General features: G+C 73.2%; 51 protein-coding genes, 3 pseudogenes and 1 riboswitch. Of the genes and pseudogenes, 28 read left to right on the top strand and 26 right to left on the bottom strand.

The features are described 5' to 3' along the window. Positions 1-2,016 (top strand): hypothetical protein (locus KJS59_RS32280; protein ID WP_213454056.1); only part of this gene is annotated, 2,016 nt, incomplete at its 5' end. 26 nt (positions 2,017-2,042) lie between these two features. Here KJS59_RS32280 and KJS59_RS17905 read toward each other — a convergent pair. The 3 genes from KJS59_RS17905 to KJS59_RS17895 all read right to left on the bottom strand — a co-directional run bounded on the left by KJS59_RS17905 (position 2,043) and on the right by KJS59_RS17895 (position 4,996). Further along, entirely contained in the window at positions 2,043-2,576 is a 534-nt protein-coding gene (locus KJS59_RS17905; RefSeq protein WP_213454055.1) for a GNAT family N-acetyltransferase, read from the bottom strand. Positions 2,577-2,804: 228 nt separating this feature from the next. Continuing rightward, a complete protein-coding gene (rpsT, locus tag KJS59_RS17900) occupies positions 2,805-3,071 on the bottom strand; it encodes a 30S ribosomal protein S20 (RefSeq protein WP_213454054.1) in 267 nt (88 codons plus the stop codon). 95 nt (positions 3,072-3,166) lie between these two features. Next, positions 3,167-4,996 (bottom strand): S9 family peptidase, encoded by a 1,830-nt coding sequence (locus KJS59_RS17895; protein WP_213454053.1) that lies wholly within the window; start codon positions 4,994-4,996, stop codon positions 3,167-3,169. A 206-nt stretch (positions 4,997-5,202) separates the two neighbouring features. Between KJS59_RS17895 and lepA the strand changes: the two genes are divergently transcribed. From lepA to KJS59_RS17865, 6 genes are all read left to right on the top strand, one after another. Continuing rightward, on the top strand, positions 5,203-7,056 hold the full coding sequence (gene lepA, locus KJS59_RS17890) for a translation elongation factor 4 (RefSeq protein ID WP_213454052.1): 1,854 nt from the start codon (positions 5,203-5,205) through the stop codon (positions 7,054-7,056). Next, positions 7,053-7,550, top strand: a complete 498-nt coding sequence (locus tag KJS59_RS17885; protein ID WP_213454051.1) for an NUDIX domain-containing protein — start codon at positions 7,053-7,055, stop codon at positions 7,548-7,550. The genes lepA and KJS59_RS17885 overlap by 4 nt, the downstream gene beginning before the upstream one ends. A 73-nt stretch (positions 7,551-7,623) precedes the next feature. Further along, positions 7,624-7,899: a GlsB/YeaQ/YmgE family stress response membrane protein gene (locus KJS59_RS17880; protein WP_213454050.1), complete on the top strand. Its 276-nt coding sequence runs from the start codon at positions 7,624-7,626 to the stop codon at positions 7,897-7,899. Positions 7,900-8,086: 187 nt separating this feature from the next. Continuing rightward, a complete protein-coding gene (locus tag KJS59_RS17875; protein WP_249714363.1) occupies positions 8,087-9,370 on the top strand; it encodes an extracellular solute-binding protein in 1,284 nt (427 codons plus the stop codon). A gap of 72 nt (positions 9,371-9,442) precedes the next feature. Continuing rightward, positions 9,443-10,318, top strand: coding sequence for a carbohydrate ABC transporter permease (locus KJS59_RS17870; RefSeq protein WP_249714361.1), 876 nt, complete (start codon positions 9,443-9,445; stop codon positions 10,316-10,318). 46 nt (positions 10,319-10,364) lie between these two features. Then, positions 10,365-11,210, top strand: a complete 846-nt coding sequence (locus tag KJS59_RS17865; RefSeq protein ID WP_249714359.1) for a carbohydrate ABC transporter permease — start codon at positions 10,365-10,367, stop codon at positions 11,208-11,210. Positions 11,211-11,246: 36 nt separating this feature from the next. Here the strand turns inward: KJS59_RS17865 and KJS59_RS17860 are convergent, their stop codons facing one another. The 3 genes from KJS59_RS17860 to KJS59_RS17850 form a co-directional block, all read right to left on the bottom strand. Beyond that, the gene (locus KJS59_RS17860; RefSeq protein WP_213454049.1) at positions 11,247-12,158 is read right to left on the bottom strand and encodes a phytanoyl-CoA dioxygenase family protein; all 912 of its coding nucleotides are present in this window, start codon (positions 12,156-12,158) and stop codon (positions 11,247-11,249) included. A 285-nt stretch (positions 12,159-12,443) separates the two neighbouring features. After that, complete coding sequence (locus KJS59_RS17855; RefSeq protein WP_456316013.1) at positions 12,444-13,307, bottom strand: hypothetical protein; 864 nt, start codon at positions 13,305-13,307, stop codon at positions 12,444-12,446. Between the two features lie 70 nt (positions 13,308-13,377). Continuing rightward, positions 13,378-14,142 carry an enoyl-CoA hydratase-related protein gene (locus KJS59_RS17850; protein ID WP_213454047.1) on the bottom strand — a complete coding sequence of 255 codons (765 nt, stop codon included), beginning with the start codon at positions 14,140-14,142 and terminating at the stop codon, positions 13,378-13,380. A gap of 18 nt (positions 14,143-14,160) precedes the next feature. Between KJS59_RS17850 and hemW the strand changes: the two genes are divergently transcribed. Next, entirely contained in the window at positions 14,161-15,381 is a 1,221-nt protein-coding gene (gene hemW, locus KJS59_RS17845; RefSeq protein ID WP_213454046.1) for a radical SAM family heme chaperone HemW, read from the top strand. Positions 15,382-15,514: 133 nt separating this feature from the next. On the opposite strand, the gene KJS59_RS17840 is transcribed toward hemW, so the two are convergent. After that, a complete protein-coding gene (locus KJS59_RS17840; RefSeq protein ID WP_213454045.1) occupies positions 15,515-16,099 on the bottom strand; it encodes a DUF4870 domain-containing protein in 585 nt (194 codons plus the stop codon). 230 nt (positions 16,100-16,329) lie between these two features. Here KJS59_RS17840 and hrcA point away from each other — a divergent pair, with 230 nt between their 5' ends. From hrcA to KJS59_RS17825, 3 genes are read left to right on the top strand one after another with little or no spacing between them, the layout of a single operon-like run. Then, entirely contained in the window at positions 16,330-17,355 is a 1,026-nt protein-coding gene (hrcA, locus tag KJS59_RS17835) for a heat-inducible transcriptional repressor HrcA (RefSeq protein WP_213454044.1), read from the top strand. A gap of 58 nt (positions 17,356-17,413) precedes the next feature. Further along, positions 17,414-18,550, top strand: coding sequence for a molecular chaperone DnaJ (gene dnaJ, locus KJS59_RS17830; RefSeq protein ID WP_213454088.1), 1,137 nt, complete (start codon positions 17,414-17,416; stop codon positions 18,548-18,550). 3 nt (positions 18,551-18,553) lie between these two features. After that, positions 18,554-19,279 (top strand): 16S rRNA (uracil(1498)-N(3))-methyltransferase, encoded by a 726-nt coding sequence (locus tag KJS59_RS17825; RefSeq protein WP_213454043.1) that lies wholly within the window; start codon positions 18,554-18,556, stop codon positions 19,277-19,279. 19 nt (positions 19,280-19,298) lie between these two features. Here the strand turns inward: KJS59_RS17825 and KJS59_RS17820 are convergent, their stop codons facing one another. Continuing rightward, positions 19,299-19,559 carry a DUF6343 family protein gene (locus tag KJS59_RS17820; protein WP_249714357.1) on the bottom strand — a complete coding sequence of 87 codons (261 nt, stop codon included), beginning with the start codon at positions 19,557-19,559 and terminating at the stop codon, positions 19,299-19,301. Positions 19,560-19,594: 35 nt separating this feature from the next. Then, positions 19,595-22,051: a beta-glucosidase gene (locus KJS59_RS17815; RefSeq protein WP_249714355.1), complete on the bottom strand. Its 2,457-nt coding sequence runs from the start codon at positions 22,049-22,051 to the stop codon at positions 19,595-19,597. A gap of 160 nt (positions 22,052-22,211) precedes the next feature. On the opposite strand from KJS59_RS17815, the gene KJS59_RS17810 reads away from it, so the two are divergent. The 10 genes and pseudogenes from KJS59_RS17810 to KJS59_RS17775 all read left to right on the top strand — a co-directional run bounded on the left by KJS59_RS17810 (position 22,212) and on the right by KJS59_RS17775 (position 29,601). Next, positions 22,212-22,565, top strand: a complete 354-nt coding sequence (locus KJS59_RS17810; RefSeq protein ID WP_213454041.1) for an HIT domain-containing protein — start codon at positions 22,212-22,214, stop codon at positions 22,563-22,565. A 23-nt stretch (positions 22,566-22,588) separates the two neighbouring features. Further along, positions 22,589-23,920: a serine hydrolase domain-containing protein gene (locus KJS59_RS17805; RefSeq protein ID WP_213454086.1), complete on the top strand. Its 1,332-nt coding sequence runs from the start codon at positions 22,589-22,591 to the stop codon at positions 23,918-23,920. A gap of 124 nt (positions 23,921-24,044) precedes the next feature. Next, positions 24,045-24,755: pseudogene (locus KJS59_RS31270) on the top strand (PhoH family protein); the annotation flags it as partial. Continuing rightward, positions 24,744-25,577 (top strand): annotated as a pseudogene (locus tag KJS59_RS32030) (LAGLIDADG family homing endonuclease); the annotation flags it as partial. The pseudogenes KJS59_RS31270 and KJS59_RS32030, both read left to right, overlap by 12 nt. A 237-nt stretch (positions 25,578-25,814) precedes the next feature. Next, a pseudogene (locus KJS59_RS31260) lies at positions 25,815-26,171 on the top strand (PhoH family protein); the annotation flags it as partial. Positions 26,172-26,185: 14 nt separating this feature from the next. Continuing rightward, positions 26,186-26,650, top strand: coding sequence for an rRNA maturation RNase YbeY (gene ybeY, locus KJS59_RS17795; protein ID WP_213454039.1), 465 nt, complete (start codon positions 26,186-26,188; stop codon positions 26,648-26,650). Further along, complete coding sequence (locus KJS59_RS17790) at positions 26,647-27,981, top strand: hemolysin family protein (RefSeq protein WP_213454038.1); 1,335 nt, start codon at positions 26,647-26,649, stop codon at positions 27,979-27,981. Before ybeY ends, KJS59_RS17790 begins: the two co-directional genes overlap by 4 nt. Further along, on the top strand, positions 27,974-28,312 hold the full coding sequence (locus KJS59_RS17785) for a cytidine deaminase (RefSeq protein ID WP_213454037.1): 339 nt from the start codon (positions 27,974-27,976) through the stop codon (positions 28,310-28,312). The genes KJS59_RS17790 and KJS59_RS17785 overlap by 8 nt, the downstream gene beginning before the upstream one ends. Next, positions 28,309-29,193 carry a GTPase Era gene (gene era / locus KJS59_RS17780; RefSeq protein ID WP_213454036.1) on the top strand — a complete coding sequence of 295 codons (885 nt, stop codon included), beginning with the start codon at positions 28,309-28,311 and terminating at the stop codon, positions 29,191-29,193. The genes KJS59_RS17785 and era overlap by 4 nt, the downstream gene beginning before the upstream one ends. 72 nt (positions 29,194-29,265) lie before the next feature. After that, the gene (locus KJS59_RS17775; RefSeq protein ID WP_213454035.1) at positions 29,266-29,601 is read left to right on the top strand and encodes a hypothetical protein; all 336 of its coding nucleotides are present in this window, start codon (positions 29,266-29,268) and stop codon (positions 29,599-29,601) included. Between the two features lie 4 nt (positions 29,602-29,605). Here KJS59_RS17775 and KJS59_RS17770 read toward each other — a convergent pair whose 3' ends face one another. Together KJS59_RS17770 and recO are read right to left on the bottom strand one after the other, a co-directional pair. After that, a complete protein-coding gene (locus KJS59_RS17770; RefSeq protein ID WP_213454034.1) occupies positions 29,606-30,403 on the bottom strand; it encodes an isoprenyl transferase in 798 nt (265 codons plus the stop codon). An 18-nt stretch (positions 30,404-30,421) separates the two neighbouring features. Next, a complete protein-coding gene (gene recO, locus KJS59_RS17765) occupies positions 30,422-31,177 on the bottom strand; it encodes a DNA repair protein RecO (RefSeq protein ID WP_213454033.1) in 756 nt (251 codons plus the stop codon). A gap of 157 nt (positions 31,178-31,334) precedes the next feature. Here recO and KJS59_RS17760 point away from each other — a divergent pair, with 157 nt between their 5' ends. Continuing rightward, positions 31,335-32,132, top strand: a complete 798-nt coding sequence (locus tag KJS59_RS17760) for a DUF4097 family beta strand repeat-containing protein (RefSeq protein ID WP_213454032.1) — start codon at positions 31,335-31,337, stop codon at positions 32,130-32,132. A gap of 6 nt (positions 32,133-32,138) precedes the next feature. On the opposite strand, the gene KJS59_RS17755 is transcribed toward KJS59_RS17760, so the two are convergent. From KJS59_RS17755 to KJS59_RS17735, 5 genes are all read right to left on the bottom strand, one after another. Next, positions 32,139-32,645 (bottom strand): hypothetical protein, encoded by a 507-nt coding sequence (locus tag KJS59_RS17755; protein WP_213454031.1) that lies wholly within the window; start codon positions 32,643-32,645, stop codon positions 32,139-32,141. Continuing rightward, positions 32,642-34,342 (bottom strand): PHP domain-containing protein, encoded by a 1,701-nt coding sequence (locus tag KJS59_RS17750; protein ID WP_213454030.1) that lies wholly within the window; start codon positions 34,340-34,342, stop codon positions 32,642-32,644. The genes KJS59_RS17755 and KJS59_RS17750 overlap by 4 nt, the downstream gene beginning before the upstream one ends. A 116-nt stretch (positions 34,343-34,458) precedes the next feature. Then, complete coding sequence (locus KJS59_RS17745; RefSeq protein ID WP_249714353.1) at positions 34,459-35,283, bottom strand: energy-coupling factor transporter transmembrane component T family protein; 825 nt, start codon at positions 35,281-35,283, stop codon at positions 34,459-34,461. Beyond that, positions 35,276-36,694, bottom strand: a complete 1,419-nt coding sequence (locus tag KJS59_RS17740) for an ABC transporter ATP-binding protein (RefSeq protein WP_213454029.1) — start codon at positions 36,692-36,694, stop codon at positions 35,276-35,278. The genes KJS59_RS17745 and KJS59_RS17740 overlap by 8 nt, the downstream gene beginning before the upstream one ends. A gap of 2 nt (positions 36,695-36,696) precedes the next feature. Then, the gene (locus KJS59_RS17735) at positions 36,697-37,281 is read right to left on the bottom strand and encodes an ECF transporter S component (protein WP_213454028.1); all 585 of its coding nucleotides are present in this window, start codon (positions 37,279-37,281) and stop codon (positions 36,697-36,699) included. 72 nt (positions 37,282-37,353) lie between these two features. Then, positions 37,354-37,458, bottom strand: a riboswitch (TPP riboswitch). A 205-nt stretch (positions 37,459-37,663) separates the two neighbouring features. Between KJS59_RS17735 and KJS59_RS17730 the strand changes: the two genes are divergently transcribed. Then, positions 37,664-39,652, top strand: coding sequence for an acyl-CoA dehydrogenase family protein (locus KJS59_RS17730; RefSeq protein ID WP_213454027.1), 1,989 nt, complete (start codon positions 37,664-37,666; stop codon positions 39,650-39,652). Here KJS59_RS17730 and KJS59_RS17725 read toward each other — a convergent pair. The 6 genes from KJS59_RS17725 to KJS59_RS17700 are packed head-to-tail and all read right to left on the bottom strand — an operon-like array spanning position 39,637 to position 43,299. Then, on the bottom strand, positions 39,637-40,065 hold the full coding sequence (locus KJS59_RS17725) for a Fur family transcriptional regulator (RefSeq protein WP_213454026.1): 429 nt from the start codon (positions 40,063-40,065) through the stop codon (positions 39,637-39,639). The genes KJS59_RS17730 and KJS59_RS17725 overlap by 16 nt on opposite strands. Next, positions 40,062-40,409 (bottom strand): ArsR/SmtB family transcription factor, encoded by a 348-nt coding sequence (locus KJS59_RS17720; RefSeq protein WP_213454025.1) that lies wholly within the window; start codon positions 40,407-40,409, stop codon positions 40,062-40,064. Before KJS59_RS17720 ends, KJS59_RS17725 begins: the two co-directional genes overlap by 4 nt. A 44-nt stretch (positions 40,410-40,453) precedes the next feature. Next, positions 40,454-41,326, bottom strand: a complete 873-nt coding sequence (locus KJS59_RS17715; RefSeq protein ID WP_213454024.1) for a metal ABC transporter permease — start codon at positions 41,324-41,326, stop codon at positions 40,454-40,456. Then, on the bottom strand, positions 41,323-42,078 hold the full coding sequence (locus KJS59_RS17710; RefSeq protein ID WP_213454023.1) for a metal ABC transporter ATP-binding protein: 756 nt from the start codon (positions 42,076-42,078) through the stop codon (positions 41,323-41,325). Before KJS59_RS17710 ends, KJS59_RS17715 begins: the two co-directional genes overlap by 4 nt. Beyond that, positions 42,075-42,968, bottom strand: coding sequence for a metal ABC transporter substrate-binding protein (locus KJS59_RS17705; RefSeq protein ID WP_213454022.1), 894 nt, complete (start codon positions 42,966-42,968; stop codon positions 42,075-42,077). The genes KJS59_RS17710 and KJS59_RS17705 overlap by 4 nt, the downstream gene beginning before the upstream one ends. 49 nt (positions 42,969-43,017) lie before the next feature. After that, entirely contained in the window at positions 43,018-43,299 is a 282-nt protein-coding gene (locus tag KJS59_RS17700) for a hypothetical protein (RefSeq protein WP_307852676.1), read from the bottom strand. A 14-nt stretch (positions 43,300-43,313) separates the two neighbouring features. Between KJS59_RS17700 and KJS59_RS17695 the strand changes: the two genes are divergently transcribed. The 3 genes from KJS59_RS17695 (at position 43,314) to KJS59_RS17685 (ending at position 45,752) form a co-directional block, all read left to right on the top strand. Continuing rightward, the gene (locus KJS59_RS17695) at positions 43,314-43,685 is read left to right on the top strand and encodes an antibiotic biosynthesis monooxygenase family protein (RefSeq protein WP_213454020.1); all 372 of its coding nucleotides are present in this window, start codon (positions 43,314-43,316) and stop codon (positions 43,683-43,685) included. Further along, positions 43,682-44,278 carry an Rv0361 family membrane protein gene (locus KJS59_RS17690; RefSeq protein ID WP_306345175.1) on the top strand — a complete coding sequence of 199 codons (597 nt, stop codon included), beginning with the start codon at positions 43,682-43,684 and terminating at the stop codon, positions 44,276-44,278. The genes KJS59_RS17695 and KJS59_RS17690 overlap by 4 nt, the downstream gene beginning before the upstream one ends. Positions 44,279-44,372: 94 nt before the next feature. Beyond that, on the top strand, positions 44,373-45,752 hold the full coding sequence (locus KJS59_RS17685) for a glycine--tRNA ligase (protein WP_213454019.1): 1,380 nt from the start codon (positions 44,373-44,375) through the stop codon (positions 45,750-45,752). On the opposite strand, the gene KJS59_RS17680 is transcribed toward KJS59_RS17685, so the two are convergent. After that, a complete protein-coding gene (locus tag KJS59_RS17680; RefSeq protein ID WP_213454018.1) occupies positions 45,722-46,300 on the bottom strand; it encodes an XdhC family protein in 579 nt (192 codons plus the stop codon). The two genes, KJS59_RS17685 and KJS59_RS17680, sit on opposite strands and share 31 nt — an antisense overlap. Positions 46,301-46,427: 127 nt before the next feature. On the opposite strand from KJS59_RS17680, the gene KJS59_RS17675 reads away from it, so the two are divergent. Beyond that, positions 46,428-47,504, top strand: coding sequence for an NAD(P)-binding domain-containing protein (locus KJS59_RS17675; protein WP_213454017.1), 1,077 nt, complete (start codon positions 46,428-46,430; stop codon positions 47,502-47,504). On the opposite strand, the gene KJS59_RS17670 is transcribed toward KJS59_RS17675, so the two are convergent. The 3 genes from KJS59_RS17670 to dusB form a co-directional block, all read right to left on the bottom strand. Beyond that, entirely contained in the window at positions 47,497-47,880 is a 384-nt protein-coding gene (locus KJS59_RS17670) for a type II toxin-antitoxin system VapC family toxin (RefSeq protein WP_213454016.1), read from the bottom strand. The two genes, KJS59_RS17675 and KJS59_RS17670, sit on opposite strands and share 8 nt — an antisense overlap. Next, positions 47,877-48,125, bottom strand: a complete 249-nt coding sequence (locus tag KJS59_RS17665; protein ID WP_213454015.1) for a type II toxin-antitoxin system Phd/YefM family antitoxin — start codon at positions 48,123-48,125, stop codon at positions 47,877-47,879. The genes KJS59_RS17670 and KJS59_RS17665 overlap by 4 nt, the downstream gene beginning before the upstream one ends. A gap of 101 nt (positions 48,126-48,226) precedes the next feature. Continuing rightward, positions 48,227-49,342, bottom strand: a complete 1,116-nt coding sequence (gene dusB / locus KJS59_RS17660; protein WP_283775794.1) for a tRNA dihydrouridine synthase DusB — start codon at positions 49,340-49,342, stop codon at positions 48,227-48,229. Between the two features lie 428 nt (positions 49,343-49,770). Here dusB and KJS59_RS17655 point away from each other — a divergent pair. Continuing rightward, positions 49,771-51,415: PEP/pyruvate-binding domain-containing protein (locus KJS59_RS17655; RefSeq protein WP_249714370.1), on the top strand; the 1,645-nt coding region annotated here is incomplete at its 3' end.

Below are 51,415 nucleotides of genomic sequence, written 5' to 3'. Positions count from 1 at the left end.
CCGGTGAACGTCCGGACCGGCTCCCGTGCGGGCCTCGCGCGGCGGCGGAACACGCACCGCCCGCTCTACGCCCGGGTCCTCAACCTGCGCCACCTCAGGCCCGGCGGGCTGCTCTGCTTCCTGTACTTCGAGGGCTCCCTGGCGGTCGGCATCCTGCTGGCGCTCGTCGAGGTCATCCCGTGGTGGGGCATCCTCGTGCTGCCCGCGATCGTCGCCGCCATGGTCAAGATCAACGACCTGATCGCCGGACCGCTGGCCGGGACCGCGCCGGCCACCGGCCGGGGGCGCCAGGCGCCGGCGTCCCGCCAGATGACCGCGGTCGGCCGGGCCGTCGTGGCGGGGTCGCCGCCCGCGCCGCTCACCCCGGCCGCCCCGGGTGCGCCCGTCGCCGCGGCTGTGTCGGCTGTGTCGGCCGTGTCGGCGGAGGAAGCGGCCGGCCCGGGCACCCCGGCGGGCCTCGCCCAGGCCCGCGCCGCCACCACCGCCGCCCGCTACGACTCACCGCCGTCCGGGCAGCGCTACGGCAACTCGACAGCCTCCAGCGCGACCCGCTTCGGCGGCCCGCACGGCCACGAGACCGCGGATACCGGGCGGTGGCGGACCTCGCGCGAGAACTGGCCGATCGGCGACACCTGGGCGGGCGCTCGCGGCGCCGCCCGGGACGACGCCCCGGGCACCGGCCCGGCGGACGATCGGGGCGCCGACCGGCACGGATGGATGGAACGCGACACCTGGCCGGCGGGACACCACCGCACGGATGCCCCGGATTCCGAGCTTCGGGGTTCCGAGGCTCGGGGTTCCGGGGGCGATGCGCACGCGCTCGACGCGGCCCTTCGGCCGGCAGAGGCGCACCGCGTCGAGGAACTCCGGCAACCCGGCGCCCCGCGCGGCGAAGCGCCCCCATGGCCCCAGTTCGCGGAGCCAGCGGACGCGTCGGGTGGCGCACACCGCTGGCAACACCCAACGACCGACCACGACCCGACCGACGCCTGGCACGTCCCGGGCGCTGCGGGCGTTGATCGTGAAGCGACCGGCGAGTGGCAGACCGCCATGCCGGACCCAAGCGGTGACCGCTACGCCCCGGATGCCTGGCCCCCCGCCGAGCCGCCCGCAGCTGACGCTTGGCCCGCCGCCCAGCCACCCGCTGGCGACGTTTGGCCCGCCGCCCAGCCACCCGCCGCCGATGCTTGGCCCGCCGCCCAGCCGCCTGCTGGCGAAGCCGGGCACGGTGCCCAGCCTGCCGCCGCCCAGCCACCCGATGCTTGGCACGGCGCCCAGCCTGCCGCCACCGAGCCGCCCGCCGCTGACGCTTGGCCCGCAGCCCAGCCATCCGCCGCCGAGCCGCCCGCCGCAGGCGCCTGGCCCGCCGCTCAGCCTGCCGCCGCCCAGCCGCCGCCCGCCGCCGACGCCGGACACGCCGCGGAAACCGCTGCCAGCCCAGGGCATGCCTGGCCGCCACCCGCCGAACCCACCTACTCAGCGCCCGACCACGCCGTGCCGCCGAGCCATGCCGTGCCGAGCTATCCGGCGCTGAGCCATGCGGTGCCGTCGGAGCCGCGGGCGGACGAGGACGAATGGACGGCCGATGCCGTGCCGCCCGCCCCGGTCGGGTATACGACGGCGGAGCCGGCTCCCGAGCCGGCGGCGCCCGCTCCCGAACCAGGGCCGGAGGAGAACCTGCGGCAGTTCGCGGCGAGCGTGCGGGCCGCGGTGGAGGGGCATACCGCCAGCCCGATCGTCGCCCGCCGCCTGCCCGGCATCGACGCCCACGGCCGCCGGCCCGGAGCAGCTACCAGCGCCGGTGACGCCCACGGCCGCCGGCCTGGAGCGGCTACCAGTGCCGGTGACGCCCACGGGCGCCGGCCGGGAGCGACCGGGGCCGCGGGGGACGCCCACCGGCGCCGGCCCGGAGCGGTCGCGAACGCAAGCGAGCCAACCGGGCGCCGTACCGCAGCGACCGGGCGGCACGGGCAGCCGGGGAAGAACGGCAGCACCCACCGGTACCCGAAGGGCTAGGCGCGGCTCGACGCCGGCAGCGCCCGCTAGCCAGGCAGCGGCAGTGAGGCGCCCATCACCCGGTACGGGGTGTCGAAGCCGACGAAGCGGAAGGGGCCGGTGAGGTCGACGAAGCCGAGCGTGCGGTAGAGGTGGCGGGCGGGGGTCTCGCCCGCCTTGGCGCTGAGCAGGACGCGCGGCTCGGTGGCCTCGCCGCAGACCGTGGTGATCAGGGTGCGGCCGAGGCCGCGGCGCTGGTGGTCCGGGTGGACGTGCAGTTCGGTCAGCTCGAACGCGTCGCGCAGCCAGTCGGCGTGGCCGGCGGCGGCGAGGTGGGGTTCGATCTGGTTGGCCCACCAGCCTCCGTCCTGACCGGGGAAGCCGTAGCAGAAGCCGGTGAGCCGGTCGCCGGTGTCGAAGGCGCCGTAGGCGACGAGGCCGGGGCGCTGGGCGTGGCGGTCGAAGATGACGCCGCGCTCGCGGGAGTCGCGGGTGCTGAGACCGAAGGCGGCGGCCATGACGGCGACGGCGTCGGTCACCCGGTCGCTCAGGTCCAGGGGTGCGATGCGGGCAGGCGTCATGGCAGCCTCCAAACAGTCGACATACCGAACCAATAACCCGAAAGTTGCTCGCCAACGCCCCGGTTCAGGGCTGCGCCGCGCGCCCGCGACGAGTCCGAGCGCGCTCAACGAACGGCGCGGCGGGTGAGGGCAACGAAAAACGGGTACCGCGCGGACCGTGAACGGTCCGGGCAGTACCCGTCCGGGGCCGGGGCGGAACCCTCGGTGGCCGAGGAGTTCGCGCCGCGGTCAGGCGCTGAGCGACCCCAGCTTCTTGGCGATCGCGGACTTGCGGTTCGCGGCCTGGTTCGCGTGGATGACGCCCTTGCTGGCGGCCTTGTCGAGGGCGCGGGCGGCGGCGCGCTGGAGGGCGACGGCCTGCTCGGCGTCGCCGGCCGCGGCCGCCTCGTGGAACTTGCGGATGGCGGTCTTCAGCGACGACTTGACCGACTTGTTGCGCAGCCGGGCCTTCTCGTTCTGCCGGTTGCGCTTGATCTGGGACTTGATGTTCGCCACGCGACAGCCTCGTCCTAAAGCTCGGGTTCGATTTGCGGGTGCGGGGGACGGCGATATCAGCGCCTCCACACGCGATTTGCCAGGGTACCAGCCCGTCAGTCGCGCTCCAAAACGAGGTGCCTGACCAGGAACTCGGCGGTGTCGCCCATGGCCCGGGCCTCGTTCTCCCGCTTGGTGAAGCCGTGCCCCTCGTCCGGGTAGACGTCGTAGCGCACCTCGACGCCGCGCTCGCGCAGCCGGGCCACCACCTGGTCGCTCTCGGCCTGCGGGACGCGGGGGTCGTTCGCGCCCTGGATGACGAACAGCGGCGCGGTGATCGCGTCGGCGTAGGTGACGGGGGAGCGGGAGAGCAGGAAGTCGGCCTCGGTCTCCGGGTCCCCGATCATGACGCCCATCTGGGCGCGCCAGGTGGGCGGGCAGGAGCGGGTGAGGGTGACCAGGTTGCTGGGGCCGACGATGTCGACCCCGCAGGCCCAGTCGCGGTCGGGGAGCCGGCTCAGGCAGGAGAGCACGGCGAAGCCGCCGAACGAGGCGCCGAACACGCCGACGCGGGCCGTGTCCACCCAGGGCAGGGTGCGCAGGTGGTCGGCCGCGGCGGCGAAGTCGAGCAGTTCGGCGCCGCCCCAGTCGCGGTGGATGAGGCTCTGGTACGCCCGGCCGTAGCCGCTGGAGCCGCGCACGTTCGGCGCGAAGACGGCGATGCCGCGGGAGAGCAGGTACTGGTAGAGGCCGGAGTAGCTGTACGAGGGGCGCTCCTGCGCCTCCGGACCACCGTGGATGGACAGCAGCACCGGGAAGGGGCCGTCCCCGGCCGGGCGGTAGAGCCAGGCGGGGATCTGCCGGCCGTCGGCGGTGGGGTAGGAGACGGCGGTGGGCTCGACGCGGGGCAGGTCACCACCGACCGGCGCCGTGTCGGTCACCCAGCGCACCGTGCCGCCCCCGCTGCCGGCGCCCTCGATGTCGAGGACGGCGACGTTGGTCGGGTTGGCGCCGGTGGCGACGAGCACGGCCACCCGGCGGCCGGCGGCGTCGACGGACACGGCCAGGGCCTGGCACGGCGGCAGCGGCGGTACCGGCAGGTCGGCGCCGGTGACGAGGTCGCGGGCGTGCAGTTCGGAGGCGCCACCGGCGTTCACGGACCAGACCAGTACCCGGCCGTCCGCGGACAGGTCAACGTGCTCGACGTCCCACTCCGGGGTCTCGACCCAGTGCAGGTTGCCGTCCGGCACGTCGTACCGGGCCAGCCCGACGAAGTCCCGGCCGGCGTCGGTGAGCAGGAAGAAGCCGCTCCCGTCGGCCGCCCAGGGGCCCGGCTCGACCTTGGCCGGCGCGGCCGCGTCCAGCGGGAAGATCCGGGTGGGCTCGGCGCCGTCCGCCACCCCGCACAGGTAGACCACCTGGTCGGTGTTGCTGCGCATGACGACGGCGGTCATCCGCTTGCCGTCCGGCGAGAACGGGCCGGCGAAGACGAAGCCGCCGCCGGCGTACACGCGGTGGGTCTCGCCGGTGGTCAGGTCCCGCACGAGGACGTCCTGGTGCGCCGGGTCGCGGTCGTTGGCGCCGTAGGAGACCCAGCGGCCGTCCGGGGAGACCTCGCCGAGGTGGTGTTGCACCCTGGGGTGGTCGGTCACCGTGACCACCTCGCCGCCGCCGGCCGGGACCCGGCGTACCTGGTGGAACTCGTCGCCGTGGGTGTCGGCGGAGAACAGCAGCGCGGTGCCGTCCGGGGTCCAGGCGAACACGCGCACGGTGCTTTCCGTGTAGTCGGTCAGCCGCACCGCCGCGCCGCCCTCGGACGCGTCCTGCACCACCAGGTTGAACTGCCCCGAGGCGTTGTCGGAGTAAGCCACCCGCGCGCCGTCGGGCGAGATCGCCACGGTGGGGGCGAAGCGCCGGTCGGGTCGATAGTCCGCGTATCCCGTCATGGCCGCCGAAGTTAGCGCTCCGGGCACGGGCCCACCACCCCCTCCGGGGTGTCCGCCGGGTCGCAGCGCGCGCCGGCGCGGCGTCCGGGGCGGCGCCGGGGGCAGCGCGATGGCGGGCATGGGAGCATTGAGGGCAGGCGCCCGCCCCCAGGCGCCATGATTTATCTGGGGACCGTCCCCGAGCAGCGCCGAGACGAAGGACGAGCGTGAACACTCCCGGTGCCACGGATCCGGGCCGCATCCGGAACTTCTGCATCATCGCCCACATCGACCACGGCAAGTCGACGCTGGCCGACCGGATGCTGCAGCTGACCGAGGTGGTGGACGCCCGGCAGATGCGGGCGCAGTACCTGGACCGGATGGACATCGAGCGCGAGCGCGGGATCACCATCAAGAGCCAGGCGGTCCGGATGCCGTGGACCGTGCGGGAGGGCGCGAACGCGGGCGACAGCGCGGTCCTCAACATGATCGACACGCCCGGGCACGTGGACTTCACCTACGAGGTCTCCCGGAGCCTGGCCGCGTGCGAGGGCGCGGTGCTGCTGGTCGACGCGGCGCAGGGGATCGAGGCGCAGACCCTCGCCAACCTGTACCTGGCGCTAGAGAACGACCTGCACGTCATCCCGGTGCTCAACAAGATCGACCTGCCGGCCGCGCAGCCGGAGAAGTACGCCGAGGAGTTGGCCCGCCTGATCGGCGGCGAGCCGGAGGACTGCCTGCGGGTGTCCGGCAAGACCGGCGAGGGCGTGTCGCACCTGCTGGACGAGATCGTCCGGCAGTTCCCGGCGCCCACCGGGGAGGCGGGTTCGCCGGCCCGCGCGATGATCTTCGACTCGGTCTACGACGTGTACCGGGGCGTGGTCACCTATGTCCGGGTGATCGACGGAAAGATCGAGGCCCGGGACCGGATCAAGATGATGTCCACCGGTGCCGTGCACGAGCTGCTGGAACTCGGTGTGATCTCGCCCGAGATGGTCAAGGCGCCGGCGCTGGGTGTGGGCGAGGTGGGCTACCTGATCACCGGCGTGAAGGACGTGCGCCAGTCCCGGGTCGGCGACACGGTGACCATCAACGCCCGGCCAGCGGCCGACGCGCTGGGCGGGTACAAGGATCCGAAGCCGATGGTGTACTCGGGCCTGTATCCGATCGACGGCTCGGACTACCCGGCCCTGCGGGACGCGCTGGACAAGCTCAAGCTGAACGACGCGGCCCTGTCGTACGAGCCGGAGACGAGCGGCGCGTTGGGCTTCGGCTTCCGCTGCGGCTTCCTCGGCCTGCTCCACCTGGAGATCATCCGGGAGCGGCTGGAGCGCGAGTTCAACCTCGACCTGATCTCCACCGCCCCGAACGTCGTGTACCGGGTGATCATGGAGGACGGCGTGGAGCACGTGGTCACCAACCCGAGCGAGTTCCCGGCCGGCAAGATCGGTGAGATCCACGAGCCGGTGGTGCGGGCGACCGTGCTGACCCCGAACGACTTCGTCGGTGCGGTGATGGAGCTGTGCCAGGGCCGCCGCGGCACCCTGCTCGGCATGGACTACCTGTCCACCGACCGGGTCGAGTTGCGCTACACGCTGCCCCTCGCGGAGATCATCTTCGACTTCTTCGACCAGCTCAAGAGTCGCACCAAGGGGTACGCGAGCCTGGACTACGAGCCCAGCGGCGAGCAGCGGTCCGATCTGGTCAAGGTGGACATCCTGCTGCACGGCGAGCCGGTGGACGCGTTCTCGGCGATCGTGCACAAGGACAAGGCGTACAACTACGGCGTGTCGATCGCCGGCAAGCTGCGCGCGCTGATCCCGCGCCAGCAGTTCGAGGTGCCGATCCAGGCGGCCATCGGCAGCCGGATCATTGCCCGGGAGACGATCCGGGCGATCCGCAAGGACGTGCTCGCCAAGTGCTACGGCGGCGACATCAGCCGCAAGCGCAAGCTGCTGGAGAAGCAGAAGGAGGGCAAGAAGCGGATGAAGATGGTCGGCCGGGTGGAGGTGCCGCAGGAGGCGTTCATCGCCGCCCTGTCCACCTCGGAGGGGCCCGCCGACAAGTCCGGCAAGAAGTGACCACCGGCGCCCGCTTCTGCCCGCGCTGCGGTGGCGCGCTCGCCGGCCCGCCGCCCACGGCCTGCCCGCACTGCGGGTACGCGATGTTCGTCAATGCCCGGCCCACGGCGAACCTGATCCTGCTGGACGGCGACGGGCGGTTCCTCAGCGTGCGCCGCGCGATTCCGCCGCGGGCCGGGTTGTGGGAACTGCCCGGCGGTTTCTGCGACGGTTGGGAGCATCCGGCCGACGCCGCCGTCCGGGAGGCCCGCGAGGAACTCGGCATTGACGTCGAACTGGGGGAGCTGGTCGGCCTCTACATAGGCAGCTACGAGTACCAGAATGAGCTGCTCCCGGTTCTGGACGCATACTTTATCGGCCACGCGGCCGAGCCGACGATCACTCTGAACGCGGCCGAAGTATCTGATATGGCCTGGTTTGACCTGGCGGATCCGCCGCCGATGGCCTTCGAGTCGATGGATCGGGCATTGCGCGACGCGGCCAAGGTCCGGTAGCGGGAGTTTGGCTTCTCGGACGCCCGGGCACTTAGCCGGCAGCACCGAAACACCCCCTGACTGAGGAGGAATCGTGACTGTCGCCGGCATAATTTCGGCCCTGATCGTGGGCCTCATCATCGGCGCCCTGGGGCGCCTGGTCGTGCCCGGCCGTCAGAACATCCCGGTGTGGATGACGATCCTGATCGGTATCGGCGCGGCCCTGCTGGGCACCGTGATCGCGCGGGCCGCGGGCATCGCGGACACCGCCGGGTTCGACTGGATCGAGTTCTTCATCCAGGTCGTCCTGGCCGCCGTGGGCGTCGCCCTGGTGGCCGGCGCGGCCGGGCGGCGCAGCATCACCCGGTAACCGCGCAAACCGGTGCTTCACGGGCTCCTGACCGATCGGTCAGGAGCCCGTAGGCTGTCCGGGTGAGCCGGCCGGCGGGAGGCCGGTCAGGTATCGATACCGTCGCGGGATCTTCCGGTGAAGGAAGTTTTCCTACTATCGTTCGCCGCAGTAGGTAAGTTCCGTGCGAGCGGCGAGGGAGACAACCGTGAGGACGTTGAGGTGGTTGGCCGCGGCGTCGGCCCTGGCCCTGCTCGCCGGCTGCGGCGGCGGCTCAGGCGGCGACGGGGCCGGCGCGGACACCGGCAAGCTCACCGTGTGGATGATGGGCGAGGGTGGTGCGGCCCAGAACAGCTTCCTGGACTCGGTGAAGGCCGAGTTCACGACCAAGCACCCGGACACCGAGGTGGACGTCCAGTACATCCCGTGGCTGGAGGCGCCGAAGAAGTTCGCCACCGCGCTGGCCGGCGGCTCCGGCGGACCGGACATCACCGAACTGGGCAACACCGAGACCCAGGGCTGGGCGGCGCAGGACGCGCTCGCCGACCTCACCGACAAGCTGGCCGGCTGGTCCGAGGGCAAGGATCTGCTGCCGAACCTGGTCAAGAACGCCCAACTGGACGGCAAGCAGTACGGCATCCCCTGGTACGCCGGGGTGCGCGCCATCTACTACCGGGCCGACTGGTTCGGCGAACTGGACGTCAAGCCGCCGACGACCTGGGCCGAACTGGTCACCGCCGCCCGCACCGTGCAGGAGAAGAAGAAGGGCGTCTACGGCTTCGCCGTGCCGGGCAACTCGGAACTGCCGTTCTACTCGTTCCTCTGGGGCGCCGGCGGCGAGATCGCCACCAGGGACGGCGACACCTGGAAGTCCGGGTACGACACCCCGGCCGCGCGCAAGGCGGTCGACTTCTGGACCGGCCTGGTGACCCGCGAGAAGGTCGCGCCCCCGGCCGCCGCCACCTGGACCGAAGTGGACGCGCAGAAGCAGTTCGCCACCGGCACGGCGGCCATGACCATCGCCGGTAGCTGGTCGCAGACCTCGATGCTCAAGGCGAACCCGGACATCGACAAGTCCTGGGGCACCGTGCCGATCCCGGGCGAGGCCGGCGGCGCCGCGCCCGCCTTCGCCGGCGGCTCCGACATCGCCATCTGGAAGGACAGCAAGCGCCAGGAACTCGCCTGGGACTACCTGACCATCCTGCTGAACAAGCAGAACAACCAGAAGTGGGCGGACAGCCTCAAGTTCTTCCCCGTGCACGGCGACCTGGTCAGCGGCGGCACGTACACCAGCGACAAGATCATGGCGGCGTTCGCCACCGCCATGCAGAACACCCGGCTGACCCCGATCACCCCGCAGTGGGTGGAGGTGAGCCGGAACCGGAGCGTCACCCAGACCATGAACAGCTCGGTCATGAAGGGCCAGAAGACGGTGGACCAGGCGGTCAAGGAGGCGGCCACCGAGATGGACCAGCTCCTCAACAAGAAATGACGGCACCACCCACGCTGACGCCGGCGGCGCGGGGCGGGCCGGCTGCCCTACCTGCTCCTGCTGCCCGGCCTGGTGATCATCGGCGGGCTGCTGCTGTGGCCGCTGGCCCAGGTCGCCTGGATGTCCCTGCACGACCTGGGCCTGCGCCAGCTACGCGGCGACCAGCCGTGGCCGTGGGCGGGCGCGGACAACTACCTCGAGATCCTCGGGGACCCGTTCTTCCGGACGGTGCTGCGCAACACGGTCCTGTTCGCGGCGGCGAACGTGCTGCTCACGATGGTCCTCGGCACGCTCGTCGGGCTGCTGCTGAACCGGCTCGGCCGGCGGATGGCGACCGTTGTCGCAAGCGCCGTGCTGCTCGCCTGGGCCACCCCCGCGATCACCGGCGCGATCGTCTGGAAGTGGCTGTTCGACGACACCAGCGGGCTGGTCACCTGGCTGTTCAACGCGCTGCCCGACGGACTTTCCCGGGCCCTGTTCGGCCACGCCGACTGGACCGGCTACGGCTGGTTCAACTCGCCGTTGACCTTCTTCACGATCCTGACCCTGGTGGTGGTCTGGCACTCGTTCCCGTTCGTCGCGGTGAGCGTCCTGGCCGGGCTCAAGAGCGTCCCGGCGGAACTGCTGGAGGCGGCCCGGGTCGACGGGGCCGGCCCCTGGCGCACGTTCTGGCAGATCACGTTCCCGCTGCTGCGCCCGGTCTTCGGCATCCTCGTCGTGCTCTCCACGATCTGGGACTTCAAGGTCTTCACCCAGCAGTTCGTGCTCGCCGGCGGCACCCAGGACCGGTCCACCTACATGCTGGCCATCTACTCGTACGCGGTGGCCTTCTCGCCGCCGCCCAAGTACGGGCTGGGCTCGGCGATCGCGGTGATCCTCACGCTGATCCTGCTCGCCGTGACCGCCGTCTACGTGCGCATGGTGCTGCGCCAGGAGGAGGGAGCGTGAGCGGGAGGAGCGCCCGGCGCGCACTCGCGAACGAAAGGCAGGCGCTGTGAGGCGCCGGTGGTGGTCGCGGGCGGCGGCCAACGCGGCCGGGGTGCTGGTCGCCCTGTTCGCCGTGTTCCCGGTGTTCTGGATGGTCTCCACCTCGCTCAAGCCCAACCGGGAGATCTTCTCCGCCACGCCGCAGCCGGTGCCGCACCACCCCACCCTCCAGCACTACCGGGACGTGCTCGGCGGCGATCTGCTGCCGGGGGTCGGGTTCGGCAGCTTCTTCCGCAACAGCGCGATCGTCGCGGTCGCCACGGTGCTCGCCGGCTCGCTGGTCGCCCTGCTCGCCGCGACCGCGGTCGCCCGCTACCGGTTCCGGTTCCGCACGGCGTTCCTGGTCATGCTGCTGGTGGTGCAGATGGTGCCGCTGGAGGCGCTGGTCATCCCGCTGTTCCTGATGATTCGCCGGCTCGGCCTCTACGACACCCTGGCCAGCCTGATCCTGGTGTATCTGGCGTTCTCGCTGCCGTTCGCGGTCTGGATGCTGCGCGGCTTCGTGGCGGCGGTCCCGCGGGACCTGGAGGAGGCCGCCGAGATGGACGGGGCCAGCCGCTGGCAGACCTTCTGGCGGGTGCTGCTCCCGCTGGTCGCGCCGGGGCTGGTCGCCACCAGCATCTTCTCGTTCATCACGGCATGGAACGAGTTGATCTTCGCGCTCACGTTCCTCAGCGACGAGGGGAAGTACACGCTGCCCGTGGCGATGACGTTCTTCTTCGGCCGGGACGACACCGCCTGGGGCGCCGTGATGGCGGCGTCCACCCTGCTCACGCTGCCGGTGATGGTGTTCTTCCTGGTCGTGCAGCGGCGGATGGTGTCGGGCTTGGTCTCCGGGGCCGTCAAAGGATAGGGCCCCCGGCGTACCGGGGGCCCGTCACCAGCGGGTTCAGCGGAGCCAGGGGATGGAGCGGTCCAGCAGGCCGCGCTGCTTCAGCTCCTTGCGCAGCGGGATCTCGTCGTCGATGTACCCGTCCCAGTTGATGCCCCAGTAGTTCGCCGTGTGCGTGCCCTCGCCCAGCAGCTGGCGCTGTACCGGCGTGCGGTTGGCGTACCACTCGCTCTCGCGGTTGACCGGCATGTCGTCCAACTGGCGGATCCAGCGGTAGGTGTACCCGACGAACAGCATCTTGCGGGTCACGTCCGACAGGTTCGTGGAGCGCGAGTGCCACAGCCGCCGGTCGAAGACGAACGCGTCGCCCGGGTTGGCGGTGATCTCCACCGTGCCCTCCGGGTCCGGGTTCTGGACGGTCAGGTCCTTCGGCCGGTCCAGCGAGTTCCACAGGTGGCTGCCCGGGATCACCTTCGTCGCGCCCCGGCCAGTGGTGGACAGGTCCGACAGCACGTACGCCACCTTCAGCGAGAACATCGGCCGCGGGAGGTTCGGGTCCATCGTCTCCGGGTCCGAGTTCTGCCGGTACCCGTCCTGGTGCCAGCCCCAGTAGGGCTTCTCCGGCTCCAGCGCGGGCGGCGTCACGTCCAGGTGGTTGTGGTGCGTGTAGATGTTCCAGCCGGCCAGGCCCCACAGGTACGGGAACGTGGTCGGGTGGGTCAGCAGCTCGCCGAACAGCTCGTCGCGGGTCAGGAAGCCGAGCAGGTGGACGGTGCCGTCCTTGGTGCCCCTGCCGGCCGCGATCTCCTCCGCGTAGACCCGGTCGACCGCCTCTTCCAGGCGGGCGCGGTGGTCGTCGGTGAGGACGTTGCGCAGCAGCAGGAACCCCTGCTCGTGGAATTCCTTGCGCTCGACTTCGCCGATCGGCTCGTAGCCGGTGAGGGCGCCTTGGTCGGCGGTGGCGGTCATCTTCCTCCCCTTTGAACGGGCCTCGTACGTGGTGTAGCGAAGCCCTCGGAGGGCACGCCAGCAGCGATCGTAACGCGAGACGCTCGTCCATCCGCGATCACGATGGCGCCTTGACGGGATCATCCTCGGAACTTCACGGCGGCGGATTCGATCTTTCACGGCCGGTCAGGCGACGGGCGCGAACGGTGACGATCCGCGCGGACGGCGGCCGTCCGGCGCCGGGAATGGGGAGGTATGCCGGTTTGTGCGATCACTGCGGGTTAACGGGACAACGTGCACGGCCCGTCACGCATCGGCGTAGACCTCGGCCAGAACCGACCCGTCACCGGCGGCCTCCGAGTCCTTCGCCGTGTTCCAGACGCCCTTGCCGGCGGTCCACTGGAGGGTGCCGAAGCGGACCCGGCGCACCCCGTGGTCCTCGGCGTGCGCGACCAGCCAGTGCGCGTACTGCCAGCCCGCCCGCGCGTCGGGCGCGCCGACGCTCAGGCCCAGCGCGTCCGGCTGGGCCACCGCGGGCAGGTCGCCCCAGTCGAGTCGCAGGGCCTCGGCGACCGCGCGCGCCGCCGCGCCGCCGCGCACCTTCGGGGTGTTGCCCAACTCGCAGGCGACCGCGCCGGTGGCCTTGCCGAGCAGCGCCTCGGCCAGCACCACCGACTGGTCGGCCCAGCGCTCGTACGCCTCCGGGTAGGCCGAGCGCTGCACCCGCTGGGCCGCGTCGGTGACCCGCATCTTCTCCCAGCCCTTGACCTTCTTCAGGGCGGCGTAGAACGTCGCGGCCGAGTACCGGGGATCGTTGATCTGCTCCGGGGTGCCCCAGCCCTTGCTGGGCCGCTGCTGGAACAGGCCGAGCGAGTCGCGGTCGCCGTGGCGCAGGTTCTCCAGCCGCGACTCCTGGTACGCGGTGGCCAGCGCGATCACCACCGCCCGCTCGGGCATGCCGTCGCGGACCCCGATCGCGGTGATCGTGGCCGCGTTGGCCATCTGCGTGACGTCCAGGGTCACCTGGCCGCCGGCCCGCACGGTGCACGACGGGGTCCGCGGGAGGGGCAGGTCGCTCACCCAGGTCCTGCCGGCCCAGACGCCCAGCGCCGCCACGGCGGCCAGCGCGGCGACCCCACCGACCACACCCTTACGCACCGTCACCCCCACCAGATTTGGTCAACCAATGTACCGCCCGCCCAACGGCGTTCACAGCGCCTCACCGGCCACGATTCGGGCGTCACGGAATCCAGGACGGGTCCCGCCGCTCGCGGAACGCGGCCACCCCTTCGCGCCCCTCCACGGAGCGGAAGTACCCGCTCGACAGGGAGGTCAATACCGCCGCGTCGTCACGGACAGTATCGGCGGGTCGGCGGCGCAGTAGGTCCTTGGTGCCGGCGAGCGCCTTCGGCCCGCCGCGTGCCAGGGCCGCGCAGTACCGGTCCACGGCCGCGTCCACCTCCCCGGCCGGCACGGCGGCCGTGACCAGCCCGATCTCGGCCGCCCGGCGACCGTCGAAGACCTCGCCGGTCAGGTACAGCTCGGCGGCCGCCCGGGGCGCGACCCGGCGCAGCACGGTGCTGGAGATGACCGCGGGGATGACGCCCAGCCGCACCTCGGAGAACGCGAACGTGGCGTCCTCGGCGCACACGGCGAGGTCGGCGGCGGCGATCAGGCCGAGGCCACCGGCGCGGGCCAGACCGCCGATCCGGGCGACCACCGGCTTCGGGCACTCCCACACGGCGGCCAGCAGGCCACCGAGCCGGTCGGCCGGGAGCGTCCGACCCTGCGCGGCGGTCTCGGCGAGGTCCACCCCCGAGCAGAAGACGGAGCCGGCGTGGGACAGCACGATCACCCGTACCGCGTCGTCGCCGGCGGCCGCGGCGAGCGCGTCCGCCACCTCCTCGATCAGGGCGAGGGACAGGGCGTTGCGCCGCTCCGGCCGGTTGAGCGTGAGCGTCGCCACGCCGGCGGCGGTGGCCGTGGTGAGAGTGGGACTGGTCATGCCGGCAGACTAGAGGGCGTGCCAGGTCTGCCCCCCGAGGGCGAGCCCGTACCCCGCGACGGCTCGCTGCCCGCGTCCGCCCTGACCACCACCGGTGGCCGGGGCTTCGGCGTGTACCTGCACGTGCCCTTCTGCGCCAGCCGCTGCGGGTACTGCGACTTCAACACGTACACGGCCGGCGAGTTGGGCGGCGGGGAGGCGCAGGCCGGCTACGTGGAGGCGGTGCTGGCCGAGGTGCGGCTGGCGACCCGGGTGCTCGCCGGGAACCCGCCGCCCCGGGTGGAGACGGTCTTCGTCGGCGGCGGGACGCCCACCCTGCTGCCCCCCGACGACCTGGCCCGGCTGCTCGCCGCGATCGACGACGCCTGGGGCCTGGCGCCGGACGCCGAGGTCACCACCGAGGCCAACCCCGAGTCGGTGTCGATCGCCTCGCTCAAGGCGCTGCGCTCCGCCGGGTACACCCGGGTGTCGCTGGGCATGCAGTCGGCGGCCCCGCACGTGCTGGCGCTGCTGGACCGCCGGCACACGCCCGGCCGGGCGGTCGCCGCCGCGCTGGAGGCCCGGGACGCGGGCTTCGACCACGTGAACCTCGACCTGATCTACGGGACGCCGGGCGAGCGCGCCGAGGACTTCGCCGCGTCGCTGGCCGCGGTGCTGGCCGCGGGCGTGGACCACGTCAGCGCGTACGCCCTGATCGTGGAGGAGGGGACGCGGCTGGCGGCGCGGGTCCGGCGGGGCGAGATCCCCCAGCCGTCGGACGACGTGGCCGCCGACCGGTACCTCGCGGCCGAGGCGGCGCTGACGGCGGCGGGGCTGAGCTGGTACGAGGTGTCGAACTGGGCCCGCTCCGGGGCGGACCGCTGCCGGCACAACCTGCTCTACTGGACCGGCGGTGACTGGTGGGGCCTCGGCCCGGGCGCGCACAGCCACGTGGGCGGGGTCCGCTGGTGGAACGTGCGCCACCCGCGCGCCTACGCGGCGCGGCTGGCCGGTGGCGAGTCGCCGGGGCACGCGCGGGAGATCCTCACCGCGGGCGAGCGGCACATGGAGGAGGTCATGCTCCGGCTGCGGCTGGCCGAGGGGCTGCCGCTGGGCGTGCTGAACCCGGCGGGGCGGGCGGCTGCCGCCCGCGCCCGGGCCGACGGCCTGCTGGCCGGCGACGCGTTCGCCGCCGGCCGGGCGGTGCTGACGCTGCGCGGCCGGCTGCTCGCCGACGCGGTCGTCCGCGACCTGCTCTAAACAGGCGACCCGCTCTGCGCGGGTGACCCGCAGCCCGGGAAGGCGGCCCACGCTCAGGAGGCGGCCCGCGGGCCCGGGGAGAGGCGGCCCGCGCTCGGAGGGCGGCCCCGACGCGGGAGCGCCGGGGCACGCCTCACTTGATGAAGGACACCGACATCGGGTACTTGTACAGCTGCCCCTCGTTGGCCTTCACGCCCGCGATGATCCCGAAGATGATCTGGATCGCGAACACGATGAGGCTCGGGATGAACAGCATGCACCAGCTCACGAACAGCAGCACGAAGGCGATGATCGACCAGAGGATCTGGAAGTTCAGCGCCGCGACGGCGTGCGCGCGCACGGCCGGCGACTGCTGGCCCTTGGCCACGTAGCTGATCAGCGGGCCGACGAAGCCGAGCGGCCCGAAGCTGATGAAGGCGCCCAGGGCGCCGCCGAAGTGGGCGATCAGCGCCCACGTCTTGTCGTCGTTCGTGGCGTAACCGGCCGGCGGGGCACCCGCGTAGCCGGGCCCCCCGTACCCACCGGGTGGCGGCGGCTGGTAGCCGCCGGGCGGCCCCGACGACGGGGGCGGCGGGTAGGACGGGGCGTCGTACTGTGGCCCGGTCGACGGCGGGGGAGCGTAGCCGGACGCGGGCGCCTCGCCCGACGTCGATGACGGGGACGGGGGTTGTGGCGGGGAGGTCGGATCCTCTCCCGGGGGGCGAGGTGGTTCGGTCATGCCCGCCACCGTAAGTGGCCAGATCAACCCGCGCCAGACGCCACTCTGGCTATTTGTCGACACTCTGGTGCTCATGGGCGCGTAGCGGTCATGGTGCTGAGCGGTCACGGTGCAATCGGTCATGGTGGACGCCGGTCAGGGTGCGCACGGTCATGGTCGAACCGGGGTACCAGGACTTAGACTGGCACTCACTACGGGCGAGTGCCAGCGGGTAGCGGAGGGAGGTGGCGATGAGCCTCGACGACCGGAAGTTGGACGTTCTGCGGGCCATCGTCGAGGACTACGTCGCCACCCAGGAGCCGGTCGGCAGCAAGGCCCTGGTCGAGCGGCACCACCTGGGCGTCTCCCCGGCCACCGTGCGCAACGACATGGCGGTGCTGGAGGAGGAGGGCTACATCCGCCAGCCGCACACCAGCGCCGGCCGGGTGCCCACCGACCGCGGGTACCGGCTGTTCGTGGACCGGCTGTCCAGGGTCAAGCCGCTGTCCCCGGCCGAGCGCCGGGCGATCGAGCGGTTCCTGGTCGGCGCGCTGGACCTGGACGACGTGGTGCACCGCACGGTCCGCCTGCTCGCCCAGCTCACCCGGCAGGTCGCCGTGGTGCAGTACCCGAGCCTGTCCCGCTCGTCGGTGCGCCACCTGGAACTGGTGCCGATCTCCACCACCCGGCTGATGCTGGTGATGATCGCCGACACCGGCCGGGTCGAGCAGCGCCTGGTGGAGCTGCCCACCCCGATCACCGCCGACGACGTCACCGACCTGCGCCGCATGGTCAACGAGAAGCTGGCCGGCGCGCGGATGGCCGAGACGCCGCCGCTGGTCGAGGCCCTGGTCGAGGAGTCCCCGCCGGTCCTGCGCGGGGCCATGACCATGCTCTCGACGGTCCTGCTGGAGACCCTGGTCGAGCGGCGGGACGAGCGGATCGCCCTGGCCGGCACCGCGAACCTCACCCGCGGCGGGCTGCTGGACTTCCAGGGTTCGCTGCGCCCGATCCTCGAGGCGCTCGAGGAGGAGGTCATCCTCCTCAAGCTGATCGGGGAGGTGGAGCCGACGAGTACCCTTCGGGTACGCATCGGCGACGAGAACGAGTTCGAGGACCTGCGGTCCACATCGGTGGTCAGCACCGGGTACGGCCCCGGCCCGGTGATCGTCGGTGGCCTGGGGGTGCTGGGCCCGACGCGCATGGACTACCCCGGAACCATCGCCACGGTCCGCGCCGTGGCACGCTACGTGGGCGACCTGTTGGCACAGAACTGATTCTTCTCCCCTACAAGCTTCCAACGGTGCGAAGAGAGACATGAGGACACCGGACGCAGTGGCCAAGGACTACTACGGGATCCTGGGGGTGCCCCGGGACGCGACCGCCGACGACATCAAGCGGGCCTACCGCAAGCTGGCCCGCCAGTACCACCCGGACGTGAACCCAGACCCGGTGGCGCAGGAGAAGTTCAAGGACATCAACGCCGCGTATGAGGTCCTCTCCGACGACCAGAAGCGCCAGATCGTGGACCTCGGCGGCGACCCGCTCGCCCCGGGCGGCGGTGGCGGCCCCGGCGCCGGCGCGGGCGGCCCGTTCGTCGGCTTCCAGGACATCATGGACGCGTTCTTCGGCGCGAGCGGCGGCGCGACCCGCGGCCCCCGCCCGCGCACCCGGCCGGGTGCCGACGCGATCCTCCGCCTCGACCTGGACCTGGCCGAGACCGCGTTCGGCGTCGAGGCCCCGATCACGGTCGACACCGCCGTGCTGTGCACCACCTGCACGGGGGCCGGTACCGCCGCGGGTACCCACCTGGCCACCTGCGAGGTGTGCGGCGGCCGGGGCGAGGTGCAGTCGGTGCAGCGCACCTTCCTGGGGCAGGTCGTCTCGTCCCGCCCGTGCGCCGCCTGCCAGGGCTACGGCACCACCATTCCGCACCCGTGTTCCACCTGCGGGGGCGACGGCCGGGTCCGCACCCGCCGGTCGCTGACCGTGAAGATCCCCGCCGGCGTCGAGGACGCCATGCGCATCCGGCTGGCCCAGCAGGGCGAGGTGGGCCCGGGCGGCGGCCCGCCCGGCGACCTGTACGTGGAGATCCACGAGCGCCCGCACGACGTGTACTCCCGCAAGGCCGACGACCTGCACTGCCGGGTGACGGTGCCGATGACCGCGGCCGCCCTGGGCACCCGGCTGACCATCAAGACGCTGGACAGCGAGGAGCAGGTCGACGTCAAGGCCGGCACCCAGCCCGGTTCGACGCTGCGCATCCGTGGCAAGGGCGTACCGCACCTGCGCGGTCAGGGCCGCGGCGACCTGTACGTGCACCTGGACGTGCGCACGCCGACGAAGCTGGACGCGGAGCAGGAGCGGGTGCTGCGGGAGTTCGCCACGTCCCGGGGTGAGGAGGTCGCCGAGCTGTCCAAGCAGGCGGGCTTCTTCTCCCGCATGCGGGACGCCTTCAACGGGCACGCCTAACGGGTGTCAGCTCCGCTGTTCCTCGTCCCGGCCCTGCCGGACGGGCCCACGTACACGCTCACCGGTCCGGAGGGGCACCACGCCGCCTCCGTGCAGCGGCTGCGCCCCGGCGAGGTCGTGGTGCTCGCCGACGGCCGGGGAGGCACGGCCGACGCGACGGTCGTCGCCCCCGGCAGGGGCGGCAAGGGCGCCCTGGCCCTCAGCGTCACCGGCCGGCGGTACGAGGAGCCGCCCGATCCCCGGCTCGTGGTGGTGCAGGGCATCGCCAAGGGGGAGCGGGGAGAACTCGCCGTGCAGGCGATGACCGAGGCCGGCGTCGACGAGATCGTCCCCTGGGCGGCGAGCCGCTCGGTCGCGCTGTGGCGCGGGGAGCGCGGCGAACGGTCCCGCGAGAAGTGGGCGGCGACCGCCCGGGAGGCGGCGAAGCAGGCGCGCCGGGCCTGGGTGCCGCCGGTGACCGAGCAGGCGGCCACCAGACACGTGGTCAAGCGGCCGAACCTGCTCGTCCTCCACGAGGAGGCGACCGACCGCCTGTCCGGTGTGGAGCTACCCGCGACCGGCGAGATCACCCTCGTCGTCGGCCCCGAGGGCGGCATCAGCCACGACGAGGTGGACGCGTTCCGCGAGGCGGGCGGCCGCACCGTCCGGCTCGGGGCGAGCGTCCTGCGCACGTCGACCGCGGGGGTGGCGGCGATCGCGGTCCTCTCCGCCCGGCTGGGTCGCTGGTGACCGCCGCCGCGGCTGGAGGCTACTCGAAGAGGCTGAACCGGCGCCCCGGCTGTTCCCGGTGCCGCGCGGCCCGCCGCCGGAACACCACCACCGTATCGACAATGGCGACGACGGCCAGCAGGCTCAGGATGACGGCCGCCCAGATGATGCCGCCCAGCGCGGCGAAGACGCCGAGCACGGCGCAGCTCACGGCGCCGAACAGGGCCAGGACCAGGCGCAGGTTGAGCGCGCTGTACGGGTGGCCGATCGTGCCGCGCCGGCCGCTCGGCTGTGATCTCATGGCCATAGCTACGGGTACCCCCTGGGCCCGCCGCCCTAACCCGCGTCGAAGGTGCAGCTCACCCGCGGGTCGGTGAGGCTGTGCGACGCCTCGGCCCGGTACGTGCCGGCCACCGTGCGCCAGCCGCCGGCCCAGACCTGCAACGCCCGTTCCGGGATCGGGATGGTGACCGCCACGGTTTCGCCGGGCGCCGCCTCGACCGTCGCGAAGCCGGCGAGCCACCGGGCGGGCCGGTCCCCGTCCGGGGCGGTCGGGCCGATGTAGAGCTGCACGACCTCCCGGCCGCGCCGCCCACCGGAGTTGCGTAGCCGCACCACGGCCTGCCGCGCGCCGGTCACCCGCACCGATTCGTACGCCCAGGTCGTGTACCCGAAGCCGTGCCCAAAGGGGAACAGCGGCGCCCTTCCGGACCGCTCCCACGCCCGGTACCCGATGAACACGCCCTCGTCGTAGGCGACCTCCCCGTTCTTCGGCGTGACCGACAGCACCGGGCAGTCCTCGGTCGCGCCCGGCCAGGTGGTCGGCAGCCGGCCACCCGGTTCGGCGGCGCCGAGCAGGACGTCCGCGAGCGCGGCGCCGCCCTGCTGGCCGGGGAACCACACGAGCAGGATCGCCGCCACGTCGTCCGCCCACGGCATCAGCACCGGTGAGCCGGCGTTCACCACCACGACCGTGCGCGGGTTGGCGGCGGCGACCCGGGCCACCAACTCGTCCTGCCGGCCCGGCAGGGCCAGATGGGTGCGGTCGAAGCCCTCGGACTCCACCTCCTCGGTGGTGGCGACCACGACCACGGCCACGTCCGCGGCGGCCGCGGCGGCGACGGCCTCCTCGATCAGCTCGTCCGGCGCGGCCATCGGGGCGCGGTGCCCGAGGTGGAGCACGGCCGTGTCGAATGCCTCGACGTTGCCCATCTCCCGGCCCAGCACCACCCGGACCGGCCGGCCGGCGGTCAGCTCCACGCCGACCCGGTGCTCCGGCGGGGCCAGGAACGCCACGCCCAGGTCGTCGTTCTCCGGTGCCAGCGGGCCCGCGTACAACGACTGCCCGTCCACGGTCAGCGTGTACGTGCCGACCCCGCGCACCGACAGTTCGTGCCGCCCGGTCACCTCCGGCGTGAACCGCCCCACCAACTCCACCGTGGACACCTCCGCCAGCGGCGCGTCGCCGGGCAGGTGCCCCTGGTACCGGGCGGTGGCCACGGGCAGCTTCCCGGTGTGCAGCACGGCACCGCCCGCGGCGCGCAGCACCACGGAGACGCCGGGCTCGCCGTCCAGATTCGTCCACTGAGGACCGCCGGCCGGTGGCAGGGTGGCCGCCGGGTCGGCGCCGAGCGCGTACGTGAGCCGGTCGCCCAGGGCCGCGGTGAGCGCCTCCAGCGGGGAGACCACGTGCCCGGGGAACACCTGCGCCGAGCCGCCGCCCTGCTCGCGGGCGTCCCGGGCGGCGGCGCCGATCAGGGCGACCGTCTCGGTGCCGCCGACCGGCAGTACCCCGTCGTTGCGGGCCAGCACGAACGAGCGGGCGGCCAGCTCGCGGGCCACCGCGTCCGGGTCGACGGGGGCCGGCGGCTGTGCCACCACCGGTGACACCCCCTCCAGCGCGCCGGTGCGGGCGGCGAGCAGCAGCACCCGGCGCACCTGGTCGTCGACCACCGATTCGGGGACCTCACCGGCGCGGACCGCCGCGACCAGCGCCGCACCCCACGGCCCACGCGGGCCCGGCATCGCTATGTCCGTGCCGCCGGGCGCCGCGGCGACGCTGCGGGCCGCGGTCCAGTCCGACACCACCGCGCCGTCGAAGTCCCACTCTCCCTTCAGGAGCCCGTGCTCAAGCTCGCGGTGCTCGGTCATCGTCGTGCCGTTCACCGAGTTGTACGCGGCCATCACGCCCCACCCGCCGGCCTCCAGCACGACCGCCTCGAACGGGAGCAGGTAAAGCTCCCGCAGCGCCCGCTCGGAGACCAGCACGTTCGCGGTGAACCGCTGCGTCTCGAAGTCGTTGGCGACGTAGTGCTTGACCGTCGTGCCGACCCCCTGCTCCTGCACCCCGCGCACGTACCCGACCGCGATCCGCGCCGTGAGCAGCGGGTCCTCCGAGTACGCCTCGAAGTGCCGGCCGCCGAGCGGGCTGCGGTGCAGGTTCACGGTCGGCGCGAGCAGGACGTGCACCCCCTTGCGCCGGGCCTCCTGCCCGAGCACCCGCCCGGCCAGGCGCGCCAGGTCCGGCTCCCACGTGGCGGCCAGCGCGGTCGGGCTGGGCAGCGCCACGGCGGGATCGTCCGGGGTCCACTGCACGCCCCGCACGCCGATCGGCCCGTCCGACATCACCAGCGAACGCAGCCCGATCGCCGGGATGGGCGGCAGGCTCCACGTGTCCTGGCCGGTCAGCAGGTGCACCTTGGTCGGTAGGTCCAGGGCCGCGATCGCCCGCTCGATGACCTCCCGGTACCGCTCCCGATCCGACCCCATGCCCGCCTCCCGACTGGTGCCCATCGATCAGCGAACGCTAACCCACCACCCGCCGACCGCCATACCCCCACGCCTCCAGCAGAGCTGCCAGCGGTGCCGGGTGGGAGCCGGAGCGGTGAGCGAACGGTCGCCAGCCGGCCTGGCGGCGCCTCGATGGCCGGCTCCGACCGTTAGCATCCGCTGGGTGAACGACACCTGCATCTTCTGCCGCATCGTTGCCGGCGAGATCCCCGCGACCGTGGTCCGGGAGACCGATACCACCCTGGCCTTCCGCGACATCGCGCCGAAGGCGCCGGTGCACATCCTGGTGATCACCAAGGCGCACCACCCGGACGTGGCGACGCTGGGCCACGCGGACCCCGCGCTGGCCGGCGACCTGCTGGCGGCGGCGGCGGACGTGGCGGAGCGGGAAGGGCTGCGCGGCGACGGCTTCCGGCTGATGTTCAACACCGGCGAGTACGGCGGCCAGGAGGTCGACCACGTGCACGCGCACCTGCTCGGCGGGCGCCCGCTCGGCCCGATGCTGGTGACCGGGTGAGCGGCACCGACCGGCTCGCCCGCATGGTGCGGGCGGCGCAGGCCGACCACCGGGTACCGGGGCTGGCGGCCGCGCTGACCCGCGTCGACCGGCCGCTCTGGACCCTCACCGTCGGCGGCTCCGGCACCGAACGGCCGCTGGACGACGACACCCGGTTCCGGATCGGGTCGATCACCAAGACCTTCACCGCCGTGCTGGTCATGCAGTGCCGCGACGACGGCCTGCTGGACCTGGACGACCCGGTCGACGCGCACCTGGAGGTGCCGTCGCACGGCGAGTTGACCATCCGGCGGCTGCTGTCGCACACGTCCGGCCTGCAACGGGAGCCGCACGGCGACGTGTGGGACACGCTGCGGGCGCCGGACCTGCCGGGGCTGCTGGCGGACCTGGCCGGGGCCGAGCAGGTGCTCCCGCCGGGCCGGCGGTTCCACTACTCGAACCTGGCGTTCGCCCTGCTCGGGCACGCCGCCGCCCGGCTGCGCGGCGGGCCGTGGGCGGAGGTGGTCGCGGACCGGATCCTCACCCCGCTGGGGCTGACCGGCACCGGGGCCGAGCCCGGTCCCACCGCCGCGCAGGGGTACCTGGTCGACGCCTTCTCGGACCACGCCCGCCCCGAGCCGCCGACGGACTTCGGCGCCGTCGCCCCCGCCGCGCAGTTGTGGGGTACCGCGACGGACCTGGCGCGGTGGGCGGCGTTCCTGGCCGACCCGGAGATGGTGGACCCGCAGGCCCGGGTGCTGCGCCCGTCGACGCTGGACGAGATGCGCTGGCCGGCGACGGTCCGGGACGAGACGGTGTGGAGCGGCGGCGTCGGCCTCGGGCTGCTGCTCTCGCCGCGCGGCGGCCGGGTGATGCACGTGGGGCACGACGGCGCCATGCCGGGGTTCCTCGCCACCGCCTACGGCCGGCGGGGCGGCGGCCGGGACACCCCCCGCGGCCTCGGCTGCGCGATGCTGCTCTCCTCGGGTACCGCCGCGCACGCCCTGGACCTGGTCAACGACCTGCTCACGGTGGCCGTCGAGGACGATCCGGCCGACATCGCCCCCTGGCTGCCCGGGGAGCCGGTGCCGCCGGAGTACGCCTCGGTGCTGGGTCGCTGGTGGGGCGAGGGGTACGAGTACGTGTTCCTGTGGCGCGACGGCGCGTTGCAGGCCCGCGGCGCGAGCGACCCGGCGGACGCCCCGTCCACCGTCTTCGAGCCGGTGGCGGGCGAGCCGGACCGGCTGCGTAGCGTGACCGGGCGGGAGGTCGGTGAACTGCTGCGCCTCACCCGGGACGCGGACGGAACGGTTGTCCGCCTGCACTGGGCGACATACCGGTTCACCCGGGGGCAGGAGTCGTTCGGTGGCGGGTGAGCGCGGCCCGAAATTGGGCGCGCTGGTCCCGGCCTTGGACGGATACCATGGAATGCCGCAACCATCGCCCTACCGAGGGCGGGGCACGAGAGCGAGAGCAGGTGCAGGGGCCGAAGGCCGCGCTATGACCGATACGCCACAGGCCACCGGCCACGCGCCGGGACAGACCCGGGTACAGACGCGCATCACCGTCGCCGACCCGCGGATCATGGTGAACCTGCTCGGACCGGGCGACGAGATCCTGCGGTTGGTCGAGCGCTCGGTCGCCAGCGACGTGCACGTGCGCGGCAACGAGATCACGGTGACCGGGCCGCCGGCCGAGAACGCGCGGGCCGAGCGGCTGTTCGCCGAGCTGATCGAGTTGATCGACAATGGGGAGACGCTGACCACCGATGCCGTCCGGCGCACCGTCGGCATGCTCGAGCAGGACACCACCGAACGCCCCGCCGACGTGCTCACGCTCAACATCCTGTCCCGGCGCGGGCGCACCATACGCCCCAAGACGCTGAACCAGAAGCGGTACGTGGACGCGATCGACGCGCACACGATCGTCTTCGGGATCGGCCCCGCCGGTACCGGCAAGACCTACCTGGCGATGGCCAAGGCCGTGCAGGCGCTGCAGGCCAAGCAGGTCAACCGGATCATCCTGACCCGGCCGGCGGTCGAGGCGGGCGAGCGGCTGGGCTTCCTGCCCGGCACGCTCTACGAGAAGATCGACCCGTACCTGCGCCCGCTGTACGACGCGCTGCACGACATGCTGGACCCGGAGACGATTCCCCGCCTGATGCAGGCCGGAACCATCGAAGTGGCTCCGTTGGCCTACATGCGGGGCCGCGCGCAGCCGCTGACCGCGAAGGTGCTCACGCCCGACGGCTGGCGGCAGATCGGCGATCTCGCCGTGGGGGATCTGGTGGTCGGGTCGAACGGCCTGCCGACGCCGGTGCTCGGCGTATATCCGCAGGGCCGCAGGCAGGTCTACCGGGTGGTTACCCAGGACGGCGCGGAGACACTCGCCTGCGGTGAGCACCTGTGGACGGTGCGGACCCCGGACGACCGCAGCCACGACCGCGGCGCCCGGGTCGTCCAGACCCAGGACATGATCGGCAACCTGCGCCGGGGCGGCGTCCACCGGTACGAGTTGCCGCTGGTCGCTCCGGTCCAGTTCGTGCCGCAGGACGTGCCGATGGACCCGTACGCGCTGGGCCTGATGCTCGGTGACGGCTGCCTGACCGGTACCACCACCCCTGCCTTCTGCACCGCCGACGCCGAGTTGGCCGAGGCGCTGGAGGCGGCGCTGCCCGGCATCGAGTTGTACCGCAAGAGCGAGGTGGACTACGTCCTGCGCAACGCCAACGGCTCACGCGGCGGCGTCATCACGGTCAACCCCGTCATGGCCGCGCTGCGGGAACTGGGGCTCGCCGGAACCCGGTCCGGGACGAGGTTCGTGCCCGAGGTCTACCTGCGCAACAGCGCCGAGGTCCGCCTCGCGCTGCTCCAGGGCCTGTTCGACAGCGACGGCGGCCCGGTGACGCAGCGCGGCCGGAGCTGCCGCATCCAGTACACGACCTGCTCCGAGCGGCTCCGTGACGATGTGCTGTTTCTGGTCCGGTCACTCGGCGGGGTGGCGTACTGGCGGCACCGGCCGGCCGCGGGTCGCAAGCCGGGCCTGGCCGTGCTTTACCGCAGCGACGCCTTCGTGATGGACATCCGGCTGCCGGCCGGGACGCAGCCGTTCCGGCTGGAGCGCAAGCGGGTCCGCTACGACGCCACCGGCGGCGGCCGCCCGATGCGGTTCGTCCACCGGATCGAGCCGGCGGGCGAGATGGAGACCGTGTGCATCCAGGTCGCGGCCGCCGACTCGCTGTACGTGACCGACGACCTGATCGTCACGCACAACACGCTCAATGACGCGTTCATCATCCTGGACGAGGCGCAGAACACCACGCCGGAGCAGATGAAGATGTTCCTGACCCGGCTCGGCTTCGGCTCCAAGGTCGTGGTGACCGGCGACGTCACCCAGGTGGACCTGCCCGGCGGCACGACCAGCGGCCTGCGGGTGGTCCGGCAGATCCTCGACGGCGTCGAGGACGTGCACTTCGCCCAGTTGTCCAGCTCCGACGTGGTCCGCCACCGGCTGGTCAGCGACATCGTGGACGCGTACGCCCGGTACGACGCGGAGCAGCAGCAGAACCAGGCGGTCCGGCCGGTGGGTGGCCGGGCGGCGGGCCGCGGCGCCGGCCGGCGTCGCTGAGGGACGGGAGACACGTGTCCATCGAGATCGCCAACGAGTCCGGGGTCGAGGTCGAGACCGACTCGATCCTGGCGGTGGCGCGGCACGCGCTGGACCAGATGGGGGTGAACCCGCTCGCCGAGCTGTCCATCCTGCTCGTCGAGGCGGACTACATGGCCGAGCTGAACCACCGGTGGATGGGCTCGGAGGGCCCCACCGACGTGCTCGCCTTCCCGATGGATGAGAGCAGCGTCGACCACGGGCCGGGCGAGCCGTCCGGCCCCGAGCCGGCGCTGCTCGGCGACATCGTGCTCTGCCCGGAGGTGGCGGCCAAGCAGGCCGGCACCGCCGGGCACCCCGCCGCGGACGAACTGCACCTGCTCACGGTCCACGGCGTCCTGCACCTGTTGGGCTACGACCACGCCGAGCCGGAGGAGGAGCGCGAGATGTTCGGGCTCCAGGCGCGGCTGCTGGACAGCTGGCGGGCCGGGCAGAAATGAGCTCCGGGCTACCGGACTTCACCCTGCTGGTGTTCGCGGCCGGCCTGGTCGTTCTGGCCGGCCTGTTCGCGATGATCGATTCGGCGCTGAACTCGGTCAGCGCCGCCCGCGCCGCGGAGCTGGCCCGGGACGGGCTGCGCGGTGCGAAGGCGCTGCAGGCGGTCGCCGCCGACGCGGTCCGGCACATCAACCTGTTGCTGCTGTTGCGGTTGCTCTCCGAGTTGACCGCCACCACCCTGGTCGCCCTGGTCGCGGTGGACACGTTCGGCGCCGGCTGGACGGCCGCGCTGGTCACCGCCGGCGCGATGACCGTGGTCAGTTTCGTGGTCGTCGGGGTGTTCCCGCGCACGATCGGCCGGCAGCACGCGTACACGGTCGGGCGCAGCACGGCGGGGCTGGTCCGGTGGCTGGGCCGGGCGCTCGGCCCGCTCGCCTCGCTGCTGATCCTGATCGGCAACGCGGTCACCCCGGGGCGCGGCTTCCGCGGCGGCCCGTTCGCCACCCAGATCGAACTGCGCGAGCTGGTTGACCTGGCGGAGCAGCGGGGGGTGGTGGAGCACGGCGAGCGGCAGATGATCCACTCGGTGTTCGCGCTCGGCGACACCATCGCCCGCGAGGTCATGGTCCCGCGGACCGAGATGGTGTGGATCGAGTCCGGCAAGGCGCTGCGCCAGGCCCTGGTGCTGTTCCTGCGCTCCGGCTTCTCCCGCATCCCGGTGGTCGGGGAGAGCGTCGATGACGTGCTCGGCGTGCTCTACCTCAAGGACGTGGTGCGCCGCACCCAGAGCGACGACCCGGCCGCCCCGGACATCCCGGTCGCCGACGTGATGCGGGCGGCCAGCTTCGTGCCCGAGTCGAAGCCGGTGGACGATCTGCTGTCGGAGATGCAGGCGGCCCGCATCCACGTGGCGATCGTGGTGGACGAGTACGGCGGTACCGCCGGGCTGGTCACGATCGAGGACATCCTGGAGGAGATCGTCGGCGAGATCACCGACGAGTACGACGTGGAGCGCCCGCCGATCGAGCGGCTCGACGGGGAGGCGGTGCGGGTGGCGGCCCGGCTGCCCGTCGAGGATCTCGGCGAGCTGTTCGACACCGAACTGCCCGCGGACGAGGTGGAGACCGTCGGGGGGCTGCTGGCCCAGGCGCTGGGCCGGGTGCCGATCCCGGGCGCTACCGCCGATGTGGCCGGGCTGCGCCTGCTCGCGGAGGGCACCACCGGGCGGCGCAACCGCATCGACACCGTCCTGGTCCGCCGGGTCGCGGCCGGCGACGGTGCGCCCGCCGAGGCCGCACCCACCCCCGAGGAGAGGCAGCACGCCGATGTCTGAGTTGGACGCCGAGGACAGCAAGCTCGTCGTCCTGGCCCGGGGCGCGCGCGCCCGGGTCGGTGCGGCCGAGGGCGCCGCGGTCCGGGACCAGGATGGGCGCACGTATGCCGCGGCCACGGTCGCGCTGCCGTCGCTGGGGCTGACCGCCCTGCAACTGGCGGTCGCCTCCGCCGCCGCGGCGGGCGCCCGGAGCCTGGAGGCCGCCGCGGTGGTCACCGAGGCCGCCGCGGTGGAGGAGGCCGGGCGGGCCGCCGTGCGCGATCTCGCCGTGGACGCGCCCATCCACCTGGCCGCGCCCGGCGGCGAGGTGCTGGGTACCGTGCTGGGATGACCGACGGTTACCGGGCGGGGTTCGCCTGCTTCGTGGGGCGTCCCAACGCCGGCAAGTCGACGCTCACCAACGCCATCGTCGGCCAGAAGATCGCCATCACGTCCAGCAAGCCGCAGACCACCCGGCACGTGATCCGGGCGGTCCTGCACCGCCCGGACGCCCAGCTCGTGTTGGTGGACACGCCCGGCCTGCACCGGCCGCGCACCCTGCTCGGCGAGCGCCTGAACGACCTGGTCCGGCAGACCTGGAGCGAGGTCGACGTGATCGGGCTGTGCATTCCGGCGGACGAGCCGGTCGGGCGCGGCGACCGGTTCATCACCGGCGAGATCGCCGAGCTGAAGGCCACCGTCGTCGCGGTCGTCACCAAGACCGATCTGGTGCCCCGGGACCGGCTCGCCGAGCAGCTCGTGGCGGTCAGCGAGCTCGGTGAGTTCGCCGATGTGGTACCGGTCAGCGCGGTCTCCGGCTTCCAGGTCGGCACCCTGGTCGACGTGATGACCGGGTATCTGCCGCCCTCGCCGCAGCTGTACCCGGACGACATGCTCACCGACGAACCGGAGCAGGTGCTGATCGCGGAGCTGATCCGCGAGTCCGCCCTGGAGGGGGTGCGGGACGAGTTGCCGCACTCGATCGCGGTGCTGGTCGAGGAGATCGTGCCGGAGGGGAACCTGACGAAGATCTACGCCGATGTCTACGTGGAGCGGCCCAGCCAGAAGGCCATCGTCATCGGGCACCGGGGCAGCCGCCTCAAGGAGGTCGGCACCCGGGCGCGGCAGGAGGTGGAGAAGCTGGTCGGCGGCCGGGTGTACCTGGACCTGCACGTGCGGGTCGCCAAGGACTGGCAGCGGGATCCGCGGCAACTGCGCAAGCTGGGGTTCTAGCGCGGTGTCGACCGTGCTGATCACGGGGGCGGCCTGGAGGCCCTGGGCAGCCTGTACGCCGACCGTTTCGGCATGACCGTGGTGGCGGTCCGGATCGGCGCCTGCTTCCCGGAGCCGAAGGCCGAGTGGGCGTTGGACACCTGGCTGTCGCCGGACGACTGCGGGCGCCTCGTGGAGTCCTTCCTCACCACGGACGCCTCCGGCTTCCACGTCATCTGGGGGGTCAGCCGCAACGCGGATCGCTGGTGGTCGCTGGCGGAGGCCGCCGCCGTCGGCTTCGACCCGCGGGACGACGCGGCCCGGTACGAGGGGCTGGTCCCGCCCACGGACGCCGAGAGCGCGCAGACCGACGGCCTGATCGGCAAGACGTTCTGCACCCACCCGCTCGGCGAGCCGATGCGGCGCTGACGCGTCAGGAGGCGGGCGGGGCCACCGGGTTCGGCAGGGCACCACCGAACCGGCGGTCGCGCTGCGCGTACAGCTCGCAGGCGTACCAGAGGTGGCGGCGGTCGAAGTCGGGCCAGAGGGTGTCGAGGAAGACCAGTTCGGCGTAGGCGGACTGCCAGAGCAGGAAGTTGGAGGTGCGCTGCTCGCCGGAGGGGCGCAGGAACAGGTCCACGTCGGGGACCTCGGGGTGGTACAGGTACCGGGCGATGGTCTTCTCGCTGATCCGGTCGGGGTGCAGGCGGCCAGCGGCGACGTCGCGGGCGATGGCGGCGGTGGCGTCGGCGATCTCGGCGTGGCCGCCGTAGTTCACGCAGAACTGGAGCGTGAGGGTGCTGTTGCCGCGGGACATCTCCTCGGCGGTGGTCAACTCGCTGATCACCGACTTCCACAGCCGCCCGGGCCGGCCGGACCAGACCACCCGCACGCCCAGGTCGATGAGCTGGTCGCGGCGGCGGCGGATGACGTCCCGGTTGAAGCCCATGAGGAAGCGGACCTCCTCCGGCGAGCGGCGCCAGTTCTCGGTGGAGAACGCGTACGCGGACAGGTACGGGACGCCCAGTTCGATGGCGCCCTCGACGGTGTCGAACAGGGAGTATTCGCCCTGTTCGTGCCCCTTGGTGCGGGGCAGCCCGCGTTCCTTGGCCCAGCGGCCGTTGCCGTCCATCACGATCGCCACGTGGCGGGGGAGTGCGCCGGCGGGCAGTTGCGGCGGCCGGGCGCCGGAGGGGTGGGGCGTGGGCGCCACGGGTTGACGACGCTTCATCAGTTACGGACCCCCGGTTCAGGCACGGTCGACCAGCGGCAGCGAGCGTAGCGCGCGCTCCAGGTGCCATTGCAGATGCGCCGCGACCAGGCCGCTGCACTCCCGGCGGACTCCGGTGGCGGAGGAGTCCGCGACGGTCCAGTCGCCGCCGGCGAGCGCGGCCATCAACTCGACCGTGTCGGGGGCGGGGTGGGCGGCGCCGGGCGGGCGGCAGTCGGGGCAGACGGAGCCGCCGGCCGGTACCGAGAACGCGCCGTGCCGGCCGGGGGTGCCGCAGACCGCGCACTCGCGCAGGGCGGGCGCCCAGCCGGCGATGCCCATGGCGCGCAGCAGGTACGCGTCCAGCACCAGGGTCGGCGCGTGCTCGCCGAGCGAGAGCGCCCGCAGCGCACCGAGCGTGAGCAGGAACAGGCGCAGGGACGGCTCCTGTTCGACCGGGGTGAGCCGCTCGGCGGTCTCCGCGATCGCGGAGGCGGACGTGTACCGCGGGTAGTCGGCGAGGAAGCTTCCGCCGTACAGGTCGATGCCCTCGACCTGGCTGACCGTGTGCAGGCCGGGGGTTCGCGGGTCGCCGGCGAGTTGGAGGTCGACGTGGCCGAACGGCTCCAGCCGGGCCCCGAACCGGGACATCGTGCGCCGGACCCCCCGGGCGACCGCCCGGACCCGGCCGTGCCGGCGGGTGAGCAGCGTGATGATCCGGTCGGACTCGCCCAGCTTCTGCACGCGCAGCACCACCGCGTCGTCGCGGTAGAGGGGTCGGCGCATCCCGGGCACCCTCCCATCATGCCCGACCTTGGGGGCGGCACTGACCCGGAGCGGCACCGACCCCCAGCGCGGCACCGACCCTGATAGCGCTCAGGGTCGCGTATCCGGGGCGGCTCGGTGGTGAGTCCGGATACGCGTGTGGCGGCCGGGCCGTAACGTGCGGTCCATGCCGAGAGCTCGCCGCGCCGCAGTCATGACCGTCGTTCTCGCCGCCGGGGTCGCCGGCCTCGCCGGGTGCGCCTTTCAGAACGCCCAGTTCAGCGTCGACAGCACCGAATCGGCGACGGTCACCGAGATCCGGCTGAGCGGCGGGGGCAGCGGCAACGTGACCGTCCTGCCATCCGAGGACGGCAAGACGCACATCCACCGCGAGGTGCACTACGCGGGGGATCGCAACGACACCACCCCGTTCCACCTGGAGGGTTCGATCCTCGTGGTCTCCACGGACTGCGGCTGGCGGTGCGGGATCTCGTACGACATCCGTGCGCCGCAGGGTGTGCGGGTGACCGGCGAGAGCAGCTCCGGCAACGTGCGCCTGACCAACGTGTCCGATGTGGATCTGCGGGTGGACTCGGGCAGCGTGCTGGTCGACGGGTCGACCGGGGTGGTGCGGGTGACCGCCTCGTCCGGCGACGTCGAGGTGAACGGCACCGAGAAGGATCTCGATATCCGGGTGGATTCGGGCAACATCACCGCCCGGGCGGTGCGCTCGCCGCGCACGGTCCTGCACGCGTCCTCGGGGCGGATCGAGGTGCGCCTGGCCGCCGCGGGCAACGTGCAGGCGGTCGTCGACAGCGGCGGGATCACGCTGGACATCCCGGTCGGCCGGCAGGGGTACCGGGTGCAGGCGAGCGCGGACAGCGGCACCAAGTCCATCGACGTGCCGATCGACTCGACCAGCCCCTACCTGCTCGACCTGAGCACGAGCAGCGGCGACATCACGGTCCGCAACATCACCGCGTGACCCGGGTCAGGCGTGGTCGGCGCAGCAGGGCGTCGGGTTCGGCACCTCGAACGGCGCGATGCCGCCGCCGGCCACCGGCGTGGTGACCAGCGTCAGCCGCCCGTCCATCCACTGCGGGCGGACGAAGTCCCGGGTGCGCACGGGGGAGTCCGGGGCGGCGGGTGGCCCGCCGATGACGGTGACCCGCTCGATGGCGCTGGCCGCCAGCAGGTCCGCGACGGTCAGGGTGCCGACCAGGAGCTCCACGCCCGGGTAGAGCACCGCCCGGCCGCCGGTGCGGGCCGTGTGCGCGGCGGCGGCCAGCTCCGCCGCCTCGGCCAGCGCCGGGTCGCCGGCTTCGGCCGGTGCGCCGGCCAGGCCCTCGATGCTGACGGCCACGTGCGGGTGGGGCGCGCGGACGAGGTGCGTGCAGGCGACCACGCCGCCGCGGCCGGCCGGGGATACGAGGTCGTACACCCAGTGCTCGGCCGCGGCCGGCGTGGCGTGCCCGCGGCTGATGCCGAGAACGGTCATGTGGTCGGCAGCACCCAGATCGGGTTGGCGTAGAACCAGAGGTCCTGCCACGGGTCGGCGTCGCCGGACAGGTCCATGGCCGGTCCGAACGGGTCCACCGCCGCGCCCATCAGCCCGGCCTGGCCGCGGTTGCCGTCCGTGCCCCGCACCCGCAGGTAGAAGGGCTCGTCCACGCGGCCGAAGTTGTGGGTGAACGAGACCCGGCCGGTGTGGGCGGAGACCTCGAACGACTTGACCACCCTGGTGCGCGGCGTGGTGAACGCGTCCGGGTCGCTGACCGGGCCGGTGACCGCGCCGGCGATCACGTCCACCCGGGCCAGCGCCGGGACGAACTGGGCCCAGTTCGGCTGGTCCGCGAGGTCGATCTCGATGGTGACCTCGACCGCGGTGCCCCGGCGCACGGTCAGCACGCCGCCGAGCGGAGTGTCCGAGTTGCGGCCCTTGTTGCCGGCCTCGCGGGCCCGCACGTCCAGGGACTTGATGAGCCCGCCGTGGTCCACCCAGACCCGGCCGTCCCGGATGGCGTCCATCACGGCCCGGTACGTGGCGGTCGTCGCGCCGACGTGGGTGCGGCTGTAGTACCCCGGCCAGAAGTCGCTGGCGCCGGTGTTCAGGCTGGTGCCGTGCACCGGGTCCCCGTACCGGCCGTCGGTGGCGAAGTCGCCCGGCCCGCGCACGGCGCTCTCCAGCCAGACGGTGTGCGAGTCCGAGTTGGCGCTGATCCACCACGGCTTGCCCTCGGCCAGCAGGCTGTCCCAGAGGCCGCCGACCGTCGAGGTCATCCAGTCGAAGCCGCCCCAGGTCCGGTAGCTCTCCAGGGGGTACCCGGGGAAGCTCGCCGCGGACGGGCTGTTGTCGTACGCGCCGCGCCCGCCGCCGGGGCCGAGCGGCTTGGGGATGCCGGCGGCCTGGTGACCGGGGGCGCCCTCCATGCCGACCGCGACCTGTGGGTCGGCGTCCCGCCAGGCGCGGATCTCGTGCGGCGAGTCCACGCCCCGGCGCGCCGGGTGGTTGGCCAGGAACAGCGCCCCGTCGATGCGCCGGCGCCGGACCGCCTCGCCCAGCCACTTGATGCCGGCCACCGCCAGCGCCTCGTTCGCCGCGCCCGGGTCGGTGGTGTTGGTGACCGCGCCGTCGTACGCGTTCTCGAACTCCTTCAGTACGGCGAGTTCGTTCTTGCCCGGGTGGACGAAGACCGTGCCGTGCTCGGCGGCCGGGATGTTCCACTCCAGGCCCTGGAAGATCAGCAGCTCCCGCAGGTCGTCGCGGGCGGCGAGGATGTCCGGGCGGACCTTGTCCACGCCGATCTTCGCGTGGGTGGCGCTGCCGTGGTCGGTGATGACCATCCAGTCCAGCCCGTACGCCCGCGCGTGCCGGGCCTGGTCGACGACCCGGTACATCGCGTCGGAGCTGTACTGGGTGTGGATGTGGTGGTCACCGGCGAGCCACTGCAGCTTGCCGGCCTGCACGGCGGGCCCCTGCGCGTGCGCGACGTCCGGGACGGAGAAGACGCCGGTCATGCCGGCCGCGGCCCCGGCGCCGAGGAGCCCGGCGCCGCGCAGGAAGCCACGCCGGGAGACGTCCGACGGCGACAGTTCGGAGTCCGGTACCGAGGTGTCGAGCGCCGGGGGGAGATCCGCGTCGATCTCGTGGGGATGGGGGTGCGGGTGGTGATGGTGGTGATGATCGTGACCCATGCCGCCAATCTCGCGGCGCCGCGCGAACCGCGGGTGACGCGCGGGCGTCCGATGCGGGAAATCGCATGGGTCATCGGCGGTGGCGCCGCGCCGCGCCCGCCGGGGCTCGGGTGTGGTCAGCCGATCAACGGGCGGAACGTCCCCAGTAGCACGCTGACCGCGAGCGCCAGCGCCCCGGCCAGCGCCGCGGCGAGCAGCAGCGCGACGTCCGCGCCGCCGAACCGGGACCGCCGGGCGCTGGTGCGCGGGGTGCCGGCGTCGAAGCCCCGGGCGTCCATCGCCACGGCCAGTCGGGTGCCCTGCCGGATCGCGCCGACCAGCAGCGCGAACGCCGTCGAGGCGAACAGCCGCACGGCGGCGACCGGGTTGCGCCCGGCCTCGATCCCGCGCGCCCGCCGGGCCAGGGTCAGCGCCTGCCAGCGCCGCCCCATCAGCGGGACCAGGCGGAACGCGGCCAGCGCCCCGATCGCGAAGCGGTGGGGGGCGCGGGCGTGCTGGGTCAGCGCGTCGGCCAGTTCGGTCGGGTCGATGGTGGCGAAGACGAGGACGCCGGGCAACGCCACCGCCACGATCCGCAGGGCCAGGCCCAGCGCCGTGATGAGCACCCCCGTGGTGACCGCGAGCGGGCCGAGGTGGACCAGCACCGCACCGGTCCGCTCGGCGGCGAACAGCACCAGCGTGGTGACCACGCCGACCGCGCTGAGCAGCAGCGGCCAGGCGCGCCGGGCCAGCGTGCGGTAGCGGACGCCGAACAGCGGCACCACGGCCAGTTCGACGGCGATCCCCAGGGCGGGCGTGACCGGGTCCACGGTGGCCAGCAGCGGCGCCGAGAACAGCACCGCCGCCCCAACCTTCGCCAGCGCATTCCGCTGCCCCAACGGCCCGCCGATCCTGGCGTCCTGCTGCCCGCCGTGCCCCGGTTCGGGGCGGTCGTCACCCACCACAAGTCCAAGATCGGCGGGCGTGGAGGGCGGCGACCAGGGGGGCGTCGTGGGTGACGACGGCCAGGGCGTGGCCCTGGTCGCGCAGGTCGGCGAGCAGGTGCAGCAGTTCGCTCCAGGTGCGCCGGTCCTGGCCGAAGGTGGGCTCGTCCAGCACGATGACCCGGGGCGCCGTCGCCAGCGCCGTCGCCACGCTCAGCCGCCGCGCCTCGCCCCCGGACAGTGTGTACGGGTTGGCGCCGGCCAGCTTCTCCAGCCGCAGCCGGGCCAGCAACTCGTCGACCATGGCGCTGACCTCGGCGGCGGGGCGCCCCAACCGGCGCGGGCCGAGGGCCAGTTCGTCCGCGACCCGGGCGGTGACGAACTGGTTCTCCGGGTCCTGGAAGACCGAACCGATGCGGGCGGTCAGCGCGCGGGCCGGCCAGCGGTGCGGGGGCCGGGGCTCGCCCAGCGCCGCCACGCGCCCCCGGGTGGGGGCGGCGAGCCCGCCCAGCAGCAGCGCCAGGGTCGACTTGCCGGCCCCGTTCGGACCGAGCACCGCCAGCGCCTCGCCGGACCGCAGTTCGAGGTCCACATCGGACAGCGCCGGCGCCGGGGCGCCGGGGTAGGTGTAGCCGACCCCGGTGGTGGTCAGCACGACCTCGCCCGGGGTGCCGGAAGGCGGACGCCGGGGGAGCGGGCGACCCGGCACCCAGACGCCCTCGGCGGCCAGCCGGTCGCCGTGCTCGGCGAACACCCGCTCCGGTGGGCCGTCCGCGCGCACCCCGCCGCCGGGCTCCAGCACGACCACCCGGTCGACGAGCGGCAGCGCCTCGGCCACCCGGTGCTCCACCAGGACCATCGTGGTGCCGCCCGAACCGGTCGCCCGGCTCAGCGCCGCGCGGACCAGGTCCGCGCCGGCCGGGTCCAGGTTCGCGGTCGGCTCGTCCAGCAGGAGCAGCCCCGGGCGCAGGGCCAGCGCACCGGCCAGGGCCAGCCGCTGCTGCTCGCCGCCGGAGAGCGCGGACGTGTCCCGGGCCCGGCCGTAGGGGAAGCCCACCAGGTCCAGCGCGGCGTCGACCCGGTGCCAGATCTCCTCCGCCGGGACGCCCCGGTTCTCCAGCCCGAACGCCACGTCGTCGCCGGCCCGGGCCATGACGAGCTGGGTCTGCGGATCCTGGAAGACGATGCCGACCCGCTCCCGGGCCTTGCGCGGCTCCAGGCCGTCCACCTCGACCGTGCCGGCCCGCTCACCCGAGTCCTCGGGGAGCAGGCCGGCCAGGGCGGCCAGCAGGGTGGACTTGCCGGCGCCGGACGGGCCGAGCAGCAGCACCCGCTCGCCGGCGCCGATCCGCAGGTCCACCCCGCGCAGCGCCCAGGCACGCCGGCCGGCGTGCCGCCAGCCGAAGCCGGCCAGGCGTACCTCGGCCACGCTCAGATGGCGGCGCGTTCGCGCCCGGCCGGGAACCGGTCCAGCACCCCGGTCTGGGCCAGCGCCCGGATCAGCGCCAGCGCGCCGAAGCCCGCGACGACCACGGAACTGACCACGGTCAGCAGGATGTAGGGGATCCCGAAGCTGCCCCAGGCGTACTCCGAGTACCAGACGACCTTGTCGTACAGGGCGGCGGCGAACCCGGACAGGGCGGCGGCCAGCAGCGCCACGGGTGCCCGGTACGACCGGTACGCGAAGATGGCGAAGGCCAGTTCGGCGGCGAGCGCCTCGATCGGACCCTGGATCACCAGCGTCCAGCCCCAGCTCGTGCCCAGCGCGACCGAGACGATCGCGGCGAGCGTCTCGGTGTAGAACGCGGCACCGGGCTTGCGGATGACCAGCGCGCCGAGCACGCCCGGCACCAGCCACGCGCCGTAGATCAGGGCCCGGCCGGGCAGCGGGATCGCGTCCGCCGGACCGTTCCAGAGCAGGCCCCAGGCCCAGAAGATGACGCCGAAGGCGACGGCCAGCACGGACGCGACCACGATGTCGACGGTCCGCCAGCGGTTGGATAAGGGTGGTGTCATGGCTGTTCCTCCCAGCTCGCGCGAACCAGGAAGAGACGCGGCGCCGCGCCCGCTCGGCGGACGGCGGCGCGGCTGTGAGATCGACCGAACTCCCTGCGCTGGCATTACCCAGATCAGGTTCGAGGGTCTGCGGCTGCCGCCGCACTCTCAGCGCTGTGCGCTCCCCTGTCGGATATGAAGTTGTTCCCCGGACGCTAACATCCCGCAACCCCGCGGCGCCGTGATCCGCGGCACGCTTTGCCCGCGGGCGCCTGCGCCGCCCCGTTCCGCGCGCCCGACCGTCTGGTCCGCCGGCGAGCACGACCCGGGCGGTGGAGACCCCTGTCGCCGGGTATTACCTTTCGGTAACTTGGAGGGGTCAGCGGTGTCATTGGGGGTTGCCATGACCACGACCCGGAGTCCCGGTAGCCAGAACCCCGGCGCGGGCGCGCAGGTCTCCGAAAAGGAGGCCCGGCAGGTGGCCGAGGCGGCCCGCGAATCCGAGTGGCGCAAGCCCAGCTTCGGCAAGGAACTGTTCCTCGGCCGGTTCCACCTCGACCTGATCGACCCCTGGCCGGCCCGCCCGCCGGTCCCGGACGCGGAGGACTTCCTCGACCGGCTCGGCGCGTTCGCCCGCTCCGAGGTGGACGGTGCGGCGATCGAGCGGGACGCCCGCATTCCGGACGAGGTGTTCCAGGGCCTGGCCCGGCTCGGCGCGTTCGGCATGAAGATCGACCCGAGGTACGGCGGCGTCGGCCTCGGCAACCGCGACTACTGCCGCGCCCTGATGCTGGTCGGCTCGGCCAGCCCGGCGATCGGCGCGCTGCTGTCCGCGCACCAGTCAATCGGCGTGCCCCAGCCGCTCAAGCTGTTCGGCACCGACGAGCAGAAGCGCACCTACCTGCCCCGGCTCGCCGCCGGCGAGGTCTCCGCGTTCCTGCTCACCGAGCCCGACGTCGGCTCCGACCCGGCACGCCTGCACACCACCGCCACGCCCACCCCCGACGGGCGGGGCTACCTGCTGAACGGCGTGAAGCTGTGGGCCACCAACGGCACGGTCGCCTCGCTGCTGGTCGTCATGGCCCGGGTGCCGGAGGGGGCGGGGCGCCGGGGCGGCATCACCGCGTTCGTGGTGGAGGGCGAGTCCGAGGGCATCACCGTCGAGCGGCGCAACGCGTTCATGGGGCTGCGCGGGCTGGAGAACAGCGTCACCCGGTTCCACGACGTGTTCGTGCCGAACGAGAACGTCATCGGCGCCGAGGGGCGCGGCCTGCGGATCGCGCTCACCACCCTGAACACCGGCCGGCTCTCGCTGCCCGCGATGTGTGTCGGCGCCGGCAAGTTCGCGCTGAACGTGGCCCGCGGCTGGGCCGCCGACCGGGTCCAGTGGGGGCGCCCGGTCGGCCGGCACGAGGCGGTCGCCAAGAAGATCGCCTTCATCGCCGCGTCCACCTACGGCATGGAGTCCATGCTGGACCTGTGCTGCCTGCTCGCCGACGACGACCGCAACGACATCCGGATCGAGGCGGCGCTGGTCAAGCTGTACGCCAGCGAACTGGCCTGGCGGGTCGCCGACGAACTGGTGCAGATCCGCGGCGGCCGCGGCTACGAGACCGCCGCCTCCCTGACCGACCGCGGCGAGCGCGCCGCGAGCGTCGAGCAGATCCTCCGCGACCTGCGGATCAACCGGATCTTCGAGGGCTCCACCGAGATCATGCATCTGCTGATCGCCCGGGAGGCCGTCGACGCCCACCTCGCCGTCGCCGGCGACATCATCGACCCGGACGCCGGACCGGGCCGCAGGGCCCGGGCGGGCGCCCGGGCCGGCGCGTTCTACGCCAGGTGGCTGCCCACCCTCGCCGTCGGCAGGGGGCAGACGCCGATGGGCTTCGGCGAGTTCGGCCCGCTCGCCACCCACCTGCGGTACGCGGAGCGCGCCTCCCGCAGGCTCGCCCGCTCCACCTTCTACGCGATGAGCCGTTGGCAGGGCCGGCTGGAGCGCAAGCAGGCGTTCCTCGGGCGCATCGTGGACATCGGCGCGGAACTGTTCGCCATCTCCGCGGTCTGCGTCCGGGCCCGCGCCGAGCGGCACACCCGTCCCGACGGGGTCGACCTGGCCGACCTGTTCTGCCGCCAGGCCCGCGAGCGCGCCGACGACCTGTTCGCCCACCTGTTCCGCAACACCGACGCCGCGGACTCGGCCGCCGCGAAGGACATCCTCGCCGGCCGGTACGCGTGGCTCGAGGACGGCGTGGTCATCCCGGCGGACGACGCGCCGTGGGTGGCGCACTGGGAGCCGGGCCCCGCCACCGTCCCGGATATGCGTCGCCGGATCCCGCCACCGGCGGAGAGTGGCGGTGCGACGCCGGGCGAGGCTCAGCCGGGCGGCTGAACCGCTCCCGGTCCCGCACCCGCGGCGCACTCCGGGCAGGTGCCGAAGATCTCCATGGTGTGGCTGACCTGGACGAAGCCGTGCTGGGCGGCCATCTTCTCCGCCCAGTTCTCCACCGCCGGGCCGGCCACCTCGACGGTCCGGCCGCAGCCGCGGCAGACCAGGTGGTGGTGGTGACCCTCGCTGCACCGCCGGTAGAGGTGCTCGCCGCCGGGCGGGCGCATCACGTCGACCTCACCGGCGTCCGCGAGGCCCTGGAGGGTCCGGTACACCGTGGTGAGGCCGACCCGCTCACCCCGCTCCCGCAGCATCGCGTGCAGTTCCTGGGCGCTGTGGAAGCCGGCGACCTCGCCCAGCAGGGAACTCACCGCGCTGCGCTGGCGGGTGTTGCGTACCGTGCTCTCGTTCGTCACCGCACCTCCCGGCCGGGGACAGTAGCCCCCACGGCCGCGGCCGTGGGGGCGGGCGCCTCACCGGCGTGGCTCACCGCGTCCGCGACGATGTGCGCCACGTGCTCGTCGACCAGCACGTAGGCGATCTCCCGGCCGCGCCGGGTGCCCCGCACCACGCCGGCGCCGCGCAGCACCCGCAGGTGCTGGGAGACCAGCGGCTGGGGGGCGCCGAGCGCCTCCACCAGTTCGTGCACGCAGCGCTCGCCGCTGGCCAGTTCGGTCACGATCGCGACCCGGATCGGCGCGGAGAGCGCGCGCAGCAGGTCGCTCGCGGCCTCGTACGCCTGGAATCCACCGGGTCTCATACCCGCAACCGTAGCCAACCGGCGAGGCGACCGACCCGCCGGCGCTACAGCAGCACGTCGGGCGGCTCCACCTGGGCGACCGGGTCGGGTGTGGGCACCCGCACCCGGCGCAGCGCGCGCAGCGCGCCGCCGGCCAGGCTCACCAGCGCGAAGCCGGCGATGGCGACCAGGACGACGGTGGCTCCGGGCGCCGTGTCGTACTGCCCCGCGACGGTGATGCCCAGCACGCCCGCCGCCAGCCCGAGCAGCATGGCCAGGTGCATGGTCTGCCGGAACCCGCGCGCCACCAGTTGCGCCGTCGCCACCGGTACCACCATGAGCGCGCTGACCAGCAGCAGGCCGACCGCCCGCATCGCCACCGTGACGGTGACCGCGGTGGCGACCGCGAGCAGCAGGTTCAGCGACCGCACCGGCAGCCCGCTGACCCGGGCGTACTCCTCGTCCTGGCAGAGGGCGAACAGCCACGGGCGCAGCAGCAGGGCGACGGCGAGCACCGCCGCACCGAGCACCGCCATCACCGTCAGGTCCGACCGGGAGGTGGTCATCGGCGAGCCGAACAGGTACGCGATGAGGTTGGTGCTGGTCTTGCTGCCGGACAGGCCGACCAGGAACACGCCGCCGGAGATGCCGCCGTAGAACAGCAGCGCCAGGGCGATGTCCCCGGAGGTGCGCCCGCGCTGGCGGACCAGTTCCACGGCGACCGCGCCGAGCGCGGCCACCACGACGGCGGTCAGCACCGGGGAGTTGCCGGTCAGCAGGCCGACGCCGACGCCGGTCAGCGCGATGTGCCCGATGCCGTCCCCGATCAGCGACATCCGCCGCTGGACCAGGTAGACGCCGAGCGCCGGGGCGGCCAGTCCGGTGATCGCGGCGCCGATCACGGCGCGGATCATGAAGTCGTACTGGAAGATCGTCACGCCCCCCACATCCCGGAGGCCTCGGCTGGCGCGTGCGGGTGGACGTGCTCGTGCGCCGGGTCGGCGTGGTGGCCGGCGGGGTCGGGCACCTCGGCGCAGTGCACCAGGCGCCCCTCGTGCACCACCACCGCCCGGGTGATCAGCGGCTTCAGCGGACCGAGTTCGTGCGCGACCAGCAGCACCGTGCCCCCGCCCGCGACGAACTCGCCCAGCGCTCCGGCGAACGCGGCCTGACTGCCGGCGTCCACCCCGGCGGTCGGCTCGTCCAGGATCAGCAGTTCCGGCTCGGCGGCCAGCGCCCGGGCGATCAGCGTGCGCTGCTGCTGCCCCCCGGAGAGCGTGCTCACCGGCTCCCCGGACCGGTCGGCCAGGCCGACCGCGGCGAGCGCGGCGCCGACCGCGGCGCGATCGGCGCCGCGCGGCGGGCGCAGCAGCCCCCGGCGGGCCAGGCGGCCGGAGGCGACCACCTCCGCCACCGTCGCGGGGACGCCGCCGCCCGCGCCCAGCCGCTGCGGCACGTACCCGATGCGGCGCCACTGCCGGAACCGGCGCAGCGGCGTGCCGAACAGGCGGATCTCGCCGCTGGCCAGCGGCACCAGCCCGAGGCAGGCGCGGATCAGCGTGGACTTGCCGGACCCGTTCGCCCCGAGCAGCGCCACCACCTCGCCGGCCTCGACGCTCAGGTGCGCACCGTGCAGGACCGCCCGGTCGCCGTACCCGACGACGCCGGCGCGGACCGCTAAAACGCTCATGAACAGCCCAGTGCGGTGCGGAGGGTGGACAGGTTGCTGCGCATCACCGAAAGGTAATCGCCCGAGTCACCCGGCTCCAGGCCCTCGATGGGGTCCAGCACCGCCGTCTTGGCGCCCACCTCCTTGGCGATCACCTCGGCCACCTTCGGGCTGACCAGGGTCTCGAAGAAGATCGTGGTGGCGTGGTGGGCGCGGGCCTGCTCGACGACGGTGGCCAGCCGCTGGGACGAGGGCTCCTGCTCGGGGGTCAGCCCGGAGAGAGCGACCTGCGTCAGGTGGTACCGGGCGGCCAGGTACCCGAACGCGGCGTGGCTGGTCACGATCTCGTGCCGCTCGCAGTTCGCCAGCCCCGCGGCGTACTCGGCGTCGAGCTTGCCCAGATCGGCGCGCAGCGCCGCGGCGCGGCCGGTGTAGTCGGCGGCATGGGTGGGGTCGACCTCGCCGAGCCGGGTGGCGACCGCGTCGGCGATGGCGCCGAGCCGCACCGGGTCGAGCCACACGTGCGGGTCCAACCCGCCCTCCTCGCCGGGCGGGGCGGCGTTCAGGGGCTGGACCGAGGCGACGTCCAGGTTCTTGCCGGCGTCGCGCTGGCCCACCGCGTCGTCCACCGCCGGCTGGAAGCCCTTGAGGTAGACGGCCAGGTCGGCGTCGGTGACCTGGGCCACCTGCTTGGGGCTCAACTCCAGGTCGTGCGGCTCGGCGCCGGGCTTGGTGAGGTTGTCCACCGACACGGCGTCCCCGCCGACCCGCTCGGTCACGAACTGGAGCGGGTAGAACGCGGTGATCACGGCGACCCGGTCGCCCGTGACCGACGCGGTGGCGGTGCAGCCGGCCAGGCCGGCGGCGGTGAGCAGGGCGAGCGCGGCGGCGCGCAGGGAACGGTTCGGCATGCCGACAACTGTCGACGATAATGAGAATGATTGTCAAAAGCGCATGTGTCTACATGACCTTCGCCAGGGTGACCAGCGCGAGTACGGCGAGGATCACCACCCGCAGCACGCGGGTCTGCGGCGGGGTCACCGGCCACGTCCGGGTCATCAGGGCGAGCAGGGCGCCCATGAGCACCACGAGCACCAGGCCACCCACGATCCCCGGCAGGAACAGCCCGAGCAGCACCAGCAGCACGGTCACCCCGAACGCGACGACCCGGTTGACCCGGGCCAGCCTCGCCAACATCGGCCTCGCCCCCATCCGTACAGTGGAGAACACATTCAACCGCACCGGAGGGGCCGGCCGTGCTCGTGGTGAACCGCTTCGTCGTCGCCGACGAGGAGGCGTTCGTGGGCCGGGCGCACACCGCCCTCGCCGCGCTCGCCGCCCGACCGGGGTACCTGAGCGGCCGGCTGACCCGGGCGCTGGACGAGCCGGAGCAGTGGTGCCTGCTCACCGAGTGGGAATCGGTCGGCGCGTACCGGCGGGCGCTGGGCGCCTTCGAGGTGAAGGTCTCCGCGACCCCGCTGCTGGCCGAGTCGCTGGCGGGGCCGTCCGCGTTCGAGGAGCTGGCCACCGCGCCGCCCGGCGGCGCGGTGACCGTCATGGCCAGCGACCGGGCCGGCTCCGAAGACGGTCGGCGCGGCGGCGACGCGCGAACTACGATCGCGGAATGAGCGCACCCGGCCCGTACGGCTCGCCGGGCGGACCCTGGGCGCCCGGATCGCCGGCCCACCCGTGGGCACCGGCCCACCCCGCCGACGCGCCACCCCCCGAGCAGCCGCCCGCGCCACCACCGCCACCCGGCCCGGGTGTGGTGCCGCCGTTCCCGGCCCCGCCCACCGAGGGCCGGTCCACCCGGCTGTGGTTGGCCCTCGGCGCCGGCGCGCTGGCCGTGCTGCTGTGCTGCGGCGGCGGCATCGCGGCCCTGGTCGGGCTCGTGGTCACCACCCCCGGAGCGGTGAACGAGCAGGCGCACGCCGCCGTCCGCAAGTACCTCGGCGCGCTCCAGCAGGGCGACTACGGCGCCGCCTACGACCAGCTGTGCGCGCGGGCCCGGCGGGTGGAGACCCGGGAGCACTTCGTCGAGCGGCACCGCAACGAGCCGCGGGTCACCGCCTACCAACTCGGCAACGTCGACATCAACCGGACGCCGATCGAGGTGCCGGCCCAGGTCTCGTACGACACCGGCAGCCGCACGACGATCAACTACGTGCTGGAGCAGGACTCGCGGACGGCCACCTTAGAGGTGTGCGGAGTCGACAGGTAACCTGGTGCGCTGGCAAACCAGTCACCGTACGCTTACCGTTCCAACACCCTGACATCCCCGCCGGCCGCCAGCCGGCGTAGGAGGAGCCGACCGCATGCCCGCAGACCGTATCGACGCCGTCGTCAGCCTGGCCAAGCGCCGGGGCTTCGTCTACCCGTCCAGCGAGATCTACGGGGGTACCCGTTCCGCCTGGGACTACGGGCCGCTGGGCGTGGAGTTGAAGGAGAACGTGCGCCGCCAGTGGTGGCGGGCGATGGTCCAGCAGCGCGACGACGTGGTGGGCATCGACTCCGCCGTGATCCTGGCCCGGGAGGTGTGGGCGGCCTCCGGCCACCTCGCCGAGTTCGTCGACCCGCTGACCGAATGCCAGGCGTGCCACAAGCGGTTCCGGGCGGACCACCTGGAGGAGGCGTACGAGGCCAGGCACGGCCGCCCGCCGGCCTCGCTTACCGAGATCAACTGCCCGAACTGCGGCAACAAGGGCACGTTCACCGAGCCGAAGATGTTCAACGGCCTGATGAAGACGTACCTGGGCCCGGTGGAGAGCGAGGAGGGCCTGCACTACCTGCGGCCCGAGACCGCGCAGGGCATCTTCGTCAACTACAAGAACGTGGAGACCTCGGCCCGCAAGAAGCCGCCGTTCGGCATCGCCCAGGTCGGCAAGAGCTTCCGCAACGAGATCACCCCGGGCAACTTCATCTTCCGGACCCGCGAGTTCGAGCAGATGGAGATGGAGTTCTTCGTCGAGCCCGGCACCGACGAGAAGTGGCACGAGTACTGGCTCACCGAGCGCTGGAACTGGTACACCGGCCTGGGCCTGACCGAGGCGAACCTGCGCTACTACGAGCACCCGAAGGAGAAGCTCTCCCACTACGCGAAGCGCACGGTCGACATCGAGTACCGCTTCCGGTTCGGCGGCACCGAGTTCGCCGAGTTGGAGGGCGTCGCCAACCGCACCGACTTCGACCTGTCCACGCACAGCAAGCACTCCGGCGTCGACCTGTCCTACTTCGATCAGGAGAAGGGCGAGCGCTGGATCCCGTACGTGATCGAGCCGGCCGCCGGCCTCACCCGCGCGGTGCTGGCGTTCCTGCTTGAGGCGTACGACGAGGACGAGGCACCGAACACCAAGGGCGGCGTGGACAAGCGCACGGTCATGCGGTTCGACCCGCGGCTGGCGCCGGTGAAGGTGGCGGTGCTGCCGCTGTCCCGCAACCCGGAGCTGTCCCCGAAGGCCCGCGGGCTCGCCGCGGACCTGCGCAAGCGGTGGATCGTCGAGTTCGACGACTCGCAGGCGATCGGCCGCCGCTACCGCCGGCAGGACGAGATCGGCACCCCGTTCTGTGTGACGGTCGACTTCGACACCCTGCAGGACGATGCGGTGACCATCCGGAACCGCGACACCATGGCCCAGGAGCGCATCGCCCTGGACCAGGTGGAGCGCTACCTGATCGAGCGGCTGCCCGGCTGCTGACCGCCTCGGCCGCCGGCAGCGGCGGGCGTCCCCCAGGCGAATCCGCCGGGGCGGCCGTTGCGGTCGGCGATCAGGCCGGCCAGCGTGGCGATCGCGATCTCCGCGGGCGTCTTCGAGCCGATGTCCAGCCCGATCGGCCGGTGGATCCGGGCGACCTCGGCGTCCGGGACGCCCAGCTCGCGCAGCGCGGCGACGTGCGGCCCGACGTGCCGGACATTGCCGATCACGCCGATCCACCGGCTGCGGTAGGCCAGCGCGTCGCGCAGCACCACGCCCAGCTCGGGCCGGTGGTGGTCGGTGACGACGACGTCGGTGTCGCCGTCCAGGAAGGACGGGTCGAGCGCGGACGCCACCCGGTGCGCCGCACCGTCGGCCCGCTCCCAGACGGGCTCGACGAGCGTGGTGGCGTAGCCGGCGTCCGCGGCGAAGTGCAGCAGGTGCCGGGCCACGGGCGAGGCGAAGACGGCGACGAGGGCCCGGGTGGTGGGCCCGGGCGGCGCGGCGCCGTGCGCGACGGCGCAGGCGGGATCGAGATGCGGGTCGGCCACGACGCCGACTCTGCCACCGACCGCCGGTCGCCGCTACCGCCGATCTCGGCGCTCGGCGGGTGGCCCTCGCGCGTGACCGGCGGCACAGCCTGAGATCGACATTCGCGCGGGCGTGGTTGTGCCCCACATGGATGTCGACGTCGTGGTGATCGGCGCTGGACAGGCGGGCCTGTCCAGCGCCTACTTCCTGCGGCACTACGGCTTCGGGTCGGGCTCCGGGTCGGGCTTCGGGTCGTTCGTCGTCCTCGACGCCGAGCGGGCGCCCGGCGGCGCCTGGCAGCACCGCTCGCCGTCGTTGACGATGGCCGAGGTGCACGGCATCTTCGACCTGCCCCGGGCGCAGTTCGCCGGCTCCACCGACCGCCCCGCCAACGTCGCCGTGCCCGCCTACTTCGCCGCCTACGAGAAGCAGTACGACCTGCCGATCCACCGCCCGGTACGGGTGGAGTCGGTGTCGCGCGGCGACGACCGCCTCATCGTCGCCACCGACCACGGCACGTGGCGGACCCGCGCGGTCATCAACGCGACCGGCACCTGGCGGCGCCCGTACTGGCCGTACTACCCGGGCCGCTTCGGCGGCCGGCAACTGCACTACGCCCAGTACCGGGGCCCGGGCGAGTTCGCCGGCCGGCGCGTCGTGGTCGTGGGTGGCGGCGCCTCGGCGGCGCACGTCCTCGCCGACCTGGGCGGCGTCGCCGCCGACACGCTCTGGGTCACCCGCCGCCCACCCGTCTTCCGCGAGGGCCCGTTCGGCCCCGAGGAGGGCCGGGCGGTCGTCGCCAAGGTGGACGAGCGGGTCCGGGCCGGCCTGCCGCCGCAGAGCGTCGTGAGCGTCACCGGCCTCACGTACTCGGCGACGGTCCGCCGCGCGATGGAGACGGGCACCCTGGACCGCCGCCCGATGTTCGCCCGGCTCACCCACACCGGCGTCGAGTGGGCCGGCGGCGACGCGTGGCCCGCCGACGCCATCGTCTGGTGCACCGGATTCCGGGCGGCCCTGTCCCACCTCGCGCCCCTCAACCTGCGCGAACGCGGCGGCGGCATCCGCGTCGACGGGACCCGGGTGGTGGCCGCGCCGCGCCTGCACCTGGTCGGCTACGGCCCCTCGGCGAGCACGGTCGGCGCGAACCGGGCCGGCCGGGCCGCCGCCCGTGAACTCCGGGACGCCCTGAGGCCCAGTCCGGCCGCCTCCGGGGCTAGATAGTGATGACGGTGACCAGATCCTCCAGGCCCGCCAGGTCATCGGCGTTTCGGGTGTAGACGGCCGCGCCGTGCGCGTGCGCCGTCGCGGCGATCAGCAGGTCCACGACCCGCGCTCGAGGCTGCCGCCCGGTCTCGACGACCCGAGCGGCCAATTGCCCGTAGCTGTCCGCCACCGCCTCGTCCACCGGTAGCGGGTCGAACCGCCGCTGGAGCGCGGTGAGGCGACTCAGCCGAACGGCCCGCACCTCGGGGGTCTTGGCGACGAGAACCCCGAAATGCAGCTCCGCCAGGCTGGCGACGCTGATGGCCAGCTCGCCCGGGATGGGTTCGACATCCGTGGCGACCAGCACGCTGGTGTCGAGGACGCCCCGGCTCACCGCGGCTCCCACGGGTCGGCGAGAGAGCCATCGATCAGGGCGCGGTCCGCGGCCCACTCCGCGTCCGCCGGACCCCTGAAGACATCCGCCAGGTCCTCCCAACGGCGCCAGGCCCGCGGGCTCACCGGACCGAGGACCGCCGCCGGGCGCCCCGCGACGGTCACCGTCACGCGCTCGCCGGCTTCCGCGCGGCGAACCAGGTCGCTCGCGTTCTGCCGCAGTTCCCGTAGCCCGACCTCGCTCACGCGGCAAACGTAGCACTTGTGCTACATGTTGGCCACGGGCGGTCAGCCCCGATCGCCCTCGCCGGTGTTCTCGCCGGACCACCACACCAAGATCGTCTTGGTCAGCCGCCGGAGTCGTCCAGTTCGGCGCCCTCGGGGACCGCCACCGCGTCGCGGTCGGCGAGCCAACCCTGCGGGAGGATGACCCGGCCGGGGGAGTTGGTGCGGCCGCGGGGCCGGCCCAGCACCTCCGCCGGGAACGGCGCCTGCGCGTCCAGCTTGCCGAGCAGGTCCTCCAGTTCCGCCAGGCTGGCTGCCATCGCCATGGACCGGCGCAGTTCCGAGCCGACCGGGAAGCCCTTCAGGTACCAGGCGACGTGCTTGCGGAAGTCCACCACGCCGTCCTGCTCGCTGCCCAGCCACTCCGTCAGCAACTCGGCGTGCCGGCGCATGACCCCGGCCACCGTGCCCAGGCTCGGCAGCACCCGCTCGGGTCGCCCGGCGAACGCGGCCGCCAGGTCCGCGAACAGCCACGGGCGCCCCAGGCACCCGCGGCCCACCACGACGCCGTCGCAGCCCGTCCCGGCCACCATCCGCAGCGCGTCGTCGGCCTCCCAGATGTCGCCGTTGCCCAGCACCGGTACGCGCAGTGCCGCCTTCAGCTCGCCGATCGCGGCCCAGTCGGCGCGCCCCGAGTACCGCTGCGCGGCGGTCCTGGCGTGCAGGGCGACCCACGCGGCGCCGCAGTCCTGCGCGATGCGCCCGGCCGCCACGAACGTCAGGTGGTCGTCGTCGATCCCCTTGCGCATCTTCACCGTGACCGGCAGCCCCTCCGCCGCCCCGACCGCCGCGTCCACGATCTGGCCGAACAGCCGCCGCTTCCACGGGATCGCCGAGCCGCCGCCCTTGCGGGTCACCTTCGGCACGCTGCACCCGAAGTTCAGGTCGACGTGGTCCGCCAGGTCCTCCGCCACGATCATGCGGACCGCCTGGCGCACGGTCTGCGGGTCCACCCCGTACAACTGGAGGCTCCGCGGCCGCTCGCCCGCCCCGAAGGCGATCATGCGCAGCGTACGGGGGTTCCGCTCGACCAGGGCCCGGGTGGTGATCATCTCGCAGACGTAAACGCCGGCCCCCTGCTCGCGGCAGAGTTGCCGGAACGCCACGTTGGTGATCCCCGCCATCGGCGCGAGCACCACCGGCGGCCGGACCGCCACCCCACCCAGTTGCAACACCACCCTCCGACAATGCCACACCCGCCCCCGGCGCCCCCGCCTCCGGCCTCGCAACCTTGATCGCGCACCCGCCGCGTGCGCGCCCGCCGATTCGAGATCTTGGTACGAATATGGCGGAAAGCGGATGATCCGTACCAAGATCTGTAATTGGGCCGGCGTACCGGGCTCCCGCGGCGCGCTGCGGCGGTGTTTTTTGACGGAAACTGCGCGTGGTATCGCTCCCAGAAACCCCATCGAACTGGGCATTGTGCCATTCGTCACCGGAAGGTCGCGAAGCGTCACCGCCCCCACTTACCCTCCGTCCTTAACCACCGTCTAGCGATGCGGCTCAGTGGATACATCGGCGTAGCGGGCAGCGCGCAGCAGCGGATAAGGAGTGGTCAGTGCCGGATCCCAAGTTCGTGTACGACTTTGCCGAGGGCAATCGCGACATGGCGGACCTGCTCGGCGGCAAAGGGGCCAACCTGGCCGAGATGACCCGCCTGGGGCTGCCCGTCCCACCCGGTTTCACGATCAGTACCGCGGCCTGCCGGTCCTACCTGGAGGGTGGCGCCGAGCCGGTGACGCTGCGGGCGGAGGTGGACGAGCACCTGCGCCGGCTGGAGCGGGCGCGCGGCAAGCGGCTCGGCGACGAGCGGGACCCGTTGCTGGTGTCGGTGCGTTCGGGTGCACCGATGTCGATGCCCGGGATGCTGGAGACCGTCCTCAACGTGGGGCTGAACGACGCGAGCGTGGCCGGGCTGGCCGGGCAGTCCGGCGACGAGCGCTTCGCCTGGGACTCGTACCGGCGGCTGATCCAGATGTTCGGCAAGACCGTCTGCGACGTGCCCGGCGACGAGTTCGAGTGGGCGCTGGACGAGGCCCGGAGTTCGGCCGGGGTGCGTACCGACGCGGAACTGGGCGTCGACCACCTGAAGAAGCTGGTCGACCGGTACAAGACGATCTTCTCGCAGCACGCGGGCCGCGAGTTCCCGCAGGACCCGCGCGAGCAACTGGACCTGGCGATCCTGGCGGTGTTCCGGTCGTGGAACTCGCACCGGGCGGTGCTGTACCGGCGGCAGGAGCGGATCCCGGCGGACCTGGGCACGGCGGTCAGCGTGGTGTCCATGGTGTTCGGCAACATGGGGCCGGATTCGGGCACCGGCGTGGCGTTCACCCGCGACCCGGGTACCGGTGAGCGCGGCGTCTACGGCGACTACCTGGCCAACGCGCAGGGCGAGGACGTGGTGGCCGGCATCCGCAACACGGTGCCGCTGCAGGAGCTGGAGCGGCTGGACAAGGTCAGCTACGACCGGCTCACGTCCATCATGGACAGGCTGGAGGCGCACTACCGGGACCTGTGCGACATCGAGTTCACGATCGAGCGCGGCACCCTGTGGATGTTGCAGACCCGGGTCGGCAAGCGCACCGCGGCCGCCGCCTTCACCATCGCCAGCCACCTCGTGGACGAGGGCGTGATCGACCTGGACGAGGCGCTGCGCCGGGTCACGGGCGACCAACTGGCCCAGTTGATGTTCCCCCGGTTCGACCTGTCCTCCTCGCCCCGGGTGCTGGCCTACGGCGTCGCGGCCTCGCCCGGCGCGGCGGTGGGCAGGGTGGTGTTCGACTCGGCCAGCGCGGTCGCGGCCGGGGAGCCGGTGATCCTGGTGCGCCGGGAGACCAACCCGGACGACCTGCCCGGCATGATCGCCGCCCAGGGCATCCTGACCTCGCGGGGCGGCAAGACCAGCCACGCCGCCGTGGTCGCCCGCGGCATGGGGAAGACCTGCGTGTGCGGCGCCGACTCGCTGGACATCGACCCGCGGGGCGGGACGTTCACCATCGACGGCAGGACCGTCCGCGAGGGCGATGTCATCTCCATCGACGGCGGTACCGGGCGGGTGTACCTGGGGGAGGTGCCGGTCTGCCCGTCCCCGGTGGTGCGGTACTTCGAGGGCGAGGCGGGCCCGCAGGACGACCCGCTGGTGGCGGCCGTGGACCGGATCGTGCGCCACGCCGACGAGGTGCGGCGGCTCGCCGTGCGCAGCAACGCCGACAACGGACCGGACGCGGCGCGGGCCCGGCGGTTCGGTGCGA

Origin of the sequence: Rhizomonospora bruguierae, assembly GCF_018397995.1 — a bacterium.
In the GTDB taxonomy this organism is placed as follows: Bacteria; Actinomycetota; Actinomycetes; order Mycobacteriales; family Micromonosporaceae; genus Rhizomonospora; species Rhizomonospora bruguierae.
The sequence above is the reverse complement of the archived record's forward strand: the minus strand, read 5'-3'. Positions and strand labels throughout refer to the sequence as shown.

Bases quoted from the DNA above. Each gene is read 5' to 3' on its own strand.
- KJS59_RS17905 (WP_213454055.1), bottom strand. From the start codon at position 2,576: ATGACGCCTGCCCGCATCGCACCCCTGGACCTGAGCGACCGGGTGACC.
- KJS59_RS17895 (WP_213454053.1), bottom strand. From the start codon at position 4,996: ATGACGGGATACGCGGACTATCGACCCGACCGGCGCTTCGCCCCCACC.
- KJS59_RS17860 (WP_213454049.1), bottom strand. From the start codon at position 12,158: ATGACCGCCACCGCCGACCAAGGCGCCCTCACCGGCTACGAGCCGATC.
- KJS59_RS17850 (WP_213454047.1), bottom strand. From the start codon at position 14,142: ATGACCAGTCCCACTCTCACCACGGCCACCGCCGCCGGCGTGGCGACG.
- KJS59_RS17840 (WP_213454045.1), bottom strand. From the start codon at position 16,099: ATGACCGAACCACCTCGCCCCCCGGGAGAGGATCCGACCTCCCCGCCA.
- hrcA (WP_213454044.1), top strand. From the start codon at position 16,330: ATGAGCCTCGACGACCGGAAGTTGGACGTTCTGCGGGCCATCGTCGAG.
- KJS59_RS17820 (WP_249714357.1), bottom strand. From the start codon at position 19,559: ATGAGATCACAGCCGAGCGGCCGGCGCGGCACGATCGGCCACCCGTAC.
- KJS59_RS17815 (WP_249714355.1), bottom strand. From the start codon at position 22,051: ATGGGCACCAGTCGGGAGGCGGGCATGGGGTCGGATCGGGAGCGGTAC.
- KJS59_RS17805 (WP_213454086.1), top strand. From the start codon at position 22,589: ATGGTGCGGGCGGCGCAGGCCGACCACCGGGTACCGGGGCTGGCGGCC.
- KJS59_RS17790 (WP_213454038.1), top strand. From the start codon at position 26,647: ATGAGCTCCGGGCTACCGGACTTCACCCTGCTGGTGTTCGCGGCCGGC.
- KJS59_RS17785 (WP_213454037.1), top strand. From the start codon at position 27,974: ATGTCTGAGTTGGACGCCGAGGACAGCAAGCTCGTCGTCCTGGCCCGG.
- era (WP_213454036.1), top strand. From the start codon at position 28,309: ATGACCGACGGTTACCGGGCGGGGTTCGCCTGCTTCGTGGGGCGTCCC.
- KJS59_RS17775 (WP_213454035.1), top strand. From the start codon at position 29,266: ATGACCGTGGTGGCGGTCCGGATCGGCGCCTGCTTCCCGGAGCCGAAG.
- KJS59_RS17770 (WP_213454034.1), bottom strand. From the start codon at position 30,403: ATGAAGCGTCGTCAACCCGTGGCGCCCACGCCCCACCCCTCCGGCGCC.
- KJS59_RS17760 (WP_213454032.1), top strand. From the start codon at position 31,335: ATGCCGAGAGCTCGCCGCGCCGCAGTCATGACCGTCGTTCTCGCCGCC.
- KJS59_RS17755 (WP_213454031.1), bottom strand. From the start codon at position 32,645: ATGACCGTTCTCGGCATCAGCCGCGGGCACGCCACGCCGGCCGCGGCC.
- KJS59_RS17750 (WP_213454030.1), bottom strand. From the start codon at position 34,342: ATGGGTCACGATCATCACCACCATCACCACCCGCACCCCCATCCCCAC.
- KJS59_RS17735 (WP_213454028.1), bottom strand. From the start codon at position 37,281: ATGACACCACCCTTATCCAACCGCTGGCGGACCGTCGACATCGTGGTC.
- KJS59_RS17730 (WP_213454027.1), top strand. From the start codon at position 37,664: ATGACCACGACCCGGAGTCCCGGTAGCCAGAACCCCGGCGCGGGCGCG.
- KJS59_RS17720 (WP_213454025.1), bottom strand. From the start codon at position 40,409: ATGAGACCCGGTGGATTCCAGGCGTACGAGGCCGCGAGCGACCTGCTG.
- KJS59_RS17710 (WP_213454023.1), bottom strand. From the start codon at position 42,078: ATGAGCGTTTTAGCGGTCCGCGCCGGCGTCGTCGGGTACGGCGACCGG.
- KJS59_RS17705 (WP_213454022.1), bottom strand. From the start codon at position 42,968: ATGCCGAACCGTTCCCTGCGCGCCGCCGCGCTCGCCCTGCTCACCGCC.
- KJS59_RS17690 (WP_306345175.1), top strand. From the start codon at position 43,682: ATGAGCGCACCCGGCCCGTACGGCTCGCCGGGCGGACCCTGGGCGCCC.
- KJS59_RS17685 (WP_213454019.1), top strand. From the start codon at position 44,373: ATGCCCGCAGACCGTATCGACGCCGTCGTCAGCCTGGCCAAGCGCCGG.
- KJS59_RS17675 (WP_213454017.1), top strand. From the start codon at position 46,428: ATGGATGTCGACGTCGTGGTGATCGGCGCTGGACAGGCGGGCCTGTCC.